General features: G+C 65.0%; 48 protein-coding genes and 2 pseudogenes (2 of these 50 cut by a window edge). 23 read left to right on the top strand and 27 right to left on the bottom strand.

Going from position 1 to position 57,671, the window contains the following annotated elements; all coding sequences use genetic code 11:
• The 4 genes in view from cobG to cobJ are tightly spaced (each overlapping or abutting the next) and all read left to right on the top strand, a layout consistent with a single transcriptional unit that may run on beyond the window.
• Positions 1-130, top strand: the final stretch of a protein-coding gene (gene cobG, locus BJG93_RS21720; RefSeq protein WP_322791097.1) for a precorrin-3B synthase. It extends 1,337 nt beyond the left edge of the window; only the last 130 of its 1,467 coding nucleotides appear in the window; its start codon lies off the left edge, out of view; its stop codon occupies positions 128-130.
• Positions 123-749: a precorrin-8X methylmutase gene (locus BJG93_RS21715; RefSeq protein ID WP_027196302.1), complete on the top strand. Its 627-nt coding sequence runs from the start codon at positions 123-125 to the stop codon at positions 747-749. The genes cobG and BJG93_RS21715 overlap by 8 nt, the downstream gene beginning before the upstream one ends.
• The gene (locus BJG93_RS21710; RefSeq protein WP_027196301.1) at positions 750-1,493 is read left to right on the top strand and encodes a precorrin-2 C(20)-methyltransferase; all 744 of its coding nucleotides are present in this window, start codon (positions 750-752) and stop codon (positions 1,491-1,493) included. It begins immediately after the preceding gene.
• Complete coding sequence (cobJ, locus tag BJG93_RS21705) at positions 1,490-3,307, top strand: precorrin-3B C(17)-methyltransferase (protein WP_082194564.1); 1,818 nt, start codon at positions 1,490-1,492, stop codon at positions 3,305-3,307. Before BJG93_RS21710 ends, cobJ begins: the two co-directional genes overlap by 4 nt.
• Here cobJ and BJG93_RS21700 read toward each other — a convergent pair.
• Together BJG93_RS21700 and BJG93_RS21695 are read right to left on the bottom strand one after the other, a co-directional pair.
• Positions 3,270-5,891 (bottom strand): AAA family ATPase, encoded by a 2,622-nt coding sequence (locus BJG93_RS21700; RefSeq protein ID WP_027196300.1) that lies wholly within the window; start codon positions 5,889-5,891, stop codon positions 3,270-3,272. The two genes, cobJ and BJG93_RS21700, sit on opposite strands and share 38 nt — an antisense overlap.
• On the bottom strand, positions 5,888-7,093 hold the full coding sequence (locus BJG93_RS21695; protein WP_027196299.1) for a metallophosphoesterase family protein: 1,206 nt from the start codon (positions 7,091-7,093) through the stop codon (positions 5,888-5,890). Before BJG93_RS21695 ends, BJG93_RS21700 begins: the two co-directional genes overlap by 4 nt.
• Before the next feature lie 193 nt (positions 7,094-7,286).
• Between BJG93_RS21695 and BJG93_RS21690 the strand changes: the two genes are divergently transcribed.
• Positions 7,287-8,567: a DUF445 domain-containing protein gene (locus BJG93_RS21690; RefSeq protein WP_027196298.1), complete on the top strand. Its 1,281-nt coding sequence runs from the start codon at positions 7,287-7,289 to the stop codon at positions 8,565-8,567.
• Positions 8,568-8,605: 38 nt separating this feature from the next.
• On the opposite strand, the gene BJG93_RS21685 is transcribed toward BJG93_RS21690, so the two are convergent.
• Positions 8,606-8,926, bottom strand: coding sequence for a type II toxin-antitoxin system PemK/MazF family toxin (locus BJG93_RS21685; protein WP_027196297.1), 321 nt, complete (start codon positions 8,924-8,926; stop codon positions 8,606-8,608).
• Entirely contained in the window at positions 8,920-9,168 is a 249-nt protein-coding gene (locus BJG93_RS21680; RefSeq protein ID WP_027196296.1) for an AbrB/MazE/SpoVT family DNA-binding domain-containing protein, read from the bottom strand. Before BJG93_RS21680 ends, BJG93_RS21685 begins: the two co-directional genes overlap by 7 nt.
• Positions 9,169-9,471: 303 nt before the next feature.
• Between BJG93_RS21680 and BJG93_RS21675 the strand changes: the two genes are divergently transcribed.
• Positions 9,472-11,454, top strand: coding sequence for an AI-2E family transporter (locus BJG93_RS21675; protein ID WP_071336643.1), 1,983 nt, complete (start codon positions 9,472-9,474; stop codon positions 11,452-11,454).
• 10 nt (positions 11,455-11,464) lie between these two features.
• Positions 11,465-11,611, top strand: coding sequence for a hypothetical protein (locus BJG93_RS21670; protein ID WP_154671685.1), 147 nt, complete (start codon positions 11,465-11,467; stop codon positions 11,609-11,611).
• A gap of 70 nt (positions 11,612-11,681) precedes the next feature.
• Here the strand turns inward: BJG93_RS21670 and BJG93_RS21665 are convergent, their stop codons facing one another.
• The 3 genes from BJG93_RS21665 to BJG93_RS21655 form a co-directional block, all read right to left on the bottom strand.
• Positions 11,682-12,665 carry a 2-dehydropantoate 2-reductase gene (locus BJG93_RS21665; RefSeq protein WP_027194203.1) on the bottom strand — a complete coding sequence of 328 codons (984 nt, stop codon included), beginning with the start codon at positions 12,663-12,665 and terminating at the stop codon, positions 11,682-11,684.
• 71 nt (positions 12,666-12,736) lie between these two features.
• On the bottom strand, positions 12,737-13,531 hold the full coding sequence (locus tag BJG93_RS21660; RefSeq protein WP_027194204.1) for a class II aldolase/adducin family protein: 795 nt from the start codon (positions 13,529-13,531) through the stop codon (positions 12,737-12,739).
• Positions 13,532-13,602: 71 nt separating this feature from the next.
• Positions 13,603-14,802 (bottom strand): amino acid aminotransferase, encoded by a 1,200-nt coding sequence (locus BJG93_RS21655; protein ID WP_027194205.1) that lies wholly within the window; start codon positions 14,800-14,802, stop codon positions 13,603-13,605.
• A 128-nt stretch (positions 14,803-14,930) separates the two neighbouring features.
• Here BJG93_RS21655 and BJG93_RS36460 point away from each other — a divergent pair.
• The 3 genes and pseudogenes from BJG93_RS36460 to BJG93_RS21645 form a co-directional block, all read left to right on the top strand.
• Positions 14,931-15,071, top strand: a pseudogene (locus tag BJG93_RS36460) (LysR family transcriptional regulator); the annotation flags it as partial.
• Positions 15,072-15,085: 14 nt separating this feature from the next.
• Complete coding sequence (locus tag BJG93_RS21650; protein WP_027194206.1) at positions 15,086-15,265, top strand: hypothetical protein; 180 nt, start codon at positions 15,086-15,088, stop codon at positions 15,263-15,265.
• A gap of 55 nt (positions 15,266-15,320) precedes the next feature.
• The gene (locus BJG93_RS21645) at positions 15,321-16,367 is read left to right on the top strand and encodes a YncE family protein (RefSeq protein WP_071336642.1); all 1,047 of its coding nucleotides are present in this window, start codon (positions 15,321-15,323) and stop codon (positions 16,365-16,367) included.
• Positions 16,368-16,509: 142 nt separating this feature from the next.
• On the opposite strand, the gene BJG93_RS21640 is transcribed toward BJG93_RS21645, so the two are convergent.
• From BJG93_RS21640 to BJG93_RS21630, 3 genes are all read right to left on the bottom strand, one after another.
• Positions 16,510-17,409, bottom strand: coding sequence for a MipA/OmpV family protein (locus tag BJG93_RS21640; protein ID WP_027196294.1), 900 nt, complete (start codon positions 17,407-17,409; stop codon positions 16,510-16,512).
• A 356-nt stretch (positions 17,410-17,765) separates the two neighbouring features.
• Positions 17,766-18,524, bottom strand: coding sequence for a peptide-methionine (S)-S-oxide reductase MsrA (msrA, locus tag BJG93_RS21635; protein ID WP_027196293.1), 759 nt, complete (start codon positions 18,522-18,524; stop codon positions 17,766-17,768).
• A 167-nt stretch (positions 18,525-18,691) separates the two neighbouring features.
• The gene (locus BJG93_RS21630) at positions 18,692-19,231 is read right to left on the bottom strand and encodes an Lrp/AsnC family transcriptional regulator (RefSeq protein WP_027196292.1); all 540 of its coding nucleotides are present in this window, start codon (positions 19,229-19,231) and stop codon (positions 18,692-18,694) included.
• Positions 19,232-19,371: 140 nt separating this feature from the next.
• Between BJG93_RS21630 and BJG93_RS21625 the strand changes: the two genes are divergently transcribed.
• Entirely contained in the window at positions 19,372-20,388 is a 1,017-nt protein-coding gene (locus BJG93_RS21625) for a 1-aminocyclopropane-1-carboxylate deaminase (protein WP_027196291.1), read from the top strand.
• A gap of 56 nt (positions 20,389-20,444) precedes the next feature.
• Here BJG93_RS21625 and BJG93_RS21620 read toward each other — a convergent pair whose 3' ends face one another.
• Positions 20,445-21,335 carry a LysR family transcriptional regulator gene (locus tag BJG93_RS21620; protein WP_027196290.1) on the bottom strand — a complete coding sequence of 297 codons (891 nt, stop codon included), beginning with the start codon at positions 21,333-21,335 and terminating at the stop codon, positions 20,445-20,447.
• Between the two features lie 137 nt (positions 21,336-21,472).
• Here BJG93_RS21620 and BJG93_RS21615 point away from each other — a divergent pair, with 137 nt between their 5' ends.
• Positions 21,473-22,198 (top strand): pirin family protein, encoded by a 726-nt coding sequence (locus BJG93_RS21615; RefSeq protein ID WP_027196289.1) that lies wholly within the window; start codon positions 21,473-21,475, stop codon positions 22,196-22,198.
• Positions 22,199-22,394: 196 nt separating this feature from the next.
• Here BJG93_RS21615 and ahpF read toward each other — a convergent pair whose 3' ends face one another.
• From ahpF to prpR, 3 genes are all read right to left on the bottom strand, one after another.
• The gene (gene ahpF, locus BJG93_RS21610) at positions 22,395-23,987 is read right to left on the bottom strand and encodes an alkyl hydroperoxide reductase subunit F (RefSeq protein ID WP_027196288.1); all 1,593 of its coding nucleotides are present in this window, start codon (positions 23,985-23,987) and stop codon (positions 22,395-22,397) included.
• A gap of 172 nt (positions 23,988-24,159) precedes the next feature.
• On the bottom strand, positions 24,160-24,723 hold the full coding sequence (gene ahpC / locus BJG93_RS21605) for an alkyl hydroperoxide reductase subunit C (protein ID WP_027196287.1): 564 nt from the start codon (positions 24,721-24,723) through the stop codon (positions 24,160-24,162).
• A 147-nt stretch (positions 24,724-24,870) separates the two neighbouring features.
• On the bottom strand, positions 24,871-26,892 hold the full coding sequence (prpR, locus tag BJG93_RS21600; RefSeq protein ID WP_027196286.1) for a propionate catabolism operon regulatory protein PrpR: 2,022 nt from the start codon (positions 26,890-26,892) through the stop codon (positions 24,871-24,873).
• Between the two features lie 200 nt (positions 26,893-27,092).
• Here prpR and BJG93_RS21595 point away from each other — a divergent pair, with 200 nt between their 5' ends.
• From BJG93_RS21595 to BJG93_RS21585, 3 genes are all read left to right on the top strand, one after another.
• A complete protein-coding gene (locus tag BJG93_RS21595) occupies positions 27,093-27,977 on the top strand; it encodes an isocitrate lyase/PEP mutase family protein (protein WP_027196285.1) in 885 nt (294 codons plus the stop codon).
• Positions 27,978-28,275: 298 nt separating this feature from the next.
• Entirely contained in the window at positions 28,276-29,715 is a 1,440-nt protein-coding gene (locus BJG93_RS21590) for an MFS transporter (RefSeq protein WP_027196284.1), read from the top strand.
• 35 nt (positions 29,716-29,750) lie between these two features.
• Entirely contained in the window at positions 29,751-30,188 is a 438-nt protein-coding gene (locus BJG93_RS21585; RefSeq protein WP_027196283.1) for a GNAT family N-acetyltransferase, read from the top strand.
• Positions 30,189-30,602: 414 nt separating this feature from the next.
• On the opposite strand, the gene BJG93_RS21580 is transcribed toward BJG93_RS21585, so the two are convergent.
• Positions 30,603-30,827: a hypothetical protein gene (locus BJG93_RS21580; protein WP_027196282.1), complete on the bottom strand. Its 225-nt coding sequence runs from the start codon at positions 30,825-30,827 to the stop codon at positions 30,603-30,605.
• 433 nt (positions 30,828-31,260) lie between these two features.
• On the opposite strand from BJG93_RS21580, the gene BJG93_RS21575 reads away from it, so the two are divergent.
• The 5 genes from BJG93_RS21575 (at position 31,261) to BJG93_RS21555 (ending at position 37,815) form a co-directional block, all read left to right on the top strand.
• Positions 31,261-33,555 (top strand): type VI secretion system Vgr family protein, encoded by a 2,295-nt coding sequence (locus BJG93_RS21575; protein ID WP_082194563.1) that lies wholly within the window; start codon positions 31,261-31,263, stop codon positions 33,553-33,555.
• A 47-nt stretch (positions 33,556-33,602) separates the two neighbouring features.
• On the top strand, positions 33,603-34,916 hold the full coding sequence (locus BJG93_RS21570) for a DUF4123 domain-containing protein (protein WP_231337584.1): 1,314 nt from the start codon (positions 33,603-33,605) through the stop codon (positions 34,914-34,916).
• Between the two features lie 172 nt (positions 34,917-35,088).
• Positions 35,089-35,700, top strand: coding sequence for a DUF3304 domain-containing protein (locus BJG93_RS21565; RefSeq protein WP_231337583.1), 612 nt, complete (start codon positions 35,089-35,091; stop codon positions 35,698-35,700).
• Positions 35,701-35,702: 2 nt separating this feature from the next.
• Positions 35,703-37,220 carry a T6SS phospholipase effector Tle1-like catalytic domain-containing protein gene (locus tag BJG93_RS21560; protein ID WP_027196278.1) on the top strand — a complete coding sequence of 506 codons (1,518 nt, stop codon included), beginning with the start codon at positions 35,703-35,705 and terminating at the stop codon, positions 37,218-37,220.
• 304 nt (positions 37,221-37,524) lie between these two features.
• The gene (locus BJG93_RS21555) at positions 37,525-37,815 is read left to right on the top strand and encodes a PAAR domain-containing protein (protein WP_082194562.1); all 291 of its coding nucleotides are present in this window, start codon (positions 37,525-37,527) and stop codon (positions 37,813-37,815) included.
• 172 nt (positions 37,816-37,987) lie between these two features.
• Here BJG93_RS21555 and BJG93_RS21550 read toward each other — a convergent pair.
• From BJG93_RS21550 to BJG93_RS21530, 5 genes and pseudogenes are all read right to left on the bottom strand, one after another.
• Positions 37,988-38,106: pseudogene (locus BJG93_RS21550) on the bottom strand (2-oxoglutarate-dependent dioxygenase); the annotation flags it as partial.
• 109 nt (positions 38,107-38,215) lie between these two features.
• On the bottom strand, positions 38,216-38,695 hold the full coding sequence (locus BJG93_RS21545) for a nuclear transport factor 2 family protein (RefSeq protein WP_027196277.1): 480 nt from the start codon (positions 38,693-38,695) through the stop codon (positions 38,216-38,218).
• A gap of 179 nt (positions 38,696-38,874) precedes the next feature.
• Positions 38,875-40,314: a nicotinate phosphoribosyltransferase gene (locus BJG93_RS21540; protein ID WP_027196276.1), complete on the bottom strand. Its 1,440-nt coding sequence runs from the start codon at positions 40,312-40,314 to the stop codon at positions 38,875-38,877.
• Positions 40,315-40,486: 172 nt separating this feature from the next.
• Positions 40,487-41,689, bottom strand: coding sequence for an AAA family ATPase (locus tag BJG93_RS21535; RefSeq protein ID WP_027196275.1), 1,203 nt, complete (start codon positions 41,687-41,689; stop codon positions 40,487-40,489).
• A 69-nt stretch (positions 41,690-41,758) separates the two neighbouring features.
• Positions 41,759-42,037 (bottom strand): hypothetical protein, encoded by a 279-nt coding sequence (locus BJG93_RS21530; RefSeq protein WP_027196274.1) that lies wholly within the window; start codon positions 42,035-42,037, stop codon positions 41,759-41,761.
• 1,225 nt (positions 42,038-43,262) lie between these two features.
• Between BJG93_RS21530 and BJG93_RS21525 the strand changes: the two genes are divergently transcribed.
• Positions 43,263-44,702 (top strand): sigma-54-dependent transcriptional regulator, encoded by a 1,440-nt coding sequence (locus BJG93_RS21525; protein ID WP_027196273.1) that lies wholly within the window; start codon positions 43,263-43,265, stop codon positions 44,700-44,702.
• Positions 44,703-45,072: 370 nt separating this feature from the next.
• Positions 45,073-47,736, top strand: a complete 2,664-nt coding sequence (locus tag BJG93_RS21520) for a mechanosensitive ion channel domain-containing protein (RefSeq protein ID WP_027196272.1) — start codon at positions 45,073-45,075, stop codon at positions 47,734-47,736.
• Positions 47,737-47,783: 47 nt separating this feature from the next.
• Here BJG93_RS21520 and BJG93_RS21515 read toward each other — a convergent pair whose 3' ends face one another.
• The 7 genes from BJG93_RS21515 to BJG93_RS21485 all read right to left on the bottom strand — a co-directional run bounded on the left by BJG93_RS21515 (position 47,784) and on the right by BJG93_RS21485 (position 57,406).
• On the bottom strand, positions 47,784-50,045 hold the full coding sequence (locus tag BJG93_RS21515; RefSeq protein ID WP_027196271.1) for an ATP-dependent DNA helicase: 2,262 nt from the start codon (positions 50,043-50,045) through the stop codon (positions 47,784-47,786).
• Positions 50,042-51,811, bottom strand: coding sequence for a VRR-NUC domain-containing protein (locus BJG93_RS21510; RefSeq protein WP_027196270.1), 1,770 nt, complete (start codon positions 51,809-51,811; stop codon positions 50,042-50,044). The genes BJG93_RS21515 and BJG93_RS21510 overlap by 4 nt, the downstream gene beginning before the upstream one ends.
• A gap of 69 nt (positions 51,812-51,880) precedes the next feature.
• Positions 51,881-52,465 carry a LutC/YkgG family protein gene (locus tag BJG93_RS21505; protein ID WP_027196269.1) on the bottom strand — a complete coding sequence of 195 codons (585 nt, stop codon included), beginning with the start codon at positions 52,463-52,465 and terminating at the stop codon, positions 51,881-51,883.
• A complete protein-coding gene (locus BJG93_RS21500; protein WP_027196268.1) occupies positions 52,452-53,855 on the bottom strand; it encodes a lactate utilization protein B in 1,404 nt (467 codons plus the stop codon). The genes BJG93_RS21505 and BJG93_RS21500 overlap by 14 nt, the downstream gene beginning before the upstream one ends.
• Positions 53,852-54,595 (bottom strand): (Fe-S)-binding protein, encoded by a 744-nt coding sequence (locus BJG93_RS21495; RefSeq protein ID WP_027196267.1) that lies wholly within the window; start codon positions 54,593-54,595, stop codon positions 53,852-53,854. Before BJG93_RS21495 ends, BJG93_RS21500 begins: the two co-directional genes overlap by 4 nt.
• 155 nt (positions 54,596-54,750) lie before the next feature.
• On the bottom strand, positions 54,751-55,497 hold the full coding sequence (locus tag BJG93_RS21490) for a FadR/GntR family transcriptional regulator (protein ID WP_027196266.1): 747 nt from the start codon (positions 55,495-55,497) through the stop codon (positions 54,751-54,753).
• 94 nt (positions 55,498-55,591) lie between these two features.
• Positions 55,592-57,406, bottom strand: a complete 1,815-nt coding sequence (locus BJG93_RS21485; protein WP_027196265.1) for a S10 family peptidase — start codon at positions 57,404-57,406, stop codon at positions 55,592-55,594.
• A 215-nt stretch (positions 57,407-57,621) separates the two neighbouring features.
• Here BJG93_RS21485 and BJG93_RS21480 point away from each other — a divergent pair, with 215 nt between their 5' ends.
• A protein-coding gene (locus BJG93_RS21480) for a hypothetical protein (protein ID WP_027196264.1) crosses the window boundary here: on the top strand, positions 57,622-57,671 show its start. It continues 940 nt past the right edge of the window; the window shows 50 of its 990 coding nt (coding positions 1-50); its start codon is at positions 57,622-57,624; the stop codon falls past the right edge of the window.

The following is a 57,671-nucleotide window of genomic DNA, read 5'->3' as shown; positions in this document are numbered from 1 at the left end:
GCCCGGCCGCTACGACCTTTATCGACGCGACGGCGGCCCCGGCTTCGGCCAATGCGTCGCACCGCAACTGACGATCGACGAGGCCGCCGCGCTGCTCGCGCGCCTCGCCCGGAGTACCTCACATGCTTGATTACCTTCGCGACGGTCAGGAGATCTATCGCCAATCGTTCGCGACGATCCGCGCGGAGGCCGATCTCGCGCGGATCCCCGCCGATCTGGAAAAACTCGCGGTGCGCGTGATCCACGCGTGCGGCATGGTCGACGTGATCGACGATCTCGCGTTCTCCGACAGCGCCGGCAGCGCAGGACGCAGCGCGCTCGCGCAAGGCGCGCCGATCCTGTGCGACGCGGGCATGGTCGCGCAAGGCATCACACGCGCGCGACTGCCCGCGCACAACGAAGTCATCTGCACGCTCACGCACCCGGACGTGCCCGCGCTCGCGCGCGAAATCGGCAACACGCGCTCGGCCGCCGCGCTCGACTTGTGGCGCCCGCATCTGGCGGGCAGCGTCGTCGTGATCGGCAATGCGCCGACCGCGCTGTTCCATCTGCTCGACATGCTCGACGCCGGCGCGCCGAAGCCTGCGCTGATTCTCGGCTTTCCGGTCGGCTTCGTCGGCGCGGCGGAATCGAAAGCGGCACTCGCGCAAAACAGCCGCGGCGTGCCCTACGTGGTCGTGCACGGACGGCGCGGCGGCAGCGCGATGGCCGCCGCCGCGGTCAACGCGCTCGCGACGGAGCTCGAATAAATGGCCAGCGTGCTAACACATCGCGGTCGGCTGTATGGCATCGGCGTCGGGCCCGGCGACCCTGAACTGATCACGTTGAAGGCGCTGCGTCTGTTGAAAGCGGCGCCGGTGGTCGCGTATTTCGTCGCGAAGGGCAAGAAAGGCAACGCGTTCGGCATCATCGAGGCACATCTGCACGACGCGCAACAGCATCTGCCGCTCGTCTATCCGGTCACGACCGAAGCGCTCGAACCGCCGCTGTCGTATGAAGCGATCATCGCGGACTTCTACGACACCGCCGCCGATATCGTCGCGGGCCATCTCGACGCGGGCCGCGACGTCGCCGTGATCTGCGAAGGCGATCCGTTTTTCTACGGCTCGTACATGTATCTGCACGACCGGCTCGCCGCGCGCTACGACAGTGAAGTCGTGCCGGGCGTGTGCTCGATGCTCGGCGGCGCGGCGGTGCTCGGGGCGCCGCTCGTGTATCGCAATCAGAGCTTGTCGGTGCTGTCGGGCGTGCTGCCCGAAGATGAATTGCGCCGCCGTCTCGCCGCTGCGGACGCGGCGGTCATCATGAAACTCGGCCGCAATTTCGATAAAGTGCGGCGCGTGCTCGACGAGCTCGGACTCGCGCAGCGCGCGCTGTACGTCGAACGCGCGACGATGCGCAATCAGCGCATCGTGCCGCTCGCCGAAGTCGATCCGATGGCGTCGCCGTACTTTTCCCTGCTGGTCGTGCCGGGGCAAAAATGGCAAGGATGAACGCGCCCGCGATTGTGATTCTCGGCGCGGGCGCGCTCGCGACCGCGCGACGCATTCAGGCGCTGTATGTCGGACGTGGCGAGCACGCCGAGGCGACCGTTGCCACGGACTGCCTGGTGCATGCATTGCAAGGCCGCGTCGAGGCCGATGTGCCCTACACCGAACTGGGCGCGCATCTGCGCGAGCTGTATGCGCGCGGCACGCCGATCGTCGCGTTGTGCGCGGCCGGCATCGTGATTCGCTGCCTTGCGCCGCTGCTGTCGAACAAGGGCGCCGAACCGCCGGTGCTCGCGGTCGCCGAGGACGGCAGCGCGGTCGTGCCGTTGCTCGGCGGACTGGCGGGCGTCAACGTGATGGCGCGCGACATCGCCGCCGCGTTGGCCGTGCAGCCCGCGATCACGACGAGCGGCGAACTGCGCTTCGGCACCTGCGTGCTCAATCCGCCCGAGGGCTATGCGCTCGCCGACCTCGCCCAGGGCAAGCGCTTCGTGTCGGATCTGCTCGCAGGCGAAAGCACGCGCATCGAAGGTGACGCGCCATGGCTCGACGACGCGCAACTGCCGCGCTCGGACTCGGCGCGTCTCGCGATTCGCGTGACGCCGCGCGCGTGGGATGGGCAGCCAGATGAGCTCGTGATTCATCCGCGCAGTGTGGTGGCGGCGGTGGTGATCGATGATGCAAGCGCTCAGCCCAATGCCCATGCCGCCGACGCGATCGTCGAACGCGTGCGTGCTGCACTGAACGCGCACGGTTTGGCGGCGCGTTCGCTCGCGGGCCTGCTCGCGCCATCGGCAAGCATGGCCGACCCGGCGCTCGCACAAGCGGCAACGCTTCTCGAGGTGCCGCTACGCTTCGCCGATGCCAGCGCCGAACATGGCGGACCGCGCGCGGCGGCGCTGCTGCACGCCGCACTGCGCATCCCTCATGAGACGTTGCACGACGGCGCGCACAGCGGCATCGCGCTCGCCGTCACGCCGCTCGCCCTCGACCCCGCGACGATCGGCCGTGCTCGCGGCCGTCTGAGCGTCATCGGCCTCGGCCCCGGCCGTGCCGAGCTGATGGTCCCGGCCGCGCGCACCGCATTGAGCGAAGCGACCGACATCCTCGGCTACGACACCTACGTGAAAATGGCCGGCCCGCTGCGCGCCGATCAGCGCGTGCACGGCAGCGACAATCGCGAGGAAATGCAGCGCGCGCGGCACGCGTTCGAGCTCGCGAGCGAAGGCCGCGCGGTCGTGATGGTGTCCTCGGGCGACCCCGGCGTGTTCGCGATGGCGGCCGCGGTGCTCGAAGCGCTCGAAGCTTCTCGAAACGACGCATGGGCCGCCGTCGAACTATCGATCGTGCCGGGCGTGTCGGCCGCGCTCGCGACCGCCGCGCAGGCCGGTGCGCCGCTCGGCCACGACTTCTGCATGCTGTCGCTGTCGGACAATCTGAAGCCGTGGGCCATCATCGAAGCCCGCCTGCGCCATGCGGCGCAAGCCGACCTCGTGATGGCGCTCTACAACCCGATTTCGCGCGCGCGTCCGTGGCAACTCGACAAGGCGCTCGACATCGTGCGCGAGTATCGGGCGCCGTCGACGCTGGTGGTGCTGGGGCGCGACATCGGCCGTCCGGGCGGCACGCTGCGCACGTTGACGCTCGGCGAGCTTCGCTCGGTCGACGTGGATATGCGCACGATGGTGATCGTCGGGTCGTCGCTGACGCGAAAGTTTGCTTGCGGCAATGACGGCGCGCAGTGGGTGTACACGCCCCGGTGGTACGAGCCCGCCGCGCTCACGCAAGCTTCAGATCCTCCACCGCCCTCTGCCTGACGCCCAGGTCGTCCCACAACTCCGGGTGACACGTGAACACAAAAATCTGATGCCGCGCCGCCGCGTCGATCAATGCGCGTTTGAGCGCGTCGCGACGCGCGGCATCGCTGTGCACCGCGGCATCGTCGAGCATCAGCAAGGTCGGCCGGCCCGAGGCCTGCAGCAGGTCCGCGTACGCGAGCCGCGTCAGGATGCCGAGCTGTTCGCGCGTGCCGAAGCTCAGCGCGTCGAGCAGTTCCGCGCGGCCGTCCCGATCGAGCAGCGCCGGCATCAGATCGTCGCCGAGCGCGAGACTCGACTGCGGAAAAATCCGCTTCAGATAGTGACCCAGCCGCTCGGTCAACGGCGCACGCAGTTGCGCGAGCGCCGCGTCGCGTTCGTCGACCAGCACTTCGTCGAGCAGGCTTAGCGCACTCGCGCGCAGGCTCAGTTCGTCCTTACGACGCGTGGCCTGTTCGGCCTGCGCTTCGAGCGCGGCGAGCCGTTCGCCGAGACCCGATGCGCCCATCGTTTCGAGCTGGCTACGCAGCTCCGCGATCCGCAGCTGACGCTCGCGCTGCTCATTGCGCGCGAGTTCGGCCGATGCGCGATAGCGCTTCGCCTCCGCCACGGGATCGTCGAGGCGGGCCGCATCGAGTTCGCGCTCGCGCTCACCGCGTTGGTTCTTCAGCGCGTCGACCTTGACGCGCTGCTCGACGATGTGCGCTTGCCACTGCGCGCGGTTGCGCCGGAACGCTTCGTCGTTCAGCTGCGCTTCCTTGCGCTGCAGTTGCGCGGCGAGCGAATCGGCCTTCGCGACGCCGGTGGATTGCGCGCCCGCCGTCTGCGCGAGTACCTTGCGCGCGGCCTCCAACGTGTCGCGTGCGACGTCGGCGTTGCGGCGCGCGTCGTCGAGCGGCGGCGCCGCGCAGACGTCGGGCAGGCTCGCCAGGCGCTCGCTCGACGCCTGCAAGCGCGCGGCCGTCGAGGCCAGCGCCGCCCGCAACGCATCGATACCTTGCGGCGCGTGCACTTCGAGAATCCTGGCCTGGCTCGTCTGCTGCGCGACCAGCGTCTTCCATTGCTCATGACGCGCCTGCGCGTCGCCCACCGACGCGACGCCGAGCGCCCGCAGCAATTGCGCGTGCTTCGCTTCGAGCGACGTCAGTTCGGACAACCGCGCGGACAGATCCGAGACACCCGGAATCACGCGCAATTCGCCGAGCTCGCCGAGGCCGATGCGTTTTTCTTCGTCGACGCGCAGCACGCCGGTGCCGCTGATCGTCCGATCCCCGACGCTCAATGCCCGATGCAAGCGGTACTCGATGCGCGTCATCGCCGCTTCGGTCCGCGCGCGCAGCACGGTCAATTCGCCGTCGAGCGCGACGAGGCGCTTGAACTGCGCGTCGTCGAGTTCGAGCGCCGCGGCGTCGCGCGCAGCCTGCAGGACCGCCGTGTTCGCCTTGCCCGCCTCGACGATCGATGCTTCGAGCCGCTGGCTCTCCGTCCGGTAGAAATCGACCTGGCTGCGTAGATCGGCGGCGGTCACGGCCGCGTTCGCGAGTTCGAGCGCGCGGTTCGCCTCGGCGGATGCCTGCTCGAATTGGTCAACCCGGCGTTCTGCCTGCGCGTGCGCGCTCTGTGCGGCCGCGAGCTCCGCGCGCGCCGCGTCGAGTTGCTCGCGCTCGCGCGCGATCGCCGCTTCCAGTTCGAGCGCGCCCTGCTCCTGCTGTACCGACAAGGCAAGTTCGGCCTCACCGATCTTCAACGACTGCGCGAGCCCTTCGAGACCGCGTTCGAGTTGCTCCACCGTCGCGGCGCGTTGCTGCGCGAGTGCGGCCTTCTGTTCGTGAAGCTCCCACGGACGCCTGCGCTCGGCGTCGTCGAATGCCTGCTGTTGCGCGGCAAGCCGCGCGATGTTGTCGTCGAACTGCTGGCGTTGCTGTCGAAGCTCGTCGCGGCTCGTGCTCAGCGCGGCGAGCTTCTGCTCCGCCTCGGCGAGCGGCCCGGTCGACTTCTGCGTGCGCGCTGTCAGCAATTGCCGCAGCTCGCGCTGCACGGCCGCGATCAACGCGTCTTCGCCGCCCGCTTCGCGGCCGCCCGAGAGTTGCGTGAGCGCGTCGCGCAGATACTGCCCCGCGTGCCCGGTCGAGTCGCGCATGTCCTGCGTGCCGCCCTGCTGGACCCACAATAGACCCGGCACACCCGCGTTCTCGGCTTTCATCGGACCGCGGGCCGCGCGCGAGAAACCGAGCAGCGCGGCGAGCTTGTCTTCGGCTTCGTCCTCGCTGTAGACGGCCTGTCCGATCCTCAGCTCGCAGCGTTGTCGCGACACGAACTGCTTCGACAGACGGCACGCCACACCATCGAGCTCGAAAATGACCTCGACCGACGGCTGCCCGCTCGCGAGCCCCCACGGCAACACGTCCTTCAGATGCGAGGCCTTGTAGCGTTCGAGAAACACCGTGCGCACCGCTTCGGCGATCGTGCTCTTGCCGGCCTCGTTCGGGCCGATGAACAGGTTGAGGCCGGGCTGCAGATCGTCGATCACGAGCTGCCCGCCGAACTGCCTGAATTCCTGAATCGCGATACGTTGCAGCTTCATGCGCAGGCTCCTTCGCGCGGCAGTTCAGGTTGTTGCCGTTCGCGCGCCTGCGCGGGTGAGGCGGCATCAGCATCGCGTTGCCGCTGTTCGCGCCCAAAACGCGCCAGCAGCAGCAACGCCTCCGCCGCGCGTCGCGCCTGTTGCGGATCGGCCTGCGCGTCTTCCTGCAAGCCGCGCAGGCGCGCGACCACCTTCGCGAGATAGCCGCTTTGCGCGCCGAGTTCGGCGAGATCGTCGGCGGTGGGCAGCACGTGCAGGCCGCTCAGATCGGCACGCAACGCGCGCGTGCAGGCGCGGGCCTCTTCGAGCGCGACATGCAGCGCTTCGGCATCGGCGAGCGCCGCCGTGCCGCCAACCTCGATGCGCAGCACGTCATGCGCGCCGAGTTCGGCGAGGCGGGTTTTCAACGCGTCGACATCGGTCGGCACCGAAATCGTCTCGTCCCAGCGATGCCAACGATATTGCCCGACCCGTACCGCGTCGACCCGCGGCACCGCGCCCGGCTCGGCGATGCCGACGTCGAGCACGAAGCCGGGTTCGTTCGCGCGGAAGCGGTCCTGCTCGTGCGTGCCCGCGTACCACGTGCGTTCATCGACGCGCAGATGGCCGTGCCAGTCGCCGAGCGCGAGGTAGTCGAGTCGCGCGCTGGCGGCGCGCGTCGGTGCGATCGGGTTCGACGAATCGATGCCCTCTTGCAGCATGCCGCCGACGCTGCCGTGCGCGAGCCCGACCCGGTGATAGCCGGCGGGTGTATCGGTGGCATCGAAGAATGCGGTGGTGTCGTCGTAGGTGATGCGCTGCGTAAGCGGCGCGCACAGCAACGCGCAACGGCATGCGTCGAGCAGCACGACGCCGGACTCGAGCGCGAGGCGCACGTTCGGCGGCACGCAATTGAGCCGCTGCGCGCGGGTCCACACGCTTTCGACGAGCGCCGCGTCGTGATTGCCCGGCAGCATGATCCACGGTCCGGAAAACGCTTGCAGCGCGGAGAACAAACGCCGGATGACGGTATCCGACACCGTCTGCAGATCGAATACGTCGCCTGCGACGAGCACCGCGTCGACGTTGCGCAGGGCCGCTTCTTCGGCGATGCGGCGCACCGTGTCGAAGCGCGCCTGGGCGAGATGCGCGGCCTCGTCCGCTTCGAACTGACCGAATTGCGTGCCGATCTGCCAGTCCGCGGTGTGCAGAAACCTGATCACTGTGCCTCCATTGCGATGACGTTGCGTCGTCTTGCGTTAGGTCCGACGAGGAGCCCAATCGCGAATGTTACCTTGCCGATGCGTTCGCGCGTATCGAGGCTAGACGTGCGCGCCGGCCTTACCGCATCATTGCACCGAAGCGGCTGAACCTCGCCGCCCTTCAGCCGCCGCCCGACACGATCAACCGCGCCCGATGGACAAGACCACCGAACTCAAGAAGGCCAAGCGCACACCTTTACTGCTGCTGCTTGCCGCCGCCTGCGTTTTCGTCGTCACCGCGTTCCTGCCGCGCGGCCTGTCGGTCGACGGCATCAAGGCGGTCGCCGAAGCCGCGATGGTCGGGGCGCTCGCCGACTGGTTCGCGGTCGCGGCGCTGTTTCGACGTGTACCGATTCCGCTGGTGTCCGCGCATACCGGGATCATCCCGCGCAACAAGCACAAGATCGCCGACAACCTCGCGCACTTCGTGCAGGACAAGTTTCTCGACGTGCCGTCGCTGGTCGGTCTGATCCGCCGGCACGATCCGGCGCAGACCATCACCGCGTGGCTGAGCGAGCCGGCCAACACCACGCGCCTCGGCGACTACGTGGTCCGGCTCACCGGCGGCATCCTCGATGTGGCCGACGACGCGCGCATTCAGCGCTTCATCGGGGACGCGTTGCGCGACGTGCTCGCGAAGGTCGATCTCTCGCAATCGCTCGGCGCGATTCTCGACATGCTGACGCACGGCGGCCGTCATCAGGCACTGCTCGACACCGCGATCGACCAGCTCATCACGCTGCTGCGCGAGGCGCCGGCGCGCGAGTTCATCGCGGCGCGCATCGTCGATTGGGTAAAGAGCGAGTATCCGACGATCGAGAAGTTCCTGCCGTCGGAGTGGCTCGGCGACAAGGGCGCCGAAGCGATCGCGAGCGCCGCGAACCGTATGCTCGAACAGATCGCGCAGAACCCCACGCACGAGCTGCGCGACAAGTTCGACGAGGCGGTGCACAAGCTGATCGTGCGGCTAAAGACCGATCCCGTTTTCCTGCAACAAGGCGAAGCGCTCAAGCGCTATCTGGTCGAGGGCGATGCGTTCAGGAGCTACGTGAAGGACATGTGGGACGACCTGCGCGCGTGGCTCAAGCGCGATCTGACTAGCGCCGACTCGGCCATGCATGCGAGAGTCGCCGCGATGGGCGCGTGGGTCGGCCGCGAACTGGCGCGCGATCCGGCGTTGCGGCAATCGCTGAACGATCACCTCGAGGAAGCGGCGCGCGCGATGGCGCCGGACTTCGCGCAATTCCTCACGCGCCATATCAGCGATACCGTGAAGAACTGGGACGCGCACGAGATGTCGCACCAGGTCGAGTTGAATATCGGCAAGGATCTGCAGTACATCCGGATCAATGGGACGATCGTGGGTGGATTTATCGGCTTGCTGCTGTATGTGAGCTCGCTGTTGCTGGAGATGGTGCGGGTGCATGCGGGCTAGTGGGCGCGAGCGGCATCGATGACACGCGCTTTGTTCGCCTATTCTGCGAAGACTTCCTGCAAGGTCCGCAGACTGTCCAACAACGTATTGTCGGTCACCGAGCCCTCTTTCTTGACGAGGCGCGTCTTGTCCACTGCGCGAATCTGATCCATCAGGATCAAGCCATGTTTGCGCTTGAACGTGACCGGCACTCGAAACGGTGCCGGTCGTCCCGTCGAGGTCATTGGGGCGACGATGACTGTCCGCAAGTGGTCATGCATTTCAGGCGGCGAAATCACTACGCAAGGCCGCGTCTTTTGAATCTCACTGCCCAGCGTCGGATCGAGCGCGACCAACCAGACTTCTCCGCGCACTACCATGCCAGTTCCGCGTCGTCAGCGTTCGGAAATTCACCCATTACCAAAGCATCATCGCCGCTTTCCGCCAGCGCTTTGCTTGCCTCCGCCCAGCCTTCGCGCGCCTTGTGTTTGGGCCGTCGCAGGACGATCGCGTCGTCTTCGATTTCCATTTCCACCTCGTTCTCCAGTCCTAATTGCGCAAGTACTGGCTTGGGGATGAGTACACCCTGCGAGTTGCCCATTCTGCGAATCGTCGTTCTCATGGAATCCCCCCACGTTATGTAATAACAATATTATGCCCGGCAAAAAGCTCATGTCAACACAATGTTATTACGCATTCGCCGCTGTCTCACGACTCGGCGTAATCGGGCAGTAGCCGATAACACTCGTCTTTTCAGCGTCGAAGTGCACAAGCATTCGTCACGCTCAACGTCGCCGATACGCAGCCTGGAAATCACCGCAATCAGTCCACCTCAGATCAAACCGCCTACAATTCCGGCATCTGTCTTGCTGACGACCTGTGCTCCGCTCGGTCGTCAGCGCGTCCCAACCGGAATTCTGTTCACATGAAAATATCGCTACCGCCGCCGCATGGGCGGCCCACTCGCGTTTACCCGCCGGGCACGCCGGGCCTGCATGGGCTGGTGTCGCTGATCACCGGCGTGGTGGTCGTGTGCGGGCTGTACTTCGGGCGCGCCGTGCTGATTCCGATCACCTTGTCGGTGTTGCTGAGCTTCCTGCTCGCGCCGCTCGTGCAGACGCTGCGGCGTTTGCACATGGGCCAGTTGCCATCGATCTTCATCGCGGTGCTGTTCGCGCTGGCCTCGCTGCTCGCGATCGGCGCGCTGATCGGCGCGCAGCTCGTGCAGCTCGCGGGCGACCTGCCGCAGTATCAGGAAGCGATCGAGCAGAAGATCGAAACGGTGCAGGAAAAGACCGTGGGCCGCGCCGATGCCCTGATGAGCAGCGCTGCCACCGCACTGCAGCGCGTGGCGCCATCGCGCCCGGCCCCGCCGCGCCCGACCGGCCGCGCCGCGCGCAACGCACCGCAGGTGCCGCAACAGGTCGAGCTGCACGAGCCCGCGCCGACGCCGGTGCAACTCGCGCGGCGCGCACTGTCGCCGGCCATCGCGCCGATCGAGACGACCTTCATCGTGCTCGTCGTGACGATCTTCATTCTGTTGCAGCGCGAGGATTTGCGCGACCGTCTAATCAGCCTGTTCGGTTCGCGCGACCTGCACCGCACGACCACCGCGATCAACGACGCCGCCGGGCGCCTGTCACGCTATTTCGTCGCCCAGCTCGGCGTCAATCTGAGCGCGGGCGGCATCATCGCGATCGGGCTCGCGATCATCGGCGTGCCCGGCGCGCTACTGTTCGGCGTGATCGCCGCGCTGCTGCGCTTCGTGCCGTACATCGGCATCTGGATCGCGGCGATCCTCGCGGTGTTTCTCGCGGCCGCGATCCAGCCGCAATGGACGATGGCGGTCCTCACGCTGATCCTGTTCATCGTCGTCGACGTGGTCGCCGGGCAGATCGCCGAGCCGCTGCTGTACGGTCATCGCTCGGGACTGTCTCCGCTCGCGGTGGTGGTCGCGGCGATTTTCTGGAGCTGGCTGTGGGGGCCGATCGGCCTCGTGCTGTCGACGCCGCTCACGCTGTGCGTCGTCACGCTCGGGCGCTACGCGGACCGGCTCAACTTCCTGACCGTGCTGCTCGGCGATCAGCCCGCGCTGACGCCCGCGCAGAACTTCTATCAGCGCCTGCTCGCCGACGATCCGCATGAGGCGATCGTGCAGGCCGAGCGGCTGCTGCGCGAGATGTCGCTGATCGACTACTACGACAAGGTCGCGCTCGAAGGCTTGCGGCTCGCGCGCAACGATGCGCAGCGCGGCGTGCTGATGCCCGACCAGTTGCAGCGGATCAACGACGCGCTCATCGATATCGTCGAGAACCTCGAAATCGCCGAAGGGCTGCGCGATACGCTGTCGCCTGCCGAACCGGCCGACGCGGGTAGCGCGCTGCTTGCGGGGGCGCCGGACCGGACGACGCCGGGCGCGGGTACCGCGGAGCGCTACGGCAACGATCTGCTCGCGCGCGCGCCACAGCACGACGAAGCGGGCAAGACGGCGGTGCTGTGCGTGCCCGGCCGCGGCGCATTCGACGAAGTGACGACCGCGATCGCCGTGCAACTGTTGAGCCGCCAGGGCTTCGCTCCTCTGATGGCGACCCACTCGGGCTACCGCCGGGCGCGCCCCGACGAACCGAGCTTCAAGGACACGTCGATCATCTGCATCGTGTCGCTCGACGCGCCCGACTCGCCGCCGTATCTGCGCAACATGCTGCGGCGCACGCGCGAGTGGCGGCCGCGCGCGACGCTGGTGGTCGGCGTCGGTGGCGTCGGCGACACGCCGGAAGACAGCGTCGAGCTCGATGCGGCCGGCGCACCACACACGTCGCCGACGTTCCGCTCGATGATCGAGGCATGTCACGCGGCGACCGGCGGGCTGGCCATGCGGCAGCCGCCGCAGACGGCCAGCGCGAGCTGAAGCTAGCGAGTTGCGAAGCTGCGCCGATCCGAAACGGGCGCAGGCAGCACCGTATCTGGCGCGCCTCGCGCTGTTGTGCCTGACCGAGCTCGACGATCCGCGGCGCGCGTTGTCGTTGATCGAAGCGGCGCAGCTGCCGGCTGCCGCCACGGCCTAGCGCGGGCATCAACCGCGCGGTCGACGCCCAGCGTTTCTTCGTTCTTCGAACCGAAGGTTTTACGACAACCTCACGGCCTCGGATACAAACCCAGCGTACTCGCATGCAGCCGCGCGAGTCCGAGCAATGCATCCGTATAGGGTGTCGGCACGCGCGTCAGCTGCCCGAGTTCGCGCACCGCGCCGACCAGCGCATCGAGTTCGACCGCCTTGCCGGCCTGCACGTCCTGCAGCATCGACGTCTTCATCGCGCCGAGTTTCAGCGTGACCGCGTGACGGTCCTCGGGCGCCTGGTCGATCGGGATGCCGAAGCGCGCGCCGATTTCCTTCGCCTCCAGCATGATGTGCGTGACGAAGCCGCGCGCGAGTTCGTCGCCGAGAATCCGGTCGGTCGTCGCGCCGGTGATCGCGCTGACCGGGTTCATCGTCATGTTGCCCCACAGCTTGAACCAGACGTCGCGCTGGATCTGCGCCGAGGCCGTCGCATGAAAGCCCGCCGCTTGCAGCAGCGCGGCTAGCCGCTCGACGCGCTCGCTCGGCTGGCCCGACGCCTCACCGACGATGAGCCCGTTGCCCTGGTGATGCCGGATCACGCCGGGTGCGTCGCTCAGGCAGCTGGCGTGCACGACGCAGCCGACCGTCTGCGCGGCCGGGATCGCGGCAGCGATCGCGCCGTCGGGATCGATCGTTTTCAGGCGCTGGCCGGCCAGCTCGCCGGCGAGGCCGTCGCAAAACCACCACGGCACCCCGTTCATCGCCGTCAGTACGATCGTCTGCGGGCCGAGCAGCGGCTTGATATGCGCGGCCACCGCCGCCATCGCCGGGCCTTTCACCGCGATCACGATGAGCTCCTGCACGCCGAGATCGGCCGGCTTGTCGCTCGTCTTCACCTGTTCGGCGTAAATCACGCCGCCTTCGATCAGCCGCAGACCATGCTGGCGCACCGCGTCGAGCGTCGCGCCGCGCGCGACCACGCTGACCTGATGCCCCGCCTGCGCGAGCTTCACTCCCATCCAGCCGCCGATCGCGCCGGCGCCGTAGATCGCTACTTTCATCGCCTGAATCCTTGCCTGTCGCGGTGTTTATTGCAGCGTCGACTGCCGCGCTCTTCGACGCATGACTTCAATCATTGCCGGTAGCTCGCATCGATCCGATCGACGCGCCGCACCAGCGCCTCGAATACGTCCTGCCCAGCGCCGTAGCGCGGGTCGAACTGCAGCGCTTCGCGCGAGCAGCGGATCGCGACCTCCTCCGGCACCGGCCGCGCGCGGCCCATCGAGAACGTGGCCAGCTGGATTTCGCACGCGCGATTCAGCGTCCACAGAATCGCGAAAGCCTGCGGCAACGTACGGCCCCACGATAGCAGACCGTGGTTGCGCAGGATCACCGCCTGCCGGTCGCCGATATGCGCGAGCAGTCGCGGTCCCTCTTCTGCATGAATCGTGATGCCTTCGAAATCGTGATACGCGATCCGGTCGTGCAACTGCGCGCTATAGAAGTTGGTCTGCTGCAAGCCCTCTTCGAGGCAGGCCACCGCGACGCCCGCCGTCGTATGCGTGTGCATCACGCAGTGCGCGTCGGGCAAGCCCTCGTGAATCGCCGCATGCACCACGAAGCCGGCCGGATTCACCGGATACGGCGAGCCGTCGAGCACGCGCCCCCGCGCATCGATCTTCACCAGATTGCTCGCGGTGACTTCGCTGTAGTGCAGCCCGAACGGGTTGATCAGAAAGTGGCGCTCGGCGCCGCTTACGCTTTCGGGTACGCGCAGCGTGATGTGGTTGTAGATCATCTCGGTCCAGCCGAGCAGGTCGAAGATCCGGTAGCACGCGGCGAGCTGCACGCGAGCCTGCCATTCGTCGGCGTGCATCGCGGCGGACCCGGGTGGGCTTGCCGGTTGCGCCTCGAGGGTCGCGGCCATCGTCGATGTCTCCATGATTGTCGTTGTGACGGCGCGCCCGTGCGCGCCGCCCTTCCCTGCGCCCGACGGCTTCAGGCGCCCGACACCACCGCCGCGATCGACGACGCGACGTAGTCCGCGTTGCGCGCGTTGAGCCCGGCGACGCACATGCGACCCGAGCGCAACACATACACCGCGTATTCGTTGCGCAGACGCTCGACCTGGCTTTCGGACAGGCCCGTGTAGGTGAACATGCCGCGCTGCGCGACATAGCGCGCGCGCATCACTTCATCGACGCGTCCGTCGAGCCCCGCGTGGATCACCTTGCGCATCGCCAGAATGCGCTCGCGCATCGCGCCGAGCTCGGCTTCCCACGACGCGCGCAGCGTCGCATCGGCGAGCACGTTGGCGACGAGGCGCGCGCCGTGCGTCGGCGGATTGCTGTAGTTCGCGCGCACCGCCGACATCAGTTGGCCCGCCACGCGCGCGGCTTCGTCGGCGCTCTTGCAGACCACGCTCAACGCGCCGACGCGCTCGCCGTATAGCGAAAAATTCTTCGAGAACGAGTTCGCGACGATCAGCGGCACGTTCGCGTCGGCGAGCAGGCGCACCGGCGCGGCGTCCGCTTCGAGGCCCGCGCCGAAACCCTGATAGGCCATGTCGACGAATGCGATCAGCTCGCGGCGCTGTAAAACCGGCACCAGTTCCGCCCATTGCGCCGGGCTCAGATCGACGCCGGTCGGGTTATGGCAGCACGCGTGCAGCAGCACGATGCTCTTGGCCGGCAACGCGTCGATCGCGGCGAGCATGTCGGCAAAGCGTAGGCCGCCCGTTTGCGGGTCGTAGTACGGATACGTGTTCACCTTGAGCCCGGCGCCTTCGAACACGACGCGATGGTTTTCCCAGCTCGGATCGCTGATCCACATTTGCGAGGCGGGGAAGTAGCGCTTCAGGAAATCGGCGCCGACCTTCAGCGCACCCGAGCCGCCGAGCGTTTGCAGCGTCGCTATCCGGCCTTCGGCGCGCGCCGCGCTGTCGGTGCCGAACACGAGCGCCTGCGCGGTGTCGCGATAGAGCGGCAGACCCGCCATCGGCAAATACGAGCGCGGGCCGATCGCATCGAGCAGCGCGGTTTCGGCGCGGCGCACCGCGTCGATCACCGGCAGCTTGCCGGCGTCGTCGAAATAGATGCCGATGCTCAGGTTGACCTTGTTCGGCCGGGGGTCCAGCTGGAAGTCTTCGTTCAGGCTCAGAATCGGGTCGCCCGGATAGGCGGGAATATGGTCGAACATGACGGATCCTTGAAGACGGCCTGTAAAGGCCTGTTGTAGCGGTCGTCTGCGCGGCGCGGGACGACGGGGCAAACCTCAAGTCTAAGCGGGTTTGCCGGGCGAAGTCGACCGGCAAGCGTGTCGGTCGTCGGCGCACCCTCGATCCCGAAACGATTCGCGAAGTGTGCGCGTATCGGTCGACTGAGCGCGCGCTGTCGCCACCGGCCGATGGCTTCACGGTTAACGGGCACGCGCGCGTCACGCGGCGCGACGCCTTCAGACGCCGCTAAAAGCTGACTTGTGGATGATGCTGCGCTGGCGTAACGTCGTCTACGTGAAAACAATTTCAACATGGTCGCTGCTGGTGCTGACCTTGCCCACGGAAATTTCACGGCCCGCATGCGGTTCTGGCGCGCGCGTCAAGGCGGCCGTGGACGCGCAGAGCGCAAGCGCGCTAACGCTGCACGGCACTTTGGCTGCGTGATGCCACCGCGGCCACTTGCGCGCAGCGGTGGTAACCCGCGCCGTGGGAGGGTCTCATGAGAACCTTGCAACACTGGGGCTTGCGTTCAGCGGTCCTGTCGTACCTCGTCCTTCTCGTTTTATCCGCAGTTGCAGGCGTTGTGCTGTACAGGATTCCACCCGCCGCCGCGCAAGAAGGAGCCCATGGCCTGCCGCTGACGCATGTCGCCGACATCCCGCTGCCGGGTCGCGCCACGCGGCTCGATTACGAAAGCTACGATCCCGTTCGCCATCTGCTGTTCATCGCCCACCTCGGCGACGGGGAAGTGATCGTCTTCGATGTGGGTGACTCGCGCGTGATCGCACGCATTGCTGGCGTCTCATCCGTTCACGGCGTGCTCGCCATTCCCGACCTGGCACGCGTGTTTGCTTCGGCAACAGGAACGGACCAAATCGTCGCCATCGACGAAGCGACGCTCAAAATAGTCGCGCGCATGCCGGGGGGGCATTATCCGGACGGCATGGCTTACGCGCCGGAGGTGCACAAGCTCTACGTGTCAAACGAGACCGGCAATACCGAGACCGTCATTGACGTTCGCAGCAACCAGCGCGTCGCGACGATTCCGCTTGGCGGCGAGGTCGGCAATACCCAATACGATCCGCGATCCCATCACATCTTCGTCAACGTTCAGAGCCGCGACGAACTCATTGAAATCGACCCTGCCGTCGACCGGATCGTTGCCCGTTTCAGGCTTCCGGGATCCGAACACAATCACGGACTGCTGATTGATGCTCAGGATCGGCTCGCCTTTATCGCCTGCCAGGGAAACGACAAACTGCTCGTTTTCGATTTGGGAGCGCGGCGCATTATCCAGTCGTTCGGCATCGGCAGCGACCCGGACGTGCTCGCGTTCGATCCGGCACCGGGCACGCTTTATGTGGCGGGCGAAGCTGGCATCGTTTCGATGTTCAGCCTCAGAGGCGCGAATATCGAAAAGATCGGTGAAGGCCGTCTCGGACCTAATGCGCATGTCGTCGCCATCGACCCGACTACACATCATTCGTTTTTCGCGCTGAAAGACGTCGGCGGACGTCCAGTGCTTCGTATCATGTCATCGCCATGACGCGACGGCTCGCGGAACTGAAAGCACGCAGCTCGCGGGGAATTCGACGATCGACATCGCCTTCCTGCGTGGAACTTCACCGCGAAGCCGCGCGTCTCGCGTAGGGTGCCGGCCGAGCCGCGCGGATCTGGCACGGTCGGCGTCAGAACCGGTAGTTGATCGATACGTCGGCGACGCCGGTCGAGCGGCTGCGCGCGATCGGACTGTTGCCCGCGCTACCGACCAGCTGCTCGAACGCGCCGTCGGCGGTCGCGAACCAGTGCTTGTTGAACAGCCAGATCATACTGACGCCGAAACCCACCGACCTGAAGCCCGCGCTCGCGTGGTACTGCGGATACTGCGAATGCGCGGCCTGCTCCTGATTGACGCCGAACCAGCTGTTCATGTAATTGGAGTCCGCAAGCGTCACGTTCGGGCCGGCGAACCAGAAAAACTGCTTCGTGCTGCCCGGCATCGGCAGGTAGGCGCCGAGATCGCCGATCCAGCCGTTCGAACCGCCGAAATAGCGGCGGATATCGGCGCGCAGTACGAGCGGAAAATTCTTCGACACGACGTACTCGCCCGACAGCTTCAGACCCGGCGCCGGGTTGATGTTGCCGAGCCCGTTGAGTTCCTGGGGATCGTTTTGCCCGCGCCGCCCAAGGTCGTAGACCGCGGCGAGACTCATGCGCCAGTTCTCGCCCTGCACGAAATTGACGCCGAAGCCTTCGCCGCTCGACAGGAAGAATAGATCCTTATAGCGCACGTCGACGCTCGGGCCGGCCACGAGGTGATAGCGGTCCGATCCCGTGAAGCGCGGCTGGAACGACGTGGCCACGCCGACGCGCAGTTGCCAGTCCGGAATGTTCGGCTGCCAGATTTTCTGTAGCGGAATACCCGCCGAGTATTGCCATTCGGCGAGCGGCGACGGCGTCTGCGCGAAGACCACGCGAGGCAGGCAGGCCATCGCACCCAAGGTCGCGGCGACGAGCGCGCGCGCCGCGATGCCGGTTTGTTTATGGCGGGGCATGGCGCCCCGCTTCTTTCTACGGCTGTTCAACACCGGAAGCCTCCAATCTCACGCGTCGCGAAGAGGTTAGGTTCTCGCCCGGAGTCCAGTGCGGACCCAAAAAGCACGGACGACCGCCGCACTGCTACTTACGGCGTGTAATTTTTGCAGCCAATGCCGCGGGCCGCGATGCGCACGAAGCGCGCTGAGCCCGCTCGACCCACGCGGTCGTGCGGTCATTGCGCGCCATCCTGGCGCGCCACGGTGACGCGGACAGTGGCGAACGGCACAATCGTTCGCAAGATATGCGCCAAGTCTGTGGAAGATTGATGACGACCGCGATGCAACGAGCAACGCGAAGGCAGTTCAGCGATGCAGCCGCACCGCTGGCGCCCCCGTTCAAAAAGGTGCTATTGCCCGGCGTCGACGAGCACCGGCTTGTCGCGATACAGCTCGGGAAACAGGCGCTTAAGGTTGGCGATTTTCGGCATGTCATTGAACGCGATATAGGCCGAATCGGGATGCAACGTCAGATAGTTCTGGTGATACGACTCGGCCGGATAGAAGCCCTTGTACGGCTCCGTCTTCGTGACGATCGGCGCGGGGAACACGTGCGACTTGTCGAGCTGCGCGATATAGCTTTGCGCGACACGCCGCTGCGCGTCGTTCAGCGGAAAGATCGCGGAGCGGTATTGCGTACCGCTGTCGGGCCCCTGACGATTGAGCTCGGTCGGGTCCTGAACCACCGAGAAATAAACCTGCAGCAACTTGCCGTAGCTGACCTTGCCAGGATCGAACGTGACTTGCACCGATTCGGCGTGCCCCGTCTCGCCGCCGCTGACGGTCTCGTACTGCGCGGTGTCGCGGGCGCCGCCCGAGTAGCCCGACACCGCCCGCGTGACGCCCCGCACGTGCTGGAACACGCCCTGAACACCCCAGAAGCAGCCGCCCGCGAACACCGCGGTTTCCTCGTGCGCGGTGCTGGCCGGGATCGGCTCGTCGAGCGCGGGCGGCGCGATCACGACGGCTTTCTCCGCCGAGAACGCGACGCGCTGCGCGAGCGGCAACGCGAGCGCGGCCGTGCCTAGCAGCAACGCCATCGTGGCCGTGCGTGAGCGTTTCGACGTATTGTGGAACGAGGTAAAGAATTGCCGTCTGTTGCCAGTCATGATGGTCGCTCCGGAAAAGTGCCGACGCTAACCCGCCGTCGCACGATGCTGCCGGGGCCGCGCGCGGGTGCGTCGAAGCTTGGTCGCGCGGGCGCTGCGCTTATGACAGCATTTATGACAGCATGCGCGTTTTCGCCGCCGGTTGCGCGGTTGCCCGGCGGCGCGGCTCAGAGCGGAAATGTCGTGGTCGACAGGATTTCCTTCAGCACCATGAACGAGCGGATCTGCCGCACGCCCGGTAGATAAAGTAATTGCTCGGCGTGCAGGCGATTGAAGCTGTCGCTGTCGCGCGTGCGGATCACCATGAAATAGTCGAACTCGCCCGTCACCACGTGACACTCCATGCAGCCGGCCACTTTCTGCGCGGCCTTTTCGAACTCGGCGAACGACTCGGGCGTCGAGCGATCGAGCACCACGCCGATGATCACGAGCATGCCCGCGCCGGCCGCCTTCGGATCGAGCAATGCGACCACGCTGCGAATCAGCCCCGATTCCTTCAACCGTTCGACACGCCGCAAACACGCGGGTGGGCTCAGCTTCACTTTCGCGGCGAGCGCCACGTTCGAAATCGACGCGTCGGTCTGCAACTGCCGCAGGATCGCGCGATCGATGCGGTCTAGCCCGTGGTGCGGATCGGCCTGCGCCTTGGGCGGAGTCGGGGTTGCGCCGGAAGGTTTCGATCCAGCACGAACTTTCGTTGCGTTCATCGAGGCACGTACAAAATTTTGTTATCGATCGAGCTTCCGTTGATTTCTAAAAATACGTCCGCGCCATTTTTTTCGCAAGCTCATTTCTAGCGGTTTTTCTTACCATGAAGGCACGGAAGTCAACTCACCACGGAGCCGCGATGAACCTGCAACGATTCCCCCGCTACCCGCTCACCTTCGGACCGACGCCGATCCAGCCGCTCAAGCGGCTGAGCGAACATCTCGGCGGCAAGGTCGAGCTTTATGCCAAGCGCGAGGACTGCAATAGCGGCCTCGCGTTCGGCGGCAACAAGACCCGCAAGCTCGAATATCTGATCCCCGACGCGCTCGCGCAGGGCTGCGACACGCTGGTGTCGATCGGCGGCATCCAGTCGAATCAGACGCGCCAGGTCGCGGCGGTTGCCGCGCATCTCGGTCTGAAATGCGTACTCGTGCAGGAAAACTGGGTCAACTACTCGGATGCGGTGTACGACCGTGTCGGCAACATCCAGATGTCGCGCATCATGGGCGCCGACGTGCGGCTCGTGCCGGACGGCTTCGACATCGGCTTTCGCAAGAGTTGGGAAGACGCGCTCGACAGCGTGCGCGCGGCCGGCGGCAAGCCGTACGCGATTCCGGCCGGCTGCTCGGATCATCCGCTGGGTGGGCTCGGCTTCGTGGGCTTTGCCGAAGAGGTGCGTCAGCAGGAAGCCGAACTGGGCTTCAGGTTCGATTACATCGTCGTGTGTTCGGTGACGGGTAGCACCCAGGCGGGCATGGTCGTCGGTTTTGCCGCCGACGGCCGCGCCGATCGCGTGATCGGCATCGACGCATCGGCGAAACCGGCGCAGACGCGCGAGCAGATCATGCGCATCGCGAAGCGAACCGCCGAGCGCGTCGAGTTGGGCCGCGACATCACCGCGAAGGACATCGTGCTCGACGAGCGCTACGGCGGGCCGGAATACGGTCTGCCGAACGACGGCACACTCGAGGCGATCCGTCTGTGCGCGCGACTCGAAGGCATGCTGACCGATCCGGTCTACGAAGGCAAGTCGATGCACGGCATGATCGACAAGGTGCGCAACGGCGAATTTCCGGCCGGCTCGCGCGTGCTGTATGCGCATCTGGGCGGCGTGCCGGCGTTGAGCGCGTATAGCTTTATTTTCCGCGACGGCTGACGGTTTAGACGACGGGCGTGCGCGCTTCGGCTTCAGGTTCGGAGTCAAGCTCGAGTTCAACCCGCGAGCTTCTTCCTGAGATGCTTGCGCAGAAACTCGACGAATGCGCGGATCGTGACCGAGCTTTGCCGATGCTGCGGATACACGGCATAGACGCCCGTCGCCGTCGGCAGGAAGGCTTCGAGCACCGGTACGAGCTGGCCATTCGCCAGCGCATCGGCGACGATGAAGTCGGGAAGCCGAACGATGCCAAGTCCCGCCACCGCGGCATCGCGAATCAGATCGCCGTTATTGGCCCGCAACGGCCCTCGCACCTCGATGCTCGTCATTGCGCCGTCGACGCTGAACTCCCAGCTGACCGCGCCGCCGTGACCGTACAGCAGACACTGGTGCTTCGCGAGATCGGCCGGCACGGCCGGGTTGCCGCGTCGACGTAGATAGCCGGGGCTGCAACACGCGACCATCTTCACATCGATCAGCTTCTGCGCGATCAGCGACGAATCCGCCAGCGTGCCGATGCGGATCGCCATGTCGAAGCCTTCGCCGACCACATCGACGGCGCGGTCGCTCAGTTCCATGTCGAAGCGCACGTCGCGATGCTCGCGCAGAAACGCCGCGACGAGCGGCGACAGATGCATCATTCCAAACGACATCGGCGCGCTCACGCGCAGCAGCCCGCGCGGCGCGGCGCGGCGCAGCGACATGGCCTGCTCGGCGTCCTCGACCTCGCCGAGGATGCGCTTTGCGCGCTCGTAAAACTCTTGGCCCAGATCGGTCACCGCCAGCTTGCGCGTGTTGCGAATCAACAGTTGCACGCCGAGCGCTTCTTCCAGCCCCATCACACGGCGGCTCACGAACTGTTTCGACAGCGACAGCCGGTTCGCCGCCGCGGTGAAATTATGGGCGTCGACAGTGGCCACGTAGATCCGCATGTCATCGAGCTGCATCGTATTGTCCACTCCACGGCGACAGTGTTTCCGGTTTTCACCATGATTATAGCCATCGGGATTGACCTACACTGTCGTTCATGGATCGCAGCCAAACATCTGGCCCGGATCACACGAAAAACCCAAGGAGAAACAGCATGCTCGACATCAGACACGCCAACCAACGTGGCCGCGCGGAACACGGCTGGCTCAGCTCGCGTCATACGTTTTCGTTCGCGAACTATCACGATCCGAAGCAGAACGGCTTCTCCGACCTGCTCGTGATCAACGATGACCGTGTGGCGCCGGCGCAGGGCTTCGGCAAGCATCCGCATCGCGACATGGAGGTCTTTTCGTACGTGCTGGAAGGCGCGCTCGAACATAAGGACACGATGGGTACAGGCTCGGTGATCGTGCCGGGCGACATCCAGTTGATGAGCGCGGGCACCGGTGTGGCGCACAGCGAATACAACCATTCGAAGAGCGAACCGGTGCACTTCCTGCAGATCTGGATCGCGCCGGCTGAGCAAGGCACCAAGCCGCGCTATCAGCAACAGCACTTCGACGCGGCCGACAAGCGTGGGGTGCTGCGGCTCGTGCTGTCGCCGGACGGTGCGAACGGTTCGCTGCAGTTGCAACAGGACGCGCGCGTGTACGCCGGTCTTTTCAACGGCGACGAAACCGCACGGCTCGAACTCGCGAACGACCGCTATGCGTATGTTCACGTGGCGCGCGGCAGCGTCGCGGTGAATGGCGTCGAGCTTGGCGAGGGTGACGGCGCGCGAGTGCGTGGCGAACAAGCGCTGACCTTCACGCAAGGCCGCGACGCGGAAGTGCTCGTGTTCGATCTGCGGAACATCGAAACCTCGGCGTTGTGGGCATAAACGCTCTGCTTGCGCCGCTATTGATCCAATCTGAGCGCGGCTCGCCGGACGACGATTTGCAGCGAGCTTCGCTCCTCTGCGCTAGCAGTAGAAATCACGTTTGACGAAACAAGGCCCGCGTCCATGCGGGCCTTGTTTCGTGCACAAACTAAAACGGCGACCCGCAGGCCGCCGCTTGTCTCTGTCATCAACCCGATCAAACCGCTGCTTCGGCTTCCGCTTCGACGGCCACCGCGACTTCTTCGCTGTTGCGGATCAAGTGATCGAATGCGGAGAGCGATGCTTTTGCGCCTTCGCCCACGGCAATGACGATCTGCTTGAACGGCACCGTGGTGACGTCGCCGGCGGCGAACACGCCCGGCACCGACGTCGCGCCACGTGCATCGACGACGATCTCGCCGTGCTTCGACAGCTCGAGCGTGCCCTTCAGCCATTCGGTGTTCGGCACCAGACCGATCTGCACGAACACGCCTTCGAGCTCGACGTTCTTCACTTCGCCCGACGCGAGGTCCTTATAGATCAGACCGTTGACCTTCTTGCCATCGCCGGTGATTTCCGTGGTCTGCGCCTGCGTGACGACCGTCACGTTCGGCAGACTGCGCAGTTTGCGTTGCAGCACCTCGTCTGCACGCAGCGTCGCACCGAATTCGAGCAACGTCACTTCGCGCACGAGACCCGCGAGGTCGATCGCGGCCTCGACGCCCGAGTTGCCGCCGCCGATCACCGCGACGCGCTTGCCCTTGAACAGCGGGCCATCGCAGTGCGGGCAGTACGCGACACCGTGGTTGCGATACTCGCGCTCGCCCGGCACGTTGATTTCGCGCCAGCGCGCACCGGTCGCGAGGATGATCGTCTTCGCCTTGAGCACCGCGCCGTTGGCCAGACGCACTTCGTGGATGCGCCCCGGAATCAGCGCTTCGGCGCGCTGCACGTCCATGATGTCGACGTCATAGGCTTTCACGTGCTGTTCGAGCGCCGTCGCGAACGTCGGTCCTTCGGTTTCGGTCACGGAGACGAAGTTTTCGATCGCGAGCGTGTCGAGCACCTGACCGCCGAAACGCTCAGCCACGACACCGGTCGCAATGCCCTTGCGCGCCGAGTAAATGGCCGCTGCTGCGCCCGCCGGGCCGCCGCCGACGATCAGCGTGTCGAACACCGGCTTGTTCTCCAGTTCCTTCGCGGCGCGCGCACCGGCGTTGGTGTCGAGCTTCGCGAGGATTTCCTTCACGCCGCTGCGGCCCTGACCGAAGGTCTCGCCGTTCAGGAACATCGTCGGTACCGCCATGATCTGGCGCGCGTCGACTTCGTTCTGGAACAGCGCGCCGTCGATCGCGACGTGACGGATGCGCGGATTGATCAACGCCATCACGTTCAGCGCCTGCACGACTTCCGGGCAGTTCTGGCACGACAGCGAAAAATACGTTTCGAATTGATAGTCGCCGTCGAGGCTGCGGATCTGTTCGATCACCGCATCGTCGAGTTTGACCGGGTGGCCGCCGACCTGCAGCAGTGCCAGGACGAGCGACGTGAATTCATGCCCCAGCGGAATGCCGGCGAAACGGATGCCGGATCCCTTGCCCGCTTCGCCAATCGAAAACGACGGCTTGCGCTCGCTGTCGCCGCGACGCTCGACCACCGTGACACGCTCCGACAGCGTCGCGATGTCGTTCAGCAGCGCCAGCAGTTCCTGCGACTTCGCGCTGTCGTCGACCGAGGCGACGAGCTCGATAGGCTTGCTAACTTTTTCGAGGTACGACTTCAGTTGAGTCTTGAGATTGGCGTCAAGCATGGCGTGGCGATTCCGTGACGAAGGGTATGGGTATCCCGGCGCCGCACGCATCCGGATAGGACAGGTACGGCCCGGGGACGCGCGAAGCGCCGTATGGGCGACTCGCGCGGTAAGGCGCCGGGAAGCTCCCGGAAGATGCAGACTGCGGGGTGCAGCGTGAGCTGCGCAGACCTTAGATCTTGCCGATCAGGTCGAGAGACGGGGTCAGCGTTTCAGCGCCCGGCGCCCACTTGGCGGGGCACACTTCGCCCGGGTGCTTCGCGATGTACTGAGCCGCCTGGACCTTGCGCAGCAGCTCGCCAGCGTCACGGCCGATGCCGTTGTCGTGGATTTCGCACAGCTTGATCTCGCCTTCCGGGTTGATCACGAACGTGCCGCGCAGCGCGAGGCCTTCTTCTTCGATCAGCACGTCGAAGTTGCGCGAGATAGCGAGCGTCGGGTCGGCCAGCATCGGGTACTTGATCTTGCGGATCGTGTCCGACGTGTCGTGCCAGGCCTTGTGCGTGAAGTGCGTATCGGTCGACACGCTGTAGATTTCCACGCCCAGCTTCTTGAAGTCGTCATAACGATCGGCCAGGTCACCGAGTTCGGTCGGGCATACGAACGTGAAGTCGGCCGGGTAGAACACGAAAACCGACCACTTGCCCTTCAGGCTTTCTTCAGTGACGGTCTGGAAATCGCCGTTGTGAAAAGCCTGTGCTTTGAACGGTTTGACTTGACTGTTGATGATCGGCATTTGCTGAGTCCTCTCTGAGGGGGTTGGAAAAGTAGAGCCAGTATGTCAGACGGCGCTTAATAGGTAAAGTGGATTGTGTTAATCAGTTCGATAGTCTGACCCTATTCACTTTAGCGGCGCAAGCTATCGGCTTGGATGTGCGGCGTTTCAGCTCTTCAAAAGCCGCCACAGCGTGGTTCGCCCGATGCCGAGCGCGCGACTCGCGGCGGCGCGGTTGCCGTCGGATTGGTCGAGAGCGCGCAGCGCGTCCTGGCGGGTGACGGCGGCGCGCGGCGCCGTACCGGCGGCGACTGGGCCCTGAGACGCCGGCGCGATCCGCTCGACCTGAGCCGAACCGATCCGCGCGAATTCGGGAAACACTACCTGCCACTCCGGCAATGCGTCGGCCGCCAAGTTCCCGGATATCTGGCGCGTCGCGTCGCCGATATAAATCGCCGCGCGCGCCAGCAGATTTTCCAGCTCGCGGACATTGCCGGGCCAGGCATAGTTCGCAAAAAGCGGGTCGAGAAACGCGAGCACCTGTTCGAGCCCCGCGGCCGACAAGCCGTACTGCCGCGCGCTGCGGTCAAGCAGATAGCGCGCCAGCGGCGCAATGTCGGCGCGGCGTTCGCGCAGCGGCGGCAATTTTATCTGAAGCAGATTTAATCGAAAATACAGATCCGCGCGAAACGCGCCCTGCTCGACGCGCGCATGCAGGTCGCGGTGCGTCGCGGCGACCACGCGCACATCGACAGGCGTCGCGCGGACCGCGCCGAGCTTCATCACCTCGCGCTCCTGCAGCACGCGCAACAGCCGGCTTTGCAGCGCCGCCGGCATTTCGCCGATTTCATCGAGAAAGATCGTGCCGGTGTGCGCGATTTCAAATAGCCCCGGCTTGCCACCGCGCCGCGCGCCCGTGAAGGCCCCTTCCTCGTGCCCGAACAGCTCGCTTTCGATCAACCCCTCGGGCAGCGCCGAGCAGTTGAACGCGACGAACGGATTGCCGCGTCGCGGGCTCGCGTTGTGGATGCCCTGCGCGACGAGTTCCTTACCGGTGCCGCTTTCGCCGGTCAGAAGCACGGTCGCGTCGTGTGCGGCGCCGGCACGCGCGAGCCGGCGCACGCGCTCCAGCGCCGACGAAGCGCCGATCAGATCGTCGAGCCGATGCCGCGCGACCAGATGCCTCGGCCGCTGGCTGGTGCGCAGCGACCGGTCGATCCGCTGCGCGACCACCGCATCCTGCGCGGTCACGACGAAACCGGCGCGCGCGCCCTGCTCGACGATCGGCACGCAACTGACGATCAACGCTCGGCCGCCGATCTGCTCGATACGTTCGTCGACCGGCTGGTCGGCGGCGCGCGTTTCGCGCAACAGCGGCGCGAGCGACCGCGCGACCCGCGCGGAGGTGTCCTCGTCGTCCTTCGGGATCTGGTGGGTGGCGCCTGAACCGAGCAGTTCGAGCATCGCCGGGTTGACGGCTTCGAGCTGGCCGGCTTCGTCGAACGCGGCGACGCCGTCGCGCAGGTGCGCGACGATCGTGTTCAGGCGGCCGCGCTTCGCTTCCTTCTGGCGGCTCACGCGCGCCAGTTCGACCGAGCGCTCGAACGCTTCCTCGACCGCGGCCAGCGAATACAGGAACACGCTGTCGATACCGGCCTGCTGCGCCAGATCGCAAGCCATGCCAGCGCCGACGACCACGCGGCAGCCCTGCGCAACGAGTTCATCGACCGCGAGCCGCACTTCGTCGATGGACCGGTACGCGCGCTGCCGCAGATCGACGTTCAGCAGCGGGCCGAGGTCGGCCAGCTCCTGCGCCACCGCTTCATGCAGCACGAGCCCAATGCGCGCCTGCGGCCACGTGGCGGTGGCGCGCGTGATCGCGCTCAACACGTCGAAGCCGTTCACCTTGACCATCACAACCGGCACGCTGAGGTTCTCGCGCAAGTACGCGCCGTTCGAGCCTGCGGACAGTACGACGTCGACGGAACCCGCGTCCACGTAGGCCTGCAACGCGGCGACGGCGGCGCCGTATCCTTCCCGAACCGGGAAGAATTTCGCGCGCTCGGCATAGCGCGGCGCGACGGCCTCGCAAAGCGATTGCAGCCGGCTGATACTGACGAGTGCGATCCCGGGGCGGCCGGCATCAATGGCGGCACTGCGGTTCGCGCTGAACGGGGCGAAGGGGGACACGCGGCTCTCCTGAACGAAACGTTCCGCGAAACGTTTCATGAAACGTTCCGCCGATTATGCCACGAACCTCGCGGCCGAGCGTGTATCGCGCAGACCTATGTTCCAGCGCGACAACCCGCGAACGCGCAGCGGGCTGGCACGCTTCCTGCAGAATAGTCGCCCATATTGCGCTACCGATTTCACTTCTGGAGACCTGCATCATGACTACCACTTCCGCCACCCGCCGCGCCGCGTTCCGCGCCAAGGTCAATCAGCGTCAGGGGCTGCTGGTGCCCGGCGCGTTCAACGCGATGAGCGCACGCGTGATCGAGGACGCCGGCTTCGAGGCGGTCTACATCACCGGCGCGGGCGTCACCAACATGTCGCTCGGCTTGCCCGACCTCGGCTTCATCGGCCTCGCCGAAGTCGCCGAGCACACCGCGCGCATCCGCGACGCGGTCGCGCTGCCGCTGATCGTCGATGCTGACACCGGCTTCGGCAATGCACTGAACGTGCGCCAGACCGTGCGCGTGCTCGAGCGCAGCGGTGCCGACGTGATCCAGTTCGAAGACCAGGTGATGCCGAAAAAATGCGGCCACTTCGCGGGCAAGGAAGTCGTCACGACGAGCGAGATGGTCGGCAAAATCCGCGCGGCCGTCGACGCGCGCGAAGACGCGAATCTGCAGATCATGGCGCGTACCGACGCAGCCGCGGTCCACGGCATCGAGGACGCGATCGAGCGCGGTCATCGCTTCATCGAGGCGGGCGCCGACATCCTGTTTATCGAGGCGACCGAATCGCTCGCCGACATCGAGCGGCTGCCGGGGCTATTCGCCGTGCCGCAGCTGATCAACATCGTTATCGGCGGCAAGACGCCAGTGCAGTCGCGCGACGCGCTCGCCAAGCTCGGCTACGGCATCGTGCTGTACGCGAACGCTGCGCTGCAAGGCGCGGTGCTCGGCATGCAGCGCGCGCTCGGCACGCTGCGAAGCAACGGCCGCCTCGACGAGGACGCGACGATCGTCGCGCCGTTCAGCGAGCGCCAGCGGCTCGTCGACAAGCCGCTGTATGACCGGCTGGACAAGCAGTACGCGGCGAAGGATTGACGCACGGCTGGCGGCGCGGCGCGGTTGTACGGCGCGCTGCCCGCCTGCGCGATAGGGGACCCTTTGTTGCGTTAGGATTCAGGGCTGGCAATCAGGCAAGCTAATGTGCGCGCCAGCCCGCCGCGCCCGTTCGCGGCGTCGGCCTCCGCCGCCGGCCCGCTGTCCCGGATACCGGCAGAAAACAAAAACGCAATCGGAAGGTAGTCGCAAGCACCATGAAGTCATACTTTTCACGCGCCCCGCGCCGGCCCGTCAATGGTCTTTCCGCGCGCCTGCGCTTAGCCCGGGAGTTCGCGCGATGAGCAGCGACGGCACCCGCAACGCGCACGTCGGCTGGCTGCCGTACATCGTCGCGGCCACGTTCTTCATGGAGTACCTCGACACCACGGTGATCGCCACCGCGCTGCCGCAGATGGCGCGTTCGTTCGGCGTCGGCCCGAACAGCCTGAGCCTCGGCATGACCGCCTACATGCTCGCGCTCGCGATCTTCATTCCGGCGAGCGGCTGGGTCGCCGACCGCTGCGGCGCGCGCACCGTGTTCGTCAGCGCAATCGGCGTATTCACGATCGCGTCGGTGCTGTGCGGGTTGTCGCAGAACGTGCCCGAGTTCACGGCCGCGCGGCTGCTGCAAGGCATCGGCGGCGCGATGATGGTGCCGGTGGGCCGCCTGATCGTGGTCCGCAGCACCGACAAAGCCCGCATGATGCAGGCGATCTCGACGATCACATGGCCGGCCATCGCGGCGCCGGTGGTCGGCCCGCCGATCGGCGGCTTCATCACGACCTACGCGTCGTGGCGCTGGATCTTTTTGCTGAACGTCCCGTTCGGCCTCGCGGCGATCGCCGTCGCCCTCGCCATGGTGCCGAACCTGCGCGGCACCGAACGCAAGCCGCTCGACGTCGTCGGCTTGCTGCTGAGCGGCGTCGCGCTGACCGCCATCCTGTACGGCGCGGAGCTCGCGAGCCAGCCGGCCGCCAATCCGTGGCTCGCGCTCGCGGTCGTGGCGGGCGGATTGCTGGTCGGCACGCTCGCGTTCCAGCATGCGAAGCGTCATCCGTATCCGCTCGTCGACGTGTCGACGCTGAAGGTGCCGACGTTTTCGGTGACGGTCATCACCGGCTCGTTCACGCGCATCGGCATCGGCGCGGTGCCTTATCTGATGCCGCTGCTGTTCCAGGTCGGCTTCGGTCTGTCGGCGTTCCGCTCGGGTCTGCTGCTGCTCGCGAGCGCGCTCGGTAACCTCGGCATGAAGGCGCTGACCACGCGGATCCTGCAGCGCTACGGCTTCCGGATGGTATCGATCGTCGACGTGGCGGTGGCCGGCGTTTTCATCATCGCGTGCGGATTGCTGACGCCGCACGTGCCGCTCATGTTCGTACTGATCGTCGTGTTCGTGTACGGCGTCGCGCGCTCGATGCAGTTCTCCACACTCGCGACGCTCGCCTACGCCGACATCCCGCAGCCGCAGATGAGCGCGGCGAGCACACTGTGGAGCGCGGCCGCGCAGATGACGATCGGTCTCGGCATCGCGTTCGGCGCGGTGTCGCTGCGGGTCGCGGCGCTCTTCAACGGCGAGACGACCGGCCACGTGTTCACGCTCGACGATTTCCGCCTCGCGTTCCTGTTCGCCGGCGTGCTGACGCTGCTGTCCGTGCCCGGCTATATGGGGCTCGCGCGCAATGCTGGACAGAGCATCGGTGGGGGTTCGGCCGGCGGAGAGACCACGGCGAGGGGATAAGCGGTACGTCATACGCGACCAAAGGGAGACGCGCGATGCAAGCAGGTGAACTGACGATTTCGAACCGCAACGACGATCTCGACCTCGACATGGTCTACGCGTTTCTGTCGCAGGAAACGCCGTGGGCCAAAGGCATGCCGCGCGCAATTTTCGAGCGGGCGGTCGCCGGTTCGCTGTGCTTCGGCGGCTTTGTCGACGGCAAGCAGATCGCGTTCGCGCGCCTCATCACCGACGAGGCGACCTTCGCCTACCTGTGCGACGTGTTCGTGCTACCCGCGTATCGCGGGCGGGGCTATGCGTCAGCGTTGATGAAACATATCCTGGCGAGCCCGTCGCTCGCCGCTCTGCGCAGGATCGTGCTGGTCACGACCGACGCGCATCACCTGTATGCGCCGCATGGCTTCACCTCGCTCGGGAATCCTGAGCGGTATATGGAGTTGCATCGGTCGGATGTTTACGGGACGGACGCGTGAGCGGGTATCGAAAACCGGCTGTCACGGGTGCGCCGCGATTGGTTCGTGCAGCCGCTGGCTAGGCTCTTTGCTGACGCTCTCTCAAAGCAAGCTTAATCGGCCGTTTTCGGCGCGAAGTATCGGCACGCTATGCGCGGCCAGCAGTCGTGCGGCCCCATAGCTCTGGATTAAAAATCATGTCCGTATCTTTCATAAAAGGCACGATCGAGATTTTCGCCAGCACCTGCTGCCAGCTTATTAATTCGATCAATAGCAGATTGACGCATTTCAGGCGTAATCCCGTTTTTTTATACACGTGAAAAGACACGCGACAATCTCAGCGGCCTTCTGATCTTTAAATGACGTCGCGGCCTTTTATCCGCGGCTCATCTTTCGGTCTTTGTCGCAACCAGGCCTCATCCTTTCCCACATGCTTCAAAGGTGTATGTCCGCCCCCCCTCGAGGCGTCTTCGCTTCATGCATGTTCAGGTTGATCTCGCTCATCGCGATGCACGCAGCCCGCGCCGCCTCGAGTGACCCGGCAAAGCCGAACGGCACGGCCGTTGTCGACCGAAAGACCGATATGTTCGCCATATCGGCGCTGGCCTTCATCGCAGCGAGCACCACGCGCACGCCGTCCGGATCCTGTTGGTACGACATTCCGAACGCCTCCGAAGCTGTTGGGGCTCCTAATCTAGCAGGCGACAACGGGCAGAGGAATGGGCGGTGGATGAAAATTGCAGACCTGTTTTTTTCAGGAGTACTGTTGTCTTGCTCCTACTTCAGACATGGAACGCTGCGATCGAGACCCGGACGACAGGTCATTCACGCGCAGCAGAACTGCTCCGCGAGCTTCCAGACTCAATACCCCCCGCCAGATCATGCAGTTGATTGACGCGGACAATAGCGGAATAACTATTAAATTTCATCAAATCGACCGCGTCGTATGTCATTCGCCGCCTGCTTCCGGTAGATTGCCACGCTGACAACATCAGAAAACAATTGACGGGAGCGACACGTGGGTCCGACTACAGCCTCGCAGGGCGCACCTGCGCGTCCGGGCGTCAACACGCACCAGTTCTACAGCCTCGATATGCCGCAGGCCCCGAGCGCGGCGCTGGCGGACATCTTTGCTTTCGAGGGCACGCGCGCCATTGGCGAGCCGACGAAGTACGTAATCCAGTTCACCCATCCACAGGATGACCTGTCGCGTTCCGAGTACCTGAACAGGCCCGCCGCCTTCGTGATCCAGCCACCGTCGCGTGATAGTTGGAGCAAGCCGGAACCGGCGCGGCGTATCCAGGGGGTGGTGACACACTTTGCGCTCATGAGCAGCAACCGTGACCAGTCCACCTATCAGGTCGTGCTGGAGTCGCGCCTGGCGCTGCTGCGCAGCAATCCGAGATGCCGCTTTTTTCTTGACAGCAGCATCCCCGAAATCATCCGGCAGATCCTTCGCGAAAACGGTTTCGATCAGCTACTGGCGGACTTCGAAATCATGCTGTACCGGGAATACCGCAAGTTCGACTTCATCATGCAGTGGGGCGAGGACGACCTCACGTTTATTACACGGCTCTGTCGCCGCAGCGGCATCTGGTTCGTCTGCGAAACTGGCGAGCACTGCGAGCGAGTGCGGTTCGGTGACGACTTCACGCACTACCGGCGCGAGCCGAACCTGACTGTCGCTTATCGCCATCCTGGCGGTATGGAAACGAGCGGCGCCGAGTCGGTCGGTGCGCTGGAAATGCATTCGGCGACGATCCCGAGGCGCCAGAGCGTGCGCACGTACAACCCGGAGCGGCGCACGCCCGAGCCACTGGACGGCTCGAAGGACATTCACGACGACACGACGACGTACGGCGAGACATACGTGTGGGGAACGCCCCATCTGAACGAGGACGAGGCGAACGGAGAAGCACGGCTGAGGCATGAAGCGGCGCTGGCCGCGCAGATCGAATATCGGGGCACGGGCGACATGCTGGACCTCACGCCCGCTTCGGTGCTGAGGTTTGCCAACCGCGAGTTACCCGACGCGAAGCATGGCCTGCTTGCCGTGCGGGTGATGTGCCGCGCCTCACGCAAGAAGGCGTATCACATTGAATTCTCCGCCATTCCATCCGACCGGCTTTACCGGCTGCCGCTGATGGAGGAGACGTGGCCGCGGATCGAAGGCGTCATCACGGGTGCCATCGCATCGCCAGGCGGCTACAAGGACCCTTATCTGGATGATCAGGGCCGCTACATCGTTCACCTGCACGTCGACCGGGACGAGCGCACGCCAGGCCTGCAGAGCTGCCCGATGCGACTCGCGAAACCGTTCGCGGGGGCGGGCCAGAGCGGGTTTCACTTCGGCCTGGTCGAGGGGACCGTGGTCACGGTGGGCTTTTTGTGGGGCAACCCGGACCTGCCATACATCAGCCAGGTTCTGCACACGGCGGACGCGACCGATCCCGTCGTATCCGGCTATCCGTGGGGCACGCGCAATACAATCCGCACACGCACGAACAACACGCTGGAGATGGATGACCGGGACGGCCGCGAACATATCAAGGTCGCGACCGAACACGGCAAGACGCAGCTTAACCTCGGCTATACGGTAGACCGGAACAACAAGGGGCGCGGTGAAGGGTTCGAACTGCGCACCGACCAGAAGGGACATGTCCGCGCCGGTGGCGGGATGCTTGTCTCGGCGGACGCCCAGCCGGTTGCCCGAGGTCACCAGACGGACATGGCACCGGCGACGGACCAGTTCCGGCTCACGCAGGCCCAGGCGCAGGAACTAACCGACGTGGCCCGCGCTGCCCATGCCGAGATGGCTGATGTGAAGGCGGAAAATCAGTGGCTCAAAGATGAACTGGCTGGCCTGAAGCAGGCGGTGATTGCGCTGTCCGCACCGAACGGTATCGGCCTGGCAACGCCTGATCGCGTGCTGGTGTCGGCGGGCAAGGATGTGAGCGTCGCCACGTCGTCGCGATTCAACGTGAACGCAATGGCAAACGTCGTGATCGCGGCGGGCGAAGTACTCTCGCTGTTTGCACACAGGCTCGGCATCAAGCTGTTCGCCGCGCGTGGCAAGGTTCAGATCCAGGCACAAAGCGATGAAATCAGTATCGCGTCGGAAAAGGACACGATCATCACCAGCACAAAGGGCCGCGTCGTTATTGAAGCGAAAGAAGAACTGCTGTTCAAATGCGGCGGCTCGTATTTCCGGATGACGGGTAACGGCATCGAGGACGCAACACCGGGCGACCGCAAATGGCGGGCCGCCGCCTACGACCGGAGCGGCCCCGCCAGCATGCCCGCCGATCTGCCGGTGCTACCGGTGCCCGCCGAGACGGAATGCGCGCTGCGCGCGAGTCGCGCCGGTATGCCTTTCGCGCGGATGTAGTTGCATCCCCATCGGCCGAACGAATGTCACTCACACGAAATGACCCATTGCTGGACCGCTTTCGCGACCAGTACGCCGCATACAAGGCGGCGCATCCGCAGTTGAAGTTATATGCGCTGATCGACTATGCCGCGATGTCGGGCAAATGGCGGTACCCGCTGTCCGACATCATCGGGACAATGCCGCGCGTGCCGCTGTACGGCGACACCGGGCTGGACGATCTGGCGGCGACCGGACCGTTCCTGATCGCTTGCCCGGAACCGGCAGGCGTTGAACCACTGCGCGTATTGCGGTCGCTCCTGAGCCTGGCGAAGCGCGACAACCGGTTCGTATCGTGGTTATGGACCACGCACGAAGTCGAGCCGCTCGTCGGCCATCTGCAGACGTTGCTGCACGCGTGGCTTGGGCCAGACGGCGAAGACGCGTGGTTCTTCTTCCATCAGCCGGCCTACCTGCCTGTGCTGCACCGGACGCTGCCCGAGGAAACACGACGGTACATGTTCGGCGTCTGCCTCGCATGGTGGTGCCTGGATTACCGCGAAGCACTGGTCGAACTCCCGGGCGAAAACCTGCGGATTCCGACGGCATGGGAGGCATTCCCCATGCCCGGAAACGTCGTGGACGCGCTTTACCACGCGGGCGCGCCCACGCAGGTACGTGCCTGGCTGCAACGAGCGCGTCCTGAAGTGCTCGACAATGAAGTGCATTCGAATGAGCAGCTACAGCAACTCGCACCGCTGATCGAACAGGCGTTCGGCTATGGCGTGACGGACAAGGTGGACCAGGGCGTCTACGCCGCCGCAGGGCTGCTCTACGGGCGGCAGTACGACGATCATCCGGCGCTGAAGGCCGTGCTCACGCAGTTCGGCAGCGGTAAGACGACACTGGTCGACGCCTACGCGGCGTTGGGCGATGGCGTCTGGCAGGAAGTGGCGACCACGGCCCGGCAGCGTGCGGTGGAGGCCGCCGCGCTGGCCCATCAGGCAAAGCTGCGGGAACGCGGGTATGTCTCCATGCGGCTGAAGGTCGTGAACGACACGGAGATCTGGAGGCGAAAGATGGAGCTGGTGCCCCCTAGTGACAGCTACCTGAGTAGCGCGAACCTGGGCGAGGTCGACGCAAGGGGTTACGAGCCGACCGGAATTGAGATCGCATCCGCACGGGTGCCCGTCCCGGGAACCCGTGTCAGTGTGAAATGGTTCGGGCCGATGGGCGAGTCTTCGGATAACGCCGTGGTGACGGGGGAGCTGCCCCGCGCAGAGGGTGAAGGGCTGGCGATCGTGACGTTCGCCCGCAACTGGCGCGTCTACGTCAGCATGCACGCCGAAGAGCCCAAGCCGCCTGTGCGGCCTTGGTGGTAGTCAGAAGAAGGAAAGGCCGTGAAACGAATGATTCAACTGGTTGTGGTCGCGATCATCGCGATACCACTCAGCGGATGTATGTCCACCGCTTTCACAATCTGGTGTACGAAGCAACGGATGTCAGACCCGGATTTCAATTGCTGGAAGTAATGGGGCGACTATGGACAGATCGATGTCACTCAAGCCCGCGGAGAGCAATGCAATGCAAAGAGACAGGACGTGGTGCCATGACAAGTGGCAGATCAGCACCTACAGAAACAGGGAGAACCAATCGATGAGATGGCTGGCACGCATCTTCCTCGCGATGATTTTCGGCACGCTCGGTGCCTGCGCCGTGGGTCAGACGAGCAATTATGTCGATGCGTCTGCTTGGAGCGCGAATTACACCGAGGACTACATCCAGGACTTCTGGATCCAGACGGCTTCCGGCAAGGACACCGGAGTCGGAGGAGTGCAGGTATCGGAATTCTCAAGGGGCGGAAAAGGGGGACGCGAGTGTTGTTCGCTGATGCCGGGTGTGGCACAGACCATCAGGGTAGTCTGGCGCGTCGGCGGACACCAGGAAGACGAAGCGCAGTGGAAGACGTACAGTCGTGACGTCGTGGTCAAGGGCGGTATGCCAACGAAGAAAGATGCGTTCAACATCCTGATGGTTAGATTTTTCCCTGACCATCAGATCGAAGTGGAGCTGGTCCCGGACCGGGGAGAGGCAGGCGGATCGGCTAGCCCGCGCGTCGACAAACTGTATTACGGCGAGCGCGTGATGCGCCACATGGGGGAATAACGATGCAGGACTGGGTAACCGACGATCCGATGCACTTCCTGCGGTCGATGAAGACCGCCACGCAGCTACACGCGGAAGAGTTCATGACGTGCACGACCTGTGAGCAGCATCCGTGGTTCAGCTTCTTTTTCGACGGCACGGGAAACAATCGCAAGATCGATGAACCGAAGCACAAACTCTCAAACATTGCGCGCCTGTTCATTGGGCACGTCGACGAGAACGAAGCGCCACTTATCAACCGCTTCTACTATCCTGGCGTTGGCACGCCGCTTAATGTTAGCGCGCCAGACTGGTGGGAAAAGATCCGCGACAGCGAGATGTTGGGAGGCGGAGTCGGACTGGGCAGCGATGTGCGCCTAAACAAGGCAGAAAAGGAATTCGTCGAAAGTCTGAGATACAACCACAAGGTCAGCCGCATCGACATCGCGGTGTTCGGCTTCTCGCGCGGCGCGGCGCTCGCACGGGCGTTCGTGAACCGGTTGCTGAACAAATGCACGATGAAGGACGGCGTGCCGCACTGGCCCTGCCCGACAGCCGTGGACGGCGAGTCCGCGCCGCTGCACATCCGCTTCCTGGGTCTGTTCGATACCGTCGAGTCGGTCGGCCTGCCCGCTCACAACCTCTCCGACCTGCGCATGCGCGTGCCCGAACAGGTCGAGCGATGCGTGCATTTCATCGCGGGTCACGAACTGCGTGCCTGCTTCCCGTCGACGCCCGTGCACGGCAGCGACGCACCCTACGAGGAGATCGTGCTGCCGGGTGTGCATTCGGATGTCGGCGGCGGCTACTTTCCGGACGAGCAGGCGCGCTCCGACCACCTCGCACGCATTGCCCTGAACCGCATGCGACTGGAGGCGGCGATCAGTGGCGTGCCGTTCACCGCGCCGAAGCTGGCCGCCAAAGATGTGTTCGAACTATTCGAGTACGGCGAGGACGTGAAGGCGCTGTTTGACGAATATATGCGCGCGGTGGGTGCGGACGGCACACTCGAACGGCAGATCTATGCGCACATGCGCCTCTATTACGGATGGCTGAAGGCCCGCTTTAATGAGAACCCGTGCGACATCTACAAAGGGGTGTGCTCGGCCGACCCGGAGATCAATGCACAGCTCCAGAGGATCCAGCAGTTTCACGCGCAGATGAACATCGACGTCGACACGATGAACTGGCGCACCTATCTGACGAAGCTGTGGAAGACGGATCGCAGCGAATACCAGCGCACGATTGAAGCCGCTGGCGGCGATCAGGAAATGAACAAACCGCTTTCTGAGGAGCAACTGGCCTACTGGGACGCGTGGCTGAACCCGCCGACGCTGTCGCCCGGCCTCATCCGTTTCTTCGACCATTACGTGCACGACTCGCGCGCCGGATTTCTCAGGATCGACAGCAGCGGGTATCTCAGGCCGCGCCAGATTATCGAGGTGCCAGGCGCTCGCGTCCCGGTATCTCAATCCGAGGCGTCGCCGGTACCCGTGCCGCGAGCGACGGCCGCGCCGCAGTTGGCGTTTTCCGGGTCGTGATGGAAGCTGAAACCCGTCCGCACGGGGAACCCCACCCGTTGTTTTCCGAGCTGCCAATGCAGATCTGTCGCCGGTCCATGCGCTGTTCGACATCACACGATTCTGCCAGATCCGGCAGCGATTCCGGGACCCAGCACGGTTTGGGCGTCGTCGCTCACGCGCTCCGTTCTATCGAATCCGTCCTGTCGGATTGCGACGCAGGCAGGTAGCCCTCTTTTGATCCGGAAGCTGAGCAGTGGCATTTTGTGCGCTACGGGGCAACGCGATATAACCACTAGGCAACGACATATGACAGGAGGAGCAAATGAGTGTTCGCCACGACATTCGCGACGGCGATAGCACGACCGCCAATGGTCGGGTGATCGCCACGTTGGGGAATGACATGATCGACGGACGCGCTGCGGCGTATGAAGGCGATCCGGTTGTGTGCCCAACGTGCAATACCACGGGCAAAATCGTCTGCGTCGGTGAGCGCGTTCCCGAGCGGGGACCAGACCGTCGGCAGTCCGCGCTCAGCGGTGACTGGTGCTTATGCGACTGTCGTCCCTGCCCATTGCTGATTCCATCGCAATACCGTTCCAGCGCACGCGCGTAAGATCGGACTGTGCTGCCGGGTACTGTTACGAATCGCACTGCCGACCGCTTGCGTCGTCGCACGACAGGCCATGCAGGGCGCGCCGGCATTCACGCGCGCACATGCGGCCCCGCCCCCCCGTAGCTCGGGTAGTCCGATTAGGAGCCTGCCTGCGGTCCTGCCAGACGCCGCCTCAGCCGTACGCGCGCTCAAGCGTCCACTTCGTCATCATCCATTTGTCGTCGGCGAGCACCGGCGCGCCGCCGTGCAGGTCAACGGATCGAGTTGGCGCTGGCCGTTCGCGTAGCGGAAATTTCGTCAGGCTCTTGATGCGCCGTTCGAGCCGCGCGATCAACTCAATCCTCGCCGCGCCGATACCAGACGCGCTCGCTAGTCCTAGTAAGCGCGACGCCCCACGCGCCTAGTCGCGCTTCAACTGCCCGCGATAGTGCAGCAGACCCCGGCGCGCCTGCTGCCTGAGCATCCGCTGCACGAACGGCGACCAGCCAAACAGCGTGCCGCGCACGCCCATCGCCTGCCGCATCCATAGCCACAGATCGAAGCGGTCGCGATGCTCGACGATCAGCCCGTCGCGGAACACGAAGCGCGCGTCGATCCGGTTCACGACGTCGCGCCCCGTCTGGACGAAACGGTAGCGCGCCACCCACTGCGCGCGGCCGCTGTGGTCGTCAGCCTCGACGTCGCTGAAGCTCAGCGTAAAGTCCTGCGCGTGCTTGACGAGCATGCGCCACATGTCGCGCACTTCGTCGCCGACCAGTTCGCCGAAGGCGGGGTCGCTGAAGACGACGTCGTCGGCATAACACGCGACCATGGTCTCGGCGTCGCGTTGCTGGAAGGCGGTGTAAAAACGTTCGATCAGCTCGGTGTTGGGATGGCTCATTGATCTCGTAGGGTGTATTGCGAGAACGCGTCGTGCACGCACAGCGTCGCGCGCGCGCCGGAAAAACAGCCCGCGCGCGGTAGGCGCGCGCGGACATCGCGCACACGATATAGGAAAACCGCGCGGATGGGGACCGGCGCGTGCCGACAACCGCTTGAATCTGCGCAAAGAAGCGTGAATCAAACCTCGTCCGCATAAGCCCGGCCGCGAATCTCGGCCAGCGACGCATCCACCAGCAAGCGGCCCGCGTCGAATACCGTCGCGAGCGCTTCGTCCCACTCGCCCGCCACCGTGCGCTCGTCGCACACAATCGGCAACGTGACCGTCCGGTACTTGCCGGTACGGCGATGGCGCAGCAGCGTGAGCCGGCCTTTCATCGAGCGTTTGCCGTGATCCGTGACCGGATCCTTCGACACATCGTGCCACGTGTCGCCCAGCCGGATCGCCGAGCACTTCATCGCGAAGCGCTGCGTATCGCGGTTGATCTGCTGCAGCAGCGCGCCGCCCATGCCGAACACGATGTTGTCGGCGGCGAAGCCCGCCTCGTCCATCGCGGCGAGAATCGCCACGATCGAATCCGGATTCACGCCGTCGCCCTGAATCACGCGCACATGGTCGAGCACGCGCCGCCCCTTGCTGTTCGTCTTCGATCCAAACGACGCCTCCAGCGAGCGCAGCGTATGGAGCACGATCGTGCACGGATCGCCGGAGTCCGGTCGAACCACCAGCGTGCCGCCGGAATCGAGCACAGCCTGCTTCAGCTCGCCGCCCCAAGCGTTCAGCGCGGCGAACAGGTCATAGGAATCGGACACCACTGAAACGATCCCGCCCGGCTTACCGAAGCGCGCGATCATGTTGCGATACGCGTCGACTTCGCGCTCGCGGCCCCACGAGGTGATCGTGCTGTGCTCGGCCGCCGGCACCGAGAACGCGGCCATGCTGTCGTGGTAATAGTGGTTGGCCGCGATCACGCCGAGCACCGTATCGGAGCCCATGAAGCTGACGAGATGCGCCGCGCCACCGATTGCCGCCGACTCCGCGCTCGACACGCCGCGCGCGCCGAAATCGTGCAGCTTGAACGGCAGCTGCGAGAGGTCGTCGCTGCTTTTCAGCAGATACGCGCGGATCGTCTGGCGCAGATGCCAGCTTTGCGTCGCGACCGTGATCGGATACCACACCCGCATCAGCATCGTCTCCAGATACGAGGCGAGCCAGAACACCCGGGGATCGTCGCATTCCACGGTGACGAGCACGTTGTGCGTCGGCACGATCGTGCCTTCGGGTACCGCGCGAATCCGCACCGGTAGATAGCCGCCGTATTGCTGCACGACGTAGCGCCAGCCCGCTTCGTTGAACGGCTCGCCGTGCGCGCTGAAGAAGGCGCGGGCCTGCTCGATCATCGCGCCGGTGATCGGGCGGGACAGGTATTCCTTCAGCAGCATCTGCAAGCCGAAGAACAGCGTGCGCTCGTAACGTCCGCCGCGCGATTCGATGTACGAGAACATCGCCGACGCGTCGGGTGGATATTGCAGAAAGTGCGACGCCTTGTAGGAATCCGTGTTCAGAATCGGATTGGACAGGATCGACGCAAGGTCGCTGAAACCCTGCGCGTTTTGCATGGACGGTGTTGCGCTCACGTGATTTTCTCGCTGGAGTGACCGGACGGCGGGAGCTTGCCCGACGCTTTCGAACCTCTGACGCGGGTACGCTGCACCGTCGAAAGGCCAAGAATCATCCTCAGCTTCACCTTACTCCGGTACGCGCGAGAGCGCTTGCCGGCAAGCGGACGGCCTAGACCCCAGGCTTTAAATGCGGCGGCAGATCCGGCCACGTCGACAGCAGCCGGCCGAGCATGTTCCGGCGGCGCTCCCCACCCGCCGGCCACAGCATGTTCGCGAGCAGGACGATGCCTTGCGCGAACCCGCTGTCGGGCGCGCACGTGAGGAGCGGCACGCCCCGGCTCAGCGCGTCGTTGACGCGCCGGTCGTCGCGCGGCAGTTGATGCGCGACCTTCGCGCCGAGCGTGCGTTCGAGCATCGGCAGATTGATCTGCGCGTTCTTGTCGTACTGGTTGACGATGACCCGCACCTTGCCGGCGGGATGCTCCAGCTCGCGAAAGATATCGAGCATGCGGCGCGCGCCATGCAGGTACAGCGGGTTCTGCCGCACCACCATGCAGATCGTCTCGCTATCGGCGAGCGCGCGGATCGTCAACGGAGTCAGGCTCGCGCCGATGTCGATCAGCACCGCGTCGTAGCGCTCGCGCACCAGCGTCAGCATCGGATCGAGTTGCGCCGGCAGCAGCTCGGCGGCCTTCAACGGATCGCCGGCGCCGGCGAGCAGATCGAGGTTCGGGCGCACATGCATCGCGCACGCATCGAACAGAGCCGCGTCGAATGGCTCGTTACGCGCGCACAGATCGGCGAGCGTCATGGGCGGCGGGCGATTCGCCATCAGCAGGCTCGCGTCGGCGAATTGCTGGCTGAGGTCGATCAGCAGCACGCGCCGCTCACGCTGCGCGGCCAGCGCGCACGCAAGGTTGACCGCAATCAGCGTCGTGCCGCTGCCGCCCTTGCTCGACGCCAAGGCCACCACGCGCGCGCCGCGCCGCTCGGGCTCGCGGCGCCGCACTCCGATCTGCGCGAGCGCGTCGGCGACGGCCTGACGATCGAGCGGCCACGACAGCACATGCCGCACGCCGACGTGCAGCGCCGCGCCAATCAGCGCGGTGGACGGCGTCGGCGTCACCAGCATGCAATGGAGCGTCGGCGCGCAGGCGAGCGTTGCCTCGATGCCGTCGAGTCCGCGGACATTCAGATCGGCGTCGTCGACGATCAGCAGGTCGGCCCCGCGGACCATGCGCGCGTGCATCGGCAGTTGCCGGGCCGAACCGTACGCGGTGTGCAGACGGTACGGCACTCCGCTCTCTTCGAGCCGCACGACGATGCGCTGCGCGTTTTCGATGCTCGCGGCAATCAGGAAGATGTCGATCATGGCAGCTCTGCGGCGCTTGGCGCGTCGTGCGCGGATTTTTATTCGACAACCGACATCGAGCTGCAAACGTCAAAGGTCGGCGTCACCGTCGGCTTCATCGTCGTCGCGGTGATACGCGGCGCTGCGCTCAGTGTGTGCGGGCATCTCGTATAGCGCGTCGCGCAGCACGTCGCGGCGGATCTCGGCCTGCGCGCGACGCTCGAGCGCCTGGGCAACGACGAGCGTCAGCAGATCGACCGACGAACCCGCCTGCGCGAAAAAGCGCGCGCGCGACGCCGAAACATACTGCCGGTAAGTGAGCGCGGTTCGCTCCGAAGCGGCCGGCCTGCGAATCAGTTGTGGTTTCATGACAGCCCCCGATGTCGATCGGATTTGCACCAGGCCGCGCCGTTTCATCGGCAGCGCCCCGGCGATGGGGTCAGGTGGCCGTGCCCATGTCAACCCACGGACACGGCACCTGGTTCACGTCGTCATTCGTCTCTCTGCGGAGACTATCGCCTCTCTCCCTGCTCCATCGCGCCGGCCGGCCCTGATCCGGCGCTGCTCCTTCCCTTGTCGGCGCGTCGCTTGCGAACGTTGCCAGCGCGTTGCCTGTCGTTATCGCCATCCTTTTCGCGTCGTCAGGACAAAAAGTCGAAAAGGAAAAACGGCGAAGTCGATGCCTTTTTCTGGTCGTCCGGTTTTGAATGGCCGCGATGCCGGTCCACCACTCACCCGTTTTCTGACGTATTCAAGAAGGCCTCGCCGCGCTGCCGCAAACATCTGATGCTTCCCCGACCGTGTCTGCGAATGACCTTTTACCACCGGTTTTTTTTAATCCGGTATTCCCCGTACCGACGACCTGGCGGAAAAAGATTTTTTCTGTGCAGACCATATTGCAACGGTTATGCCAACACGCGTTCCAATCTGTAAGGACCCCGGCAAAGCCTCACGCCACGGTGAAATTGGCTTCGATTTTGGCTCGGCGCGAGCCTGGTCGATTTTTGGCGCGGCGCGCATTGATTCGTTTCTGACACGTCGAATCGCCGCGCGCTGGCCGCAGAGCGCGTGCCCCGCTCCGTCTCGCCGATCCGTTGGCTGGCCGCGGGGCCGGCCACACGGGGCTTCGCCGCTCCTGCAGGCCGCAAAAGCGCCTGACCCGGCACGGCAAAGCGCATTCGACGCACGCTGCCCAATCTGTCGCAAGTATGAAACACGGCTGCGCGCGCCCCGTCTGTTTTTGTCGCGCCTTAATGCCCAGGCAATTGCTACGCAATGTGCGATGGCTCGCATAAATAGGCTTGACCGCTTTTTCATTAGTGATTCGGCATTTTTCATCCATGTTTCTTTGTCTGGCGCTTTCAGGCGCTTTCGCTTATCTTTAGGCCATGCGCCAATCAGAGCGCTGGTATCAGATCAACGAGGCAGGCCACGGCTCGAGTGGTTTTCACGATTCCGGGATCAAGTCGCCGGGCAGTTTCAGCAATGAACGACAGGTCGTCGCGTTGCATGAATCGGTCCGCCATGCAGCGGGTTGCGGTTCCCTGAATGTCGCTATGTCGCACAGCTGTCCCAAGAATCGAACGGGGGAACCATGACTACGACTTGCACGCCGGCCGACATAGAACGCACGGTTCTGTACGTGGCGCACGCGCCCGACCAGCAACTCGTCGCGTTTCTGGCCGCGTCGGGATGGCAAGCCGTGCACGCAAAAAGCACGGCGGTGGCCGAACGCATCATCGAACGCGGCGACATCAAGGTCGGTCTCGTTCAGCTGCCCGAAGAGTGCACGTCGCAGCAGCTGTCCGCGCTCGCGCTGTGCATGCGCCGCGTCGAAACCAACTGGGTCGCGCAAATCGTGCCGGGTCAGGCCGACAACGAGCTGGTCAGCCGTTTCATCCTCGATTACTGCTTCGACTTCGTGACGCAGCCGTGGCTCAACGAACGACTCGTGTTCGCGCTCGGCCACGCGCACGGATTGTCGAGCCTGCGTCAGCCGCGCGTCACGCCGGAGCCCTCGCTCGGCCGCCACGGCATGGTCGGGCAATGCGAGCCGATGCAGCAGCTCTACCGGCGCATCGACAAATGCAGCGCGACCGACGCGCCGGTGTTTATCGCGGGCGAGTCGGGCACCGGCAAGGAGCTGACCGCTCGTGCTATTCACGACCGTTCGCCGCGCGCAGACCGCACCTTCGTCGCGATCAATTGCGCGGCGATTCCACCCAGCCTATTGCAGGCCGAACTGTTCGGCCACGAGCGCGGCGCGTTTACCGGCGCGCTGCAACGCAAGATCGGCCGCATCGAGAGCGCGCATGAAGGCACGCTGTTTCTCGACGAAATCGGCGACATGCCGCACGAATGCCAGTCGGTGCTGCTGCGCTTCCTGCAGGAAGGCACGATCGAGCGGCTCGGCGGCAACGGTCCGATCAGCGTCGACGTGCGCGTGATCTCCGCGACCCACGTCGATCTGGAGCGCGCCGTCGAAGACGGACGCTTTCGCTCCGACCTCTATCACCGCCTATGCGTGCTGCGCCTCGTCGAGCCGCCACTGCGCGAGCGCGGCGGCGACATCAAACTGCTCGCCAATTACGCGCTCAGCATGTACAAGCAGGACGGCGCGCGCAAACTGCGCGGGCTGTCGAGCGACGCGATCGTCGCGATGTCGAACTATCCGTGGCCGGGCAACGTGCGCGAGCTGATCAACTGCGTGCGCCGCGCGGTCGTGATGAGCGAGGGCCGCTTCATCACCGCGAGCGACCTCGGCTTGCCGGAGGCCGACACCGGCCCCGCGGTCACGCTCGCGGAAATTCGCAGCAAAGCCGAAAAGGATGCGATCGAAACCGCGCTGCTGCGGCACGGCTACAAGCTTTCCGACGCGGCGGCCGAACTCGGCATTTCGCGCGCGACGCTGTATCGGCTGATGCACGCGAACCGGCTGCATCAGGAGCCGGCCGGACGCAGCGCGAGCGGTGGCTCCGATGCCGGCGGCGACGCCGAGCGGCAAACCCCGTCAGTGGCATCAGCCGGCATTTGAGCGTTTTTTGTAGTGGGCGCTTAGCCGCTCACGGGCACGGCGATTGATCATCCCCGACTTACCGCACCGTGCCCACACCTTGCGCAGTCGTCCGGGACATCCCGCGCCGCAACCGGCCTTTCCACCCGGGAAGCGGTTCGCCGGGCGAACTTTCCGCAACTTTCGACAGGCCTGCCGGCCAGCATCGGCTATCCTGTCACGTCAACGCCACGTCCGGCCGGCGCCGCTCTTGCGGCCCTTTTGCCCGCCCAGCGTGCCTCGCCACAGGAACTTCGGCGCTGCGGCCCGTGTCGGTCCCGGGTCGCCCCGCTGAAAGAGGCCTCACGTTCCGGCACGATCGTCCGCACCGGTTTCATCCGCTTTACACCCTATGCAAAAACTTCTGCGCATCTGTTTTTTCATTTTTCTGCTCGCCGGCGCGGCGTCCGCCCTCGCCGCCGCACCGCAGTCGGCCCACACCCCATCCACCTCGCCCGCGTCCGCCGCCGTCACCCTGACGCCTCAGCAGGCCCGCGACGCGCTCGCCGTGCTGAACGACCCGAAACGTCGCGCGCAGGTCGCCGATACGCTGCAGGCGATCGCCGCGGCCGGCGCCTTGAGCGCGCCGTCCGCTTCCGCGCCGGCGGCGGCATCGGCGCCGGCCGCCGCAAGCGGCGCAGCGTCGCTGGTGCCGGCCGCGTTCAAATCCAATGGCCTCGCCTCGCAGCTCGCGCGCGAGGGCGCGCACTACGCGGGCCATCTCGCGACCTCGCTGCGCGGCTCGATCGCCGCACTGCTCGACGTCGCGTCCGTGCGCGCATGGTGGAATTGGCAGTTCACGAACCCGCACGCGCGCGCGGTGCTGTTCAAGGTCCTGTGGTCGCTGCTGGCCGCGCTGATTCCCGCGTTGGTGTTCGAATGGCTGGCGCGGCGGCTGCTGCGGCGCGTCTATCGGGCGATCGCGGCGCGCCGCGAAGCCGCCGCGCTGGAGGACCAAAACGGCGGCGCGCCGCCGCCCGCGCCCGCCGTCGCCGGGGCCCCGCCGGCCGGTCATCCGCCAACCAGCACGCCGCCGCTGCCCGCGATGTCGTCGGTGCCGCCAGTGCTGGAGGCGGAGGCGCAAGCCGTCGCGACCGGCCCGACCGCGCCGTACGCGACGCCATCCGAGAAAGGCCGCGCGATCGAGGCCGAAGGCAAGCGCAATGCGACGCACCACTGGACGCTGCTGCAACGTCTGCCGCGCGCGTTGCTGATCACCCTGCTACGGCTCGTACCCATCGCGGTGTTCGTCGGCGCGGCGAGCGCGCTGATGTCCATCTTCACCGACAACGGTACGCCGCAGGATCGCGCGCTCGATTCGCTGATCGACGTCTATGTGGTGTGCCGCTGCGTCGTGATCGTCGGCGCGTTCTTCCTGCAGCCGAGCGCACCGCGTCTGCGTCTGTTGCGCATGGGCGATGCGTGGGCCGCGTTCGTGCTCGGCTGGATCGTGCGGATCGTCAGCGTGGTCGGTGCCGGTGTCGCGCTCGCCGAAGTCGCGCAAGCGCTCGGTATGAACGACGCCGCGCATCTCGCACTGCTCAAGGTGGTCGCGCTTGTCGGTCACGTGATGATCTCGATCCTCGTATTGCGCTGCGCGAAGCCGGTCGCCAACCGAATTCAAAATCGCTTCTCCGCGCACGAGTCGTTGCAGATGTTCGGCAACGCGCTCGCGGACGCATGGGCCTGGGTGACCGTGGTCATCGTGATGGGCCTGTGGTTCGTGTGGGCTTTCGACGTCCGCAACGGCTATCACGCGCTCGTGAATATCGGCGGCATGACGCTTGCCATACTGATGGGCGCACGGCTCGTGTCGATCGTGATCTTCGGCGCGCTCGCGCGCATCTTCCATGTGCAGGAGGAAGCGGCACGCTCGCTCGTGCATCAACACGCCTACCGGTACTATCCGGCGCTGCGGCGCGTGATCGGCTGGATCATCGGCATCGTCACCGCGCTCGTGCTGTTGCAGGCGTGGGGCGTCGACGTGGTCGATCTGTTCCGCAGCGGCACGATCGGCCACCGGCTCGCATCGGCGTTCGCGACGATCGCCGTCGCCGCGGTCATCGCGCTAGTGGTGTGGGAGGTCGTCAACGTGTCGGCCGAACGTCGCCTCGACAACTGGACGAGCAGCGGCGATCTGGTGCGCGCCGCGCGCCTGCGCACTTTGATGCCGATGCTGCGCAGCGCGCTGTTCTGCGTCATCGCGCTCGTCGTCGTGCTGACCGGCCTGAGCCAACTCGGCGTCAACATCGGACCGCTGCTCGCGGGCGCGAGCATTTTCGGCGTCGCGCTGGGATTCGGGTCGCAGAAGCTCGTGCAGGACTTCATCACGGGTATCTTTCTGCTGATGGAAAACGCGATGCAGGTCGGCGACTGGGTCACGCTCGCGGGCGTGTCGGGCACCGTCGAATATCTGTCGATTCGCACCGTGCGGCTGCGCGGCAGCGACGGCTCGCTGTTTACGGTGCCATTCAGCTCGGTGTCGACCGTGAACAATACGAATCGCGGCATCGGCAATGCGGCGGTGCGCGTGAACATCGTGTTCGGCCAGGACGTCGAGCGCGCGATCGACACGCTGAAGGAAATCGGCGCATCGCTGCGCGCGGACGACAAGTTCAAGGACGGCATCCTGGCGGACTTCTCGTTCTGGGGCGTCGATGCCGTCGACGGTTCGGCGATCACGCTGGCCGGCCAGATGCAATGCCGCGATACGTCGCGCTGGGGTGTGCAACGCGAATTCAACCGACGCATCCTCGAGCGCTTCAGCGAACTCGGCATCGAGATCGCGAATCCGCAGCGTCATCTGCTCACGTGGGACCCGGCGAGCAAGGCCAAGCTCGATACAGCCGTGCCTCGCGCACGCCACGGTGACCATCCGGACCGCGACGCCGGGTGGGACGACCATGCGCCGCACAAGGGCGACGCGCCGCTCGACGATCAGATTCCGGTCGATCCGAGCCCAGCCGGCGGCCCCGGCACGCCCGGCAATCCAGGCGTGACCTCGCCGCACGCATGATGCGCCGAGCGCTGCGCCCCGTGAGCGTTCGCTAGCACGGCGCAGCGCTAGCCGATCTGCCACCAGCGCGGCAACAGGCGACGCACTTCCGGCCTGCGAAAGCGGTCGTCGATCAGATGCACGACGCCGCGATCTTCTTCGGTGCGGATTACGCGCCCCGCCGCCTGCACCACCTTCTGCAAACCCGGATACAGGTACATGTAGTCGTAGCCATGGCCGAAGCGCGCGTCGAGCGCGCGGCGCATCTGCTCGTTGACCTCGTTGACCTGCGGCAGACCAAGTGTCGCGACGAACGCGCCGATCAGTTGCTGACCGGTCAGATCGACGCCTTCCGAAAACGCGCCGCCGAGCACCGCGAAGCCGATACCCTGATTCATCGTCCTGAAGCGCGCGAGAAACGCGTCGCGCGCCGCTTCGTCCATGCCCGGCTCCTGCGCCCACACCGGCAAGGCGGGATGCCGCTCGCGCAGCAGCGCGACCACGCGTTGCAGATAGTCGAAACTGCTCAGGAAGCCCAGGTAGTTGCCGGGCTGCGCGTCGTACTGCTTCGCGATCAGCTCGACGATCGGCGCGAGCGAGCGCTCGCGGTCGCGCCAGCGCGTCGACACATGAGCGGCCACGTGCACCTGCAATTGCTCCGCGCGAAACGGTCCTTCGACGTCGAGCCATTGCGTGTCGTCGGCGAGCCCCAGGGTGTCGCGATAGAAATGCTGCGGATTCAGCGTGCCGGAGAACATCACCGTGGTACGCGCGGCCGCATAGCGCGGCGCGAGGAACGGCGCGGGGATCACGTTGCGCACGCACAGTAATGCGCTGGTTGGGTCGCGCGGCGCGTAGCGCTCGGCGCTCAATGTCACGTCGAACATCGAGTGCTCGCCGAACTGCTCGGCGAGCGCGACGAAGTGCATCGCGTCGAAGAAAACGCGCAGCGCGTGTTCGTCGATCGACAACGGCGCATCGGCGAGCTGATCCGTCACCGCGCTGATCAGATTCTGCGCGGCGGCCAGCAGTTTGCCGGGCACCTGCGCATGCACCTGATAGCTGGCCGTCTGTGCGCGCTTCACCGCGTTCCACTCGCGCTGCAAGCGTTCGAGCGGCTTCTTTAGCGCCGCCGGCGCATTCTTGCGCACGAGCCGGAACGCGCTTTGATCGAGCGAGGCGGTATACATGCGCCGTGCGCGTTCGAGCAAGTTGTGCGCTTCGTCGACCAGCACGCCGACGCGCCACTGGTTGATCTGCGTGAGCGCATGCAGCATCGCGCTTGCGTCGTAGTAGTAGTTGTAATCGCCGACGATCACATCGGCCCAGCGCGCGAGCTCCTGCGCCAGATAGTACGGGCAGATCCCGTGCGCAAGCGCCGCCTCGCGCACCGCCGCGCGATCGAGCCGCGGCCTCGCCAGCGCGGCGGCACGCGCCGCATCGAGACGATCGTAAAAGCCGCGCGCGAGCGGACAGGACTCGCCGTTGCAGGCTTTATCCGGATGCTCGCAGGCTTTGTCGCGCGCGACGAGTTCGAGCGTTCTGAGCGGCAACGGCGCCGGCTGGTGCAGCGAGTCGATCGCATCGAGCGCAAGCGCGCGGCCCGGCGTCTTCGCGGTCAGGAAGAACACCCGGTCGAGCCGGTCTTCGCCGCAAGCCTTCAGCAACGGAAAAATCGTCGCCAGCGTCTTACCGATGCCGGTCGGCGCCTGCGCCATCAACTGTTTGCCGTCGCGTGCCGCGCGATACACGGCCACCGCAAGTTCGCGCTGCCCGCAGCGAAACCGCCCATAGGGAAACTGCAACGTGACGAGCGCCGCATTGCGCGCGACGCGATGGGCGTCTTCCTGCACGGCCCAATCGAGAAATCGCTCACACTGCTCGACGAAGAAGGTTTCCAGTTCGCGTGCGCCGTGCTGCTGCGTGAGCACGGTTTCCTTCTGACTGCCGATATCGAAGTACACGAGCGCGACCGTCAACTCGGCGAGCCCGCGCGCCCGACACAGCAGATGCCCATACACGAGCGCCTGCGCCCAATGCAGCACGCGATGATTGGCAGGCATGCGCGTGAGATCGCCGCGGTACGTCTTCACTTCTTCGAGCCGGTTCGCGATGGGATCGTAGCCGTCTGCGCGACCCCGCACCGTCAAGCTGCGATGCGTGCCCGTCAACGCAACTTCGGTTTCGTAGCTGCTCGCGCGACGGCCGGCAACCATCTGATGGCCCGCGATGCCCTCGATCGAAGTCGGCGCGGGCGTGAAGCGCAGATCGAGATCGCCGCGCCGCGCGGTGAATTCGCACATCGCGCGAACGGCCACGACGTAACTCATACGACGCGCTCCGCTTTGACTTGCGTTGCAACATCTGCTTCGCTCTGCGCCTCTTGCCCCGCCCAGCGCACGTCGACCACGCGCACCGGCATGCCGTGCTGCGCGCAATACGCGAGCCAACGCACCTGGTTGTCCTGCAGACGATCGCCGGGGCCTTTCACCTCGATCAATTCATAGCGACGCTCGGCCGGCCAGAACCGGACCAGGTCGGGCAAGCCCGAACGATTGCCGCGAGTGTCGCGCAGCAAGCGCTCGAACCACAGCTTCAGGTGCGCGGCGGGCAGACAGTCGAGCGCGAGCGCCACCAGTTCGGGTGTCAGCAGTCCCCAGAATACGAACGGCGACTGCAGGCCGGACTTGTCATGCAGATGCCGCAGAATCGTCTCGCGATAGACGCCGCTGTCGAGCTGCGCGAAGCACGCGGCGAACTGCGTGGCGCGACGCGCATGAAAATCCGGCGCGTGCAGATCGGCCGGCCCGCGCTGGAACGGATGGAAAAACGCGCCGGGCAGCGCGGCGAAAACCGGCTCCCAGCACAGCAGACCGAACAGCGAATTGATCAGCGCGTTCTCGACGTAATGCACCGGCGCGGCTTCGCTGCTCAAATGATCGCGCACCACGTATTCGACGGCCATCGGCGTGTCCGGCTTCGGCAGCATCAGCGTGCCGCGCTCGACAGTCCGCGCCGCCGGCGCGCGCGGCACCGGCACGCCGCATTTGCGCCGCAAGCGCGGCAACATGCGGGCGACGCGCTGCGCCTCTTCCTCGCTGTATGGCGCGGCATCGGCCTGCAAGGCGAGCGCGAGCGCTTCCCCGTCACGCTCGCTGCGCTCGAGCACGCGCATGCGTCGATGACGCGCATCGGGCCACGCGCACGCGTCGTACACCGCGAGCGCGGTGTCCCACTGCTCGCGCCGTTCGCAATCCCGGCCGATCTTAAACAGGAGCTTCGCGCGACGCGTTTCGAGCCACGCATTCGAGGTGTCGATCGAGCGGACGGTCGCGATCAGTTCGTGCAGTGCGGACGCGTCGTGGTCGACCGGTAGCCGGTCGAGGGCTTCGCGGCACGCGTGCAGCGCGAGATAAACGTCCACGTCCGCGCGTTGCTGGAACGCACGCGACGACGGTCCGAACGCGACCTTTTCGTACTGGAACACGCCAAGATCGGCGAGCACGAACTCCGACCACTCTTGATGCAGATTGCCGAAGAACATCAGGCGCAAGCGATCGCACAACGGCGCGATCGCAACGTGCAGCACGCGGTCCGTCGTGGCGCCATGCCAAGCAGAAAGCGGACGCGATAGGCGCGCATACGCGTCGCCGCTGGCAGTTGGGTAAAACGCGCGCAGCGTTTCGAGCAGATCCGATTTGCGCAACGCCTTCGCGCCGGGAATTCGCGCGATCGCGCCGGCGAACATGTCCAGCAATTGCGCACGCGTGCTGAGCGCAAACAGATCGTCGAGCGACAAAGCCGGCTCGGTGTCGATCCAGCGATGCACCGCCAGCGGCGCCACCGCCTGCAGCGGACAGCCGATTTCGTCATAAACGAGGCGGCTCGCGCGAAACAGCATGCCCTTGCGCATCAGCATGCGCACCAGCAACGCACGCGATACCTGCGGCAACGTAGCGAAAGTCTCCAGAAAACCGTGCTCTTCTTCGTCGAGCAGGTCGTCGTAACGCGCGGCGAGCCACGCAAGCGCGCGCTCGAAATTCAGCAGGTAGTAAGGGACGTCAGAGCGGATCTCTGAGCGAGCATCGGTTGCCACGGACTTTTTTGCAGGACCTGTATGTTTATACAGTGATGATAGCAAAGTCCCGCGCGAGAACGCCGCGCCTCAGCCCGCGAGCCATACGACCGTCAGCGAACGCACGCCCTGCGCGCCGCGAATCAGAACACCCTCGATATCGGCGGTGGCCGACGGGCCCGTCACGAGCGCGGCGTAACGCGCGCTGCGGAAATCGTCGCGACGGTAGACGTCTTGCAGTCCATCGAGTAATTGCGCCGGATCGAGCAGCACAACCAGATGCTGGACGAGGTAGCCCAATGCATTGACCACATATTCGCGCTCGCTGAACCACACGGAGCCGGTTTCGGCAACGCCAAAGCGTGCCCGCACCACGCCGACGTCAACGTCGTGCAGCGATGCGGGGTCTGTATCCGCGCCGATCGCCCGCGTGCCAGGCACTTCCGCGCTCGCCGATGCAATCGATGCCGCCGCGCCGAAACGCTCGCGAATCAGATCGCTGACGCCACGCGCGCTCGGCGCATCGACGCAAGTGCCACCCATCGTCTGTAACGCCGCAGTGAAACGCGCCCGTAGATCGCCGCCAACGGGATCGAATAGCGGCACGTCGGGACGCGGCCGCGCGGCCGGTTGCGCGGCGCGCACCTTGGCCAGAAAAGCCTCACGCGTTGTCATCGCCGCCTCCGCGATTCTTCTTGTACCACGCATGAAAAGTCATTTTCGGCGCTTCCGGCAATTCGCGCTGCCGGCCCCAGATATTCAGAGGGTTGTACAGCACGAAATTCGGCAACCGCCGCAACGCACTGCCCATCGACGACACCGTCGCGCGATACAAGGTCGGACTCGATAGCAGACGCCCCGCCATCTTCAGTACCTCCTGTTTCACGAACGGCACTTCGTGTTGCTCGGCGATCACCGCGCGCCATTTGTAGATCTGCTCGTGAATATTGATCTTCACGGGACACACGTTGGTGCAACTGCCATTGAGTGTCGACGCGAACGGCAATGCACTGTAGCGTTTCAGATCGAAAGTCGGATTGATGATCGCGCCGATCGGCCCCGAATAGGTGCCGCCATACGAGAGGCCGCCGCTGCGTCGATAGACCGGACACGTATTCATGCACGCGCCGCAGCGAATACATTTGAGCGAGTACCAGAAATCCTCCATCGCGAGCCGTTCGGCGCGGCCATGATCGACGAGGATGAAATGCATCTCGGTGCCCGGCCGCGGCGCACGGAAATGCGACGTGTACTGCGTGATCGGCGAACCCAATGCGCTGCGCGACAGCATGCGGACGAACACGCCGAGATCCGACACCTTCGGTATCAGCTTCTCGATTCCGATCGACGCGATATGCAGCGGCGGCACGTTCGCCGACAGATCCGCATTGCCTTCATTCGTGCAGACCACGACCGTGCCCGTTTCCGCCACCGCGAAATTGCAGCCGGTCATGCCTGCCGTTTTCTCCCGCACGAAATACGGCCGCGTATTCATGCGCTGACTTTCGGCGAGATAATGAATGTCGCTATTCGTCGGATCGGTGCCGATGGTGCGGCCGAACAGCTCGGCCACGTCGGCGCGCAGCTTGTGCACGGCCGGCACGACCATATGACTCGGGTCCTGATGATCGAGCTGCTGGATGCGCTCGCCGAGGTCCGTCTCCATCACGGTCATGCCGCGCGGTTCGAGATACTCGCGCATCCGGCATTCGTCGGTCAGCATCGACTTGCTTTTCACGAGCGTGGTCATGCCGCGCTCGGACATCAGCCGGTGAACGATCGCGTTGTGCTCTTCCGCGTTGGCCGCCCAATGCACGACCACGCCATTGGCCTCGGCCGCCGCCGCGAACTGCTCGAGGTAGTCGGCCAGATGCGTCAGCGTGTGCTCCTTGATGCCCGACGCCAGCGCGCGCAGCGTTTCCCATTCAGCAATGCCGTGCGCCTGCGCATCGCGCTTCTCGCGCAGGTCCCACAGACGCTTGTCATGAAACGCGACGTGTTCGGTCTGACTGATGAAAGAACCGGCCGCTTTGGCGTGATCGACGCGGCGATCGCCGCGGCTCATGAGCGCGCTCCATTCAGAACCTGCGCGATATGGATGAAGCGCGCGTCGGCGTTCATGCGTTCCGCGCAACCCTGCTGATGCATCAGGCACGACATGTCGCCCGAAACGATGTACTCGGCACCGGCATCCAGATGGTCGCGCACCTTGTCCTGCCCCATACGCACCGACACCGCCTCTTCGGTCACCGAGAACGTACCGCCGAAACCGCAGCATTCGTCGGGCCTCGCGGGCTTCACGAACTCGATGCCCTTCACGCCTTCGAGCAACGCGCGCGGCTTCGAAAACGGCGTGCCGGCGATTTCCGACGTCGACGCTTCGTTCAGATGACGCAGCGCGCTGCAACTGGTATGCAAGCCGACGCGATGCGCGAACTCGGCCCACGGGAATTCGCGCGCGCCGATCAAGTCGTGCAGAAACTCGACCAACTCGTAAGCGCTCGCGCGCACTTTTTTCACTTCATCGGTCTGCTCGATCGCGCTCAGATGCTCGCGCACATGATGAATACAGCTCGCGGACGGCCCGACGATGTAGTCATAGCCCGCGAAGTTGCGCGCGAACAGCCGCTCGGTGGCGGCGGCGTCCGCATGCGCGCCGCTATTGGCCATCGGCTGGCCGCAGCAGGTCTGCTGCTGCGGATAGTCGACCTCGATGCCAAAACGTTCGAGCAGTTCGAGCGTCGCGATGCCGACCTCGGGATAGAACGCATCGATAAAGCACGGGATAAACAGCGCGACTTTCATAGGCTCTCGAGGAAAAGCGGCGGGGACGATGTCTGTTGGCCGATGTGGGCGATGTCACCCATCCGGCCGTCTTGGTCATGTTGGTCTGACCAAGACTATAAAAAAGTCCGTAGCCGGTGTCAATTCGGACTGCGCCGGCCGCGAAATCGACGCAATCAGGAAATCACGGCGGCCGACGGCTTGGTCGCATCGTCCTTGTAAATCTCGCGTACGAAGGCGAGATGCCGCTCGGCGGCCTTGCGCGCTTTGGGCGCATCGCCTGCGACGACGGCGTCGTAAATCGCCTGGTGCTGGCTCATCAACTGCTTTTCCATCGCGTCGTCGTAGTCGATCAACCGATGATACTGGCGCATGCCCTCGCGAATCAGCGTATGGATGCCGTGCATCACATGCGCCAACGCGACGTTGTGCGTGGAGTCGGCGATCGCGAGATGAAATGCGGCATCGAGTTCGGCGAGATCGGCGCGCTCGCGCGACAACGATGCAGCCTTCAACGCCTCGAACGCGGCGCGGATTTTCTTCAGATCGGTGGCGGTTGCGCGTTGTGCGGCATAGACAGTCGAAATCGCTTCGAGCCCCTGGCGCAACTCCAGAATGTCGGCACTGGTACGCGGATTCTGCGTCAGCAGTTCAGCAAGCGGCTTCGAGATGAGCGGCGCGGTCACGTCGACCACCGTGAAGCCGCCGCGCCCCGACGTTTCGATGTAACCGTCCGCCTCCAGCCGGATCAGCGCCTCGCGCAGCGACGGCCGCGACACGCCGAGCTGCGCCGCGAGATCGCGCTCGGCCGGCAGCCGATCACCGGGCATCAATGTCCCGGCCGCGATCAGTTGCTTGATCTGATCGGACACGACGTCGGAAATGCGCTTGCGAGCGAAGGACGGAATCGGTGTGAATGGCATAAGCGGCAAACGATGAAGCCGGTTGACGGAGCGCGCGACTACTCCACGGTGCGTGGAATTATACCGTTGCACGGCATGCGCCGATTGACCGATCTCAACGCCGTTGCGACGCATAGAAGCTCGCCAGATCGCGCTTCATCGCGTGCAGCGCGGCATCGTCGAGATAGATCATGTGGCCGGTCGGATAGTAGGCGATGCGCAGGTTCTCGCGCAGCGGACCATCAAGGCCGAGATGAGCGAGCGCGTATTCGGTCGCGTAGAACGGGGTGGCCAGGTCGAAGTAACCGTTCAGCGACAGCACTCGCAACTGTGGATTCTGCCGCATCGCTTCGGCCAGATCGCCGCCCGCATAAGGGAGCTGCAGCCGCTCGCCCCACCATTCGCGATGTTTCCAGTCCCATTGCTTCAACGCGTCGTCGCTGAACACCAGGTAACGCTCGGTTGGCGCGTAGTGCAGGTCTTCCTCCAGATGTTGATGAAGCGCCGCATTGAACGCATTGGACACGCTGCTCACCGACGCATCGAAGTCCGGGTCCTCGGATGCATCGTCGAAATTCACGCCTTCGAAACGCGCATCGTAGCGGCCCACGCTGCGCGACTCGCTGCGCAGCAACTCGTTTCGAAAGCGCGACGGGTAAAGACGCAAACGGTTGCGCTTGACGAAGCCCACGTCGAGCCCGGTGAAGTACGCGATGCGCGCGGCGATCGCGTCACGCTGGTCGTCGGGCAGCGCATCGCCCTGTTCGAGCGCCTGCGCATAAGGTCCGCGAGCGAACGCGCGCGCTTCGTCGAGAAAGGCCGGCAGGCTCGCGGGCTTCGGCGTGACCTTGTCGTGATACCACGCGATCGCCGCGAAACTCGGCAGATAACTCTCGCTCTTGAAGTCGGTGCCTGGCGAGAACGCCGCGGAATTGAGTACCGATGACAGCAGGATCACGCCGTTCAGCGCGATATTGTTCTGCCCCAACCGATAAGCGAGCATCGCGGCGCGCGCGGTGCCATACGATTCGCCAAGCAGGTACTTCGGCGAATTCCAGCGCTGATTCGCCGTCAGATAGCGGTCGATGAATTGCGCGAAAGCATCGACGTCCTGATCGACGCCCCAGAAGTCCTTGCCCGTGCCATGCCCGACCGGTCTCGACAGGCCCGCGCCGACCGCATCGATGAACACGAGGTCGCTGATATCGAGCAGGCTGTCGGGGTTGTCCTCGAGCGTGTACGGCGCGGGTGGCGTGCTCGCGGGGCTCGCGGTGCGCACGCGCTTCGGGCCGACCGAGCCCATCATCAGGAACACGCTGCCAGCGCCCGGGCCGCCGTTGAAGAGAAAGGTGATCGGACGCGCTGCCGGGGTTTTCGTGGGCACCGTATAAGCGACGTAGAACACGCTCGCATTGGCCGCGCCGCTCTTGTCGTGCAGCAACAGATTGCCGGCGGTCGCGGTGTAGTCGAGCTTGCGGCCGTTCACGCGAAGCGAATGCGTGGTGACGCTCGTGGATTCAGGCGGCACCGGGATCGCGGGCGTTGACGCCTTGTCCTTGCGTGACCTGGCTGTCGCGTCGACCGAGTCCGGTGCATTCGATGCAGCCTGCGTGTCGCCGCGCGAAGCCGTGCGCTTGCGCGCCTCGTCGTTCGGACGCACCGCCATCGAGTGCGGCTCGCGCGAATCGCCGGGCGACGACGCGTTCGCGTCTGGCCCGTGGCCTGGCGCGATGCGCGCGGATGCGGCGGCGTCCGCGCTTTCGCCGGTGTCCGGGCTTTGCGCGGTGCTCGATGCATCGGCCTGTTCGGCTGCCATGCACCGTTCACCGAGCGGCACCGCCATGACGACCGACAGCGTCAGCGTGAGCGCGGCGGCCGGCAATCGCGCTGTCAGCAAGCGGCGCAACGAAGGAGAAAAGCGAAGGATCATGACGTTGTCCGCGACGAGTTGAAACACGCTGGCATCTGGCTAGCGGATGTGGGAGCAAACCTGGCGCGCTCGATTCTTGACGCAAGTTTGCCCGGCGTCAACCTGCTGCATCCTTGCACGCCCAACATGACAAAGCGCTTTTTCTGAACGTGGCGCACGCCTGCGCAGTCATGGCAGAATCGATAGCGCCTTCGTCGCCTTGTCGAGAATAGCCAATGGACCAACTGGTACTGGATGCATTCGACGCTGCCGCGCTGATCCCCGG

Source organism: Paraburkholderia sprentiae WSM5005 (assembly GCF_001865575.2).
Classification (GTDB): Bacteria; Pseudomonadota; Gammaproteobacteria; order Burkholderiales; family Burkholderiaceae; genus Paraburkholderia; species Paraburkholderia sprentiae.
The sequence above is the reverse complement of the archived record's forward strand: the minus strand, read 5'-3'. Positions and strand labels throughout refer to the sequence as shown.

What these genes read in the sequence shown, in the direction of transcription:
- BJG93_RS21545 (WP_027196277.1), bottom strand. Translation starts at nt 38,695, where the DNA reads ATGAGCCATCCCAACACCGAGCTGATCGAACGTTTTTACACCGCCTTC.
- BJG93_RS21595 (WP_027196285.1), top strand. Translation starts at nt 27,093, where the DNA reads ATGACTACCACTTCCGCCACCCGCCGCGCCGCGTTCCGCGCCAAGGTC.
- BJG93_RS21680 (WP_027196296.1), bottom strand. Translation starts at nt 9,168, where the DNA reads ATGAGAACGACGATTCGCAGAATGGGCAACTCGCAGGGTGTACTCATC.
- msrA (WP_027196293.1), bottom strand. Translation starts at nt 18,524, where the DNA reads ATGACTGGCAACAGACGGCAATTCTTTACCTCGTTCCACAATACGTCG.
- BJG93_RS21580 (WP_027196282.1), bottom strand. Translation starts at nt 30,827, where the DNA reads ATGTCGTACCAACAGGATCCGGACGGCGTGCGCGTGGTGCTCGCTGCG.
- cobJ (WP_082194564.1), top strand. Translation starts at nt 1,490, where the DNA reads ATGAACGCGCCCGCGATTGTGATTCTCGGCGCGGGCGCGCTCGCGACC.
- BJG93_RS21495 (WP_027196267.1), bottom strand. Translation starts at nt 54,595, where the DNA reads ATGAAAGTCGCGCTGTTTATCCCGTGCTTTATCGATGCGTTCTATCCC.
- BJG93_RS21500 (WP_027196268.1), bottom strand. Translation starts at nt 53,855, where the DNA reads ATGAGCCGCGGCGATCGCCGCGTCGATCACGCCAAAGCGGCCGGTTCT.
- BJG93_RS21690 (WP_027196298.1), top strand. Translation starts at nt 7,287, where the DNA reads ATGGACAAGACCACCGAACTCAAGAAGGCCAAGCGCACACCTTTACTG.
- BJG93_RS21555 (WP_082194562.1), top strand. Translation starts at nt 37,525, where the DNA reads ATGAGTGTTCGCCACGACATTCGCGACGGCGATAGCACGACCGCCAAT.
- BJG93_RS21485 (WP_027196265.1), bottom strand. Translation starts at nt 57,406, where the DNA reads ATGATCCTTCGCTTTTCTCCTTCGTTGCGCCGCTTGCTGACAGCGCGA.
- BJG93_RS21520 (WP_027196272.1), top strand. Translation starts at nt 45,073, where the DNA reads ATGCAAAAACTTCTGCGCATCTGTTTTTTCATTTTTCTGCTCGCCGGC.
- BJG93_RS21515 (WP_027196271.1), bottom strand. Translation starts at nt 50,045, where the DNA reads ATGAGTTACGTCGTGGCCGTTCGCGCGATGTGCGAATTCACCGCGCGG.
- ahpC (WP_027196287.1), bottom strand. Translation starts at nt 24,723, where the DNA reads ATGCCGATCATCAACAGTCAAGTCAAACCGTTCAAAGCACAGGCTTTT.
- BJG93_RS21620 (WP_027196290.1), bottom strand. Translation starts at nt 21,335, where the DNA reads ATGCAGCTCGATGACATGCGGATCTACGTGGCCACTGTCGACGCCCAT.
- ahpF (WP_027196288.1), bottom strand. Translation starts at nt 23,987, where the DNA reads ATGCTTGACGCCAATCTCAAGACTCAACTGAAGTCGTACCTCGAAAAA.
- BJG93_RS21650 (WP_027194206.1), top strand. Translation starts at nt 15,086, where the DNA reads ATGATGCTGCGCTGGCGTAACGTCGTCTACGTGAAAACAATTTCAACA.
- BJG93_RS21630 (WP_027196292.1), bottom strand. Translation starts at nt 19,231, where the DNA reads ATGAACGCAACGAAAGTTCGTGCTGGATCGAAACCTTCCGGCGCAACC.
- BJG93_RS21565 (WP_231337583.1), top strand. Translation starts at nt 35,089, where the DNA reads ATGTCACTCAAGCCCGCGGAGAGCAATGCAATGCAAAGAGACAGGACG.
- BJG93_RS21715 (WP_027196302.1), top strand. Translation starts at nt 123, where the DNA reads ATGCTTGATTACCTTCGCGACGGTCAGGAGATCTATCGCCAATCGTTC.
- BJG93_RS21655 (WP_027194205.1), bottom strand. Translation starts at nt 14,802, where the DNA reads ATGTTCGACCATATTCCCGCCTATCCGGGCGACCCGATTCTGAGCCTG.
- BJG93_RS21710 (WP_027196301.1), top strand. Translation starts at nt 750, where the DNA reads ATGGCCAGCGTGCTAACACATCGCGGTCGGCTGTATGGCATCGGCGTC.
- BJG93_RS21575 (WP_082194563.1), top strand. Translation starts at nt 31,261, where the DNA reads ATGCCGCAGGCCCCGAGCGCGGCGCTGGCGGACATCTTTGCTTTCGAG.
- BJG93_RS21660 (WP_027194204.1), bottom strand. Translation starts at nt 13,531, where the DNA reads ATGGCCGCGACCCTCGAGGCGCAACCGGCAAGCCCACCCGGGTCCGCC.
- BJG93_RS21675 (WP_071336643.1), top strand. Translation starts at nt 9,472, where the DNA reads ATGAAAATATCGCTACCGCCGCCGCATGGGCGGCCCACTCGCGTTTAC.
- BJG93_RS21685 (WP_027196297.1), bottom strand. Translation starts at nt 8,926, where the DNA reads ATGGTAGTGCGCGGAGAAGTCTGGTTGGTCGCGCTCGATCCGACGCTG.
- BJG93_RS21625 (WP_027196291.1), top strand. Translation starts at nt 19,372, where the DNA reads ATGAACCTGCAACGATTCCCCCGCTACCCGCTCACCTTCGGACCGACG.
- BJG93_RS21530 (WP_027196274.1), bottom strand. Translation starts at nt 42,037, where the DNA reads ATGAAACCACAACTGATTCGCAGGCCGGCCGCTTCGGAGCGAACCGCG.
- BJG93_RS21585 (WP_027196283.1), top strand. Translation starts at nt 29,751, where the DNA reads ATGCAAGCAGGTGAACTGACGATTTCGAACCGCAACGACGATCTCGAC.
- BJG93_RS21590 (WP_027196284.1), top strand. Translation starts at nt 28,276, where the DNA reads ATGAGCAGCGACGGCACCCGCAACGCGCACGTCGGCTGGCTGCCGTAC.
- BJG93_RS21540 (WP_027196276.1), bottom strand. Translation starts at nt 40,314, where the DNA reads ATGCAAAACGCGCAGGGTTTCAGCGACCTTGCGTCGATCCTGTCCAAT.
- BJG93_RS21665 (WP_027194203.1), bottom strand. Translation starts at nt 12,665, where the DNA reads ATGAAAGTAGCGATCTACGGCGCCGGCGCGATCGGCGGCTGGATGGGA.
- BJG93_RS21560 (WP_027196278.1), top strand. Translation starts at nt 35,703, where the DNA reads ATGCAGGACTGGGTAACCGACGATCCGATGCACTTCCTGCGGTCGATG.
- BJG93_RS21615 (WP_027196289.1), top strand. Translation starts at nt 21,473, where the DNA reads ATGCTCGACATCAGACACGCCAACCAACGTGGCCGCGCGGAACACGGC.
- BJG93_RS21525 (WP_027196273.1), top strand. Translation starts at nt 43,263, where the DNA reads ATGACTACGACTTGCACGCCGGCCGACATAGAACGCACGGTTCTGTAC.
- BJG93_RS21700 (WP_027196300.1), bottom strand. Translation starts at nt 5,891, where the DNA reads ATGAAGCTGCAACGTATCGCGATTCAGGAATTCAGGCAGTTCGGCGGG.
- BJG93_RS21535 (WP_027196275.1), bottom strand. Translation starts at nt 41,689, where the DNA reads ATGATCGACATCTTCCTGATTGCCGCGAGCATCGAAAACGCGCAGCGC.
- BJG93_RS21490 (WP_027196266.1), bottom strand. Translation starts at nt 55,497, where the DNA reads ATGCCATTCACACCGATTCCGTCCTTCGCTCGCAAGCGCATTTCCGAC.
- BJG93_RS21645 (WP_071336642.1), top strand. Translation starts at nt 15,321, where the DNA reads ATGAGAACCTTGCAACACTGGGGCTTGCGTTCAGCGGTCCTGTCGTAC.
- BJG93_RS21505 (WP_027196269.1), bottom strand. Translation starts at nt 52,465, where the DNA reads ATGACAACGCGTGAGGCTTTTCTGGCCAAGGTGCGCGCCGCGCAACCG.